This window comes from Terrabacter sp. 2TAF16, assembly GCF_052115065.1.
GTDB lineage: Bacteria > Actinomycetota > Actinomycetes > Actinomycetales > Dermatophilaceae > Terrabacter.
Genome location: NZ_JBFRFZ010000014.1, coordinates 56,721 through 97,762, shown reverse-complemented (window position 1 = coordinate 97,762; position 41,042 = coordinate 56,721). Strand labels below are relative to the sequence as shown.

Genomic DNA, 41,042 nt, shown 5'->3' with positions numbered 1-41,042 from the left:
TGGTGGATCTCGAGGTGGTGGGTGGAGGCGCAGCCGGGGAAGCGGCAGCCGCGGTCGCGGTCCAGGACCAGGACGCGGGTGCGGTGGGGGACGACGCGGTGGGCGCGGCCGACGTTGACGGGGTGTCCGTCGGTCTCCCAGACCGGGGTCAGGGTGCCGTCGCAGGTCAGCTGGTTGGTGATGTGTTGGGGCAGGCGGGGGCGGCCGGTGAGCCAGCCACCGTCGGTGTCGAGGTGGACCTGCACCCGGTAGCGAGCCCGCCGGGCAGCTCCACCCGAGCCGCTCGAAGCACTGGAACGTCCGGCACCGTCGGCGCCGGACGTGGTGGCGGCGTCGAGGGAGCGGGTGGCGAGCACGATGAGGGCGTCGGCCCAGGTGACGCGGGGCCGGCCGCCGTCGACCTCGGTCCAGGTCGGGTGCAGCACGTCGCCGTTGAGCAGCTGCCGGTCGGGCTCCAGCCCGTCGGGGGTGAGGGTGTGGAAGAGGTGGTCCTTGGCCTCGGCGAGGGCGGCTTCGACGAGCGCGCCGACCTCGGCCGGGGCGTCGTAGCGCAGCCGGAACAGCCCGTCGGCGTCGAGGCCCATGCTCAGGTGGGCCGGCTCGACCGGCGCCCGCTTCCCCGACCCACCGTCGCCGCCGTCGCCGCCCTCCTGGTCGCTCTCGTCACCGCTCTCGTCACCAGGCGGTATCTCGCCGGGCAGGATCTCTCCGGGCAGGCCGCGGCCGCGGTCGTCGACGCTGTCGGGTTGGAGGGTGAAGTCGTAGCGGGTGACGGTGCGCTGCAGCTGGGTCACCGTCGCGTGCCGCGCGAACTGCGCGACCGTGGTGTCGAACGCGGCCGGGGTGTGCCGGGCCACGACCGCCGCCTGGTCCAGGCTGATCCGTCCCTCCCGCAACGCGGCGACGGTGGCGGGCAGCTCCCCGGCGCGGCGGGCCAGCAGCACCATCGCACCGGCCTGGCCCCGCGAGAGGCCCGCCCGGAGCATCAGCCAGTGCTCCGGCGACCGCAGCCCCGCGGCCTGCCAGGACCCGTCGGCGAGGACCGCGACGACGAAGTCGACGAGCCGGGCGTGCGCGTCGTGCAGGTCGGCGGCCAGGGACGCGACGTGGTCCCAGTCCTGCTCGATCTGCTGCGTGCTCCGGCTCTGCTCCATACCCTCTATCGTACAGGTGTTCGAACGCCCGGACAAGACTTGTCCACACGAAAACGTCTGTCCCGCAATGGGTTACGTCTCAACGGGACGCGCCGGACGGCATACCTCTGCGGCTGGACGGCCGCTCGTGGGTAAGGATGGGGCATGCCAGAGCCCACGCGCCCGCAGACCCCGGACGACACCATCGGGGCGCGCGACCTCACCGCCTGGCACACCCGCTTCGGCCGGTGGCTCGTCGACCTCTTCGCCGTCCTGGCCCGCGTCTCGCGCCCCGCCGCACGACGCGTCGCATCGTGGTCCTCCGCGCACGTGGCTTTCGTGGTCTTCGCCGTCATCGCGCTCGTCGTCATGGTCGCCCTCGTCGAGGGCATCGAGACGGTCTACGAGGGTGTCGTCGGGCGCAACGGGCTGACCGCCGTCGACCAGCCGGTGCTCGATGCGGCGATCACGCTCCGCTCTCCCGGGCTCGACTCCGCGGTCACGGCCTTCACCGACGTCGGCGGTCCGGTCGGCATGCCGATCCTCGCCCTCGTCGCCGTCGCGATCATCACGTGGCGCCGGCGCCGGTGGACGCCGATCGTCCTCACCGTCATCGCCGCGGCCGGGTCGCTCGCGATGACGATCGTCGGCAAGAACGTCGTCGACCGTGCGCGCCCACCGGCCTCGCTCGCCGTGCCACCGCTCGAGGTCTCGCCGTCGTTCCCGAGCGGTCACACCCTCAACGCGACGGTGCTGACGACGATCGTGGTCTACCTCGTCCTCATCGAGACGACGGCCGCCTGGCAGCGGACCCTCGCGATCACGATCGGCACGATCTTCGTCCTCGCGATGGGGCTCTCCCGCGTCTTCCTCGGGCACCACTGGCTCACCGACGTGCTCGCCGGCTGGCTCATCGGCCTGGCCTGGGCCCTCGCCGTCATCACCGCCCACCGCCTCTGGCTCACCCTTCAGAGGGATCACCCACCTGTTTGACGACGTCCGTTGGGCCGCACCAGTCAACTCCCCACCTAGGCTGCACTCAGATGTTGCAGTCCACGCGACGGAAGGTGAACGCATGAGCTCCTTGGATGCCGATGACTCGGGATGGCGCCGTCTAGCGTTGTACATCCTCGTCATGGCTGTCAGCGTGTTAGCTCCAGGGGCTATCATCTTGTCGCTATCACTGCTCTGGCTCTCTGCATCGCAGACTCTGCAAGTCTCTGGACTGACAAAGGCCATGGAGGAAAGTGGCTCCTTTAGCTCACTCTTCTTGACTGCTGCCTTGAGCCTGAGCTTCATCTTCGGATACACGGCCCGTGCTCTCGGGTTTAGGCTGGTCCGCGGAATTGAGGCAACACAAGACATTGGCACGCAACGCAGATTTGGAAGCCGAGTTCGATCGGCCTGGTCAAAGGCGGCAAAGAGGCTTTTCCACGGGGCGTTAGAGGGCGACACCTGCGGAGGCACTTACGATTCCCTTGAACAGGGTTACGGTTCTTCCGTTTGTCGCGAGGCCCTGCGCCTCCACCCGGCAATGGCACCGATCCTCAAGCCTTCCGACCCGTCACACTTGCTCAGAGACAGACGGTTCGACGAGGTCTTTGTCTATGCGAAACTCTGGCTGCGTCGTATGGCGCCGCCACTCAACATCGACTCGGTAGAGGTGGAGGTGAATATCCTCTGCGCCAGCGTGATTCCTATTGCATTATCGGCGCCTATATTTGCCACGATGGTAGACGTGCCGGCCTATTTCAGTTGGCCACTAGCCGTGATATTCGCGTTTCTCATTGTCTTCTTTGTCATTGAGAACGCATTGAAACTTCGGAAGTCCGAGCGATATGAGGCCTTCCGGAACGTTGTGGCTGACTGCGCCATGCGTCTGGCGGCTGAATCATTTGCAAAGGCGAGCAACACCGCGCCAGCAGCGTCACCTGCCACCCGTCTGGGCGACTAGAACGAATGAATCCTTTGAGTCCGCGACCACCCAGCTCCATGGCTACCACGCCTAGCAAGAACGTCCGACGGATGGTGGCGTCCGACGCGCCGCTCCTCCCTCGCCAGCCCTGGCTGCACGAGCTGTCCATCGTCGTCGACGGGAACGCGACGGTGCTCTCGGACCGCTCGGGTGACGTGCTCCCCGGCACGAGCCAGGGGCTCTACGTCGACGACCGGCGCATCCTCGGCACGCTGCGCCTCGAGGTCGCGGGAGAGACACCGGACTTCGTGGCCGAGCGCGCGTCGGGCGCGGCCGCCGACTACGCCGCGGCCGCGCGCGGGCTGGGCAACCCCGGCCCCGACCCGACCGTCGAGGTGCTCCGCAGCAGGCGCCTGCTCGGCTCGGGCACCCGAACCCTCACCGAGCACGTCGCCATCACCTCGCGGGCCGCGCAGACCGTGCAGGCTCCCCTTCGACTCGTCGTCGCCGGCGACGGCCTCGACATCGGCGCCGTGAAGTCCGGCCACCTCAGCGGGCCCCCCACCACAGCCACCGCGACGGCCGACGGTCTCGTCCTCACCGACGACTGGCACCGCACGACCGTCGCCCTCGAGGAGCTCCCCCCGGGCGCCACGGTGGCCGTGCGGCCGGGTGACGACGGTTCCGTCGCGCTCGAGACGACCCTCGTCGTCGAGCCCGGACGCACCACCTCGGCCTGCCTGCGCATCACCACGGAGCGGCTGCAGGCCTCCGCCTTCGACGCCGACCCCGGCTCCGACGCGCTGGCCTGGGACGACGTGCGCGTCACCGCCCAGGACCACCGGCTCGCACGCACCGTCGAACGTGGCCTCGACGACCTGCGCCACCTCGTCCTGCGCGACCCGGAATCGCCCGATCACGTCTTCGCGGCAGCCGGAACCCCTTGGTACCTCACGCTCTTCGGCCGCGACTCCCTCTGGACGGCACGCCTGCTGCTCCCCTTCGGCACCGACCTGGCCGAGGGGACGCTGCACACCCTCGCCCGACGCCAGGGCACGACGCACGACCCCGTGACGGGCGAGGCGCCCGGCAAGATCCCGCACGAGCTGCGGCGCCACGTGCACCGCGACACGACCACGGGGATGACGCTGCCGCAGGTCTACTACGGCACCGTCGACGCGACCGCCCTCTGGGTCTGCCTCCTCGCCGAGGCGTGCGACTGGGGCCTGCCGCCCGAGCGCGCCCGCCCCCTGCTGCCGCCCCTGCGGGCGGCCGTCGCCTGGCTCATCGGCGACGGTCAGCCCGACGACGACGGTCTGCTCAAGTACCTCGACACGTCCGGTACCGGCCTCGCCAACCAGGGCTGGAAGGACTCCGGCGACTCGATCCGCTGGCGCGACGGCACCGTCGCCGACGCCCCCATCGCGCTCGTCGAGGCGCAGGCGTATGCCGTCGAGGCCCTCCGCGCCGCCGCACGCCTCCACCGGTCGCTCGGTGACGACGACACCGAGGCCGCCACCGAGGCCGACGCCGCGGACGCCGCGGCGACCGCTCTCGAGGGCCGGGTGCGCGACCGCTTCTGGGTCGACACCGACGCGGGCCACCACCTCGCCATCGCCCTCGACGGCGCGGGCCGAGCGGTCGACGGGCTCGGCTCCAACATGGGCCACGTGCTCGGCACGAGCGCACTGACCCCCGCCGAGGCGGCCTCGGTGGCGGCCACCGTGACCGGTCGCGAGCTGCTCGACGACTTCGGCGTGCGCACCTTCGGCACCGGCAACGGCGGCTTCAACCCCATCGGCTACCACACCGGCTCGATCTGGACCCACGACACCGCGATCACGGCGATCGGTTTGTCCCGTGAGGGATTCGGCGCCGAGGCGAGCGAGGTCGCGCGGACCCTGCTCGCGTCGGCCGAGGCCTTCTCCTACCGCTGGCCCGAGCTCTACTCCGGTCTCGCGCTGGCCGGTGCGCCGACGCCCTACCCGGCGTCGTGCCGGCCGCAGGCGTGGTCGGCGGCCTCCGCCGTCGCGCTGCTCACGGTGGCGCTCCGTCCACGACCCGACGCGGCCACCCGCACGCTGCACCTCTCGCCGGTGCGACCCGCCCCCTACGGGGCGCTGCGCGTCGCGGGACTGCGCTTCTGCGGCGGCCGCGTCGACCTCGCCGTCTCGGCCGACGGTGACGTCGAGGTGCTCAGCGCACCCGACGACGTCACGGTCGTCACCGACTGAGGCGACGGCATACTCCACGGCATGTTGCCGGAGGGCCGGGGCTCCTAGGATCGGCAGGGTGAAGCCGGCGATCATCCTCGTGTCCGAGACCCGCTGCGACGAGCTGCTCGACGAGTTCGGGCGCTACGCCCGCGACTACGAGCTGCCCACCGCCACCTCCGCGCACGAGGCGAAGCTGGCCGCGAAGCGCGTCGTCGCCGAGGGCGGCCAGGTGGCGATGTTCGTCACCGAGTCCCGCCTGCCCGACGCCGACGTGCACGAGGCCTTCCACTGGTGGCGCCAGACGGTGCCGACCGCCCGCCGGGTCATCGCCGCGCACGTGTCGACCTTCAGGGAGGACGCCGAGCGCCTCCGCGGTGGCATGGCCAAGGGCAAGTACGACGCCTACCTGCTCGCGCCGCGGGGTGCCCGCGACGAGGAGTTCCACACCGCCATCTGCGAGCTGCTGTCCGACTGGGGCTCGACGGTGGCCGAGCCCGAGGTCGTGGCGGTTGCCCTCGTCTCGCCCGTCGAGGACGCCCTGACCCTGAGCATCCGCGACTACCTCGACCGGATGGGCCTGCCCAACCGCCTCTACGCGCCCGAGAGCGAGAAGGGCCGGCACGTCCTCGCGCTCGTCGCTGCCGAGAGCGGCGAGGCGGAGTTCCCGCTCTTCATGGACCTCAACCAGCGCGTCGGCAGTGCCAGGAGCGTGCGCGACGTCGCGTCCGCGATCTACGGCCGCCCGGCCGACGTCGACGTCGACCGCGTCGTCGACGTCGCCATCGTCGGAGCCGGCCCGGCGGGTCTCGCGGCCGCCGTCTACGCCTCGTCCGAGGGACTGAGCACCGTCGTGCTCGAGGCCGAGGCCGTCGGCGGGCAGGCGGGCACCTCGTCGATGATCCGCAACTACCTCGGCTTCCCGAGGGGCATCAGCGGTATGCGGCTCGCCCAGCGGGCGCGCAACCAGGCCATCCGCTTCGGCACGCAGTTCTTCTCCGGCTGGCCGGTGACGTCACTCGTGCCCGGCGAGGTGGACGCCGAAGGCGTCCTCGCGCCGCACCGCCTCCGCACCGAGGGCGGCGACCTGCTCGCCCGCGCAGTCGTCGTGTCGGCCGGGGTGAAGTACCGCCGCCTCGACGCGCCGGGCATCGAGCGCCTCGTCGGGCTCGGCGTGCACTACGGCAGCGCCATGACGGCGGCCCGCGAGATGGAGGGGGCCGACGTCGTCGTCGTCGGTGGCGGCAACTCGGCGGGGCAGGCGGCGATCCACCTGGCCCGCTTCGCCCGCACGGTGACGATCCTCGTGCGGCGCGCATCGCTCGCAGAGACGATGTCGAGCTACCTCGTCGGCGAGATCGCCTACAACCCTCGGATCTCCGTGCTCGCCTGCTCCGAGGTCGTCGAGGGTGGGCCCGGCGAGGACGGCCGGCTCGGGTGGGTCACCGTGCGCAACACCGCCGACGGCACGCAGGAACGGCGCGAGTGCCGCGGCCTCTTCCTGCTCATCGGCGCGGCGCCGCACTGCGACTGGCTGCCCGACGAGGTGGTCCGGGACGAACGGGGCTTCGTCCTGACCGGCCGCGACGTGCCGCAGGACCGCTGGCGCGACGGTCTGCCGCCCGAGAGCCTCGAGACGACGGTTCACGGCGTCTTCGCGGCCGGGGACATCCGCGCGGGCTCGATGAAGCGCGTGGCGTCGGCGAGCGGCGAGGGCGCCTCGGTCGTGCCGCTCGTGCACGCCTGGCTCGACCCGTCGCACTGACGACCGGGACGAGGACGAGCGGTCAGAGGCGGATGAGCTGGCCGTCGCGGAACGAGTAGCGGTAGGCCGTCGTCGTCGCCGCCGGCAGGTTGGCCGGGTGAGCCGCGTGGTTGCGGTGCGGGTGCGGCGTCGGTGCGGACGCGGTGCGGACGGGCGTCAGACCGCCGGCGACGCCTGCGGCGTGCGCCTCCCCGGCCCCCAGGGCCGTGGTGCCGACGAAGGCGACGGCGACGGCAGCGCCGGCTGCGCCGAGGCCACGACGGAGCGTGGCACGGAAGGTCGAGGGAGCAGTTCCGGGGCGGGGTGTCGTGTCCATGTCCCCACGTTCGCGCCGGTGCCTGTGGGGCATCTGTGCCCGGGTGATGCATTCGGCATGGGCTGGGCGGCCTTGTGCCGCAGCGGCGTTCAGCCCCGGAGGGTACGTTCCATCTCGTCGGCCACCACGAGCGCGGCACCGGTGCCCTCGGCACGCATCCCCGCGATCGCTCCCTCGCGGTCGGCGTCCGACCGGTTCTGGCTCAGCTTGGCCTTGCCCTCGACCGACTGGACGACGACCTCGATGCCGACGATGGCCCGCAACCGCCCGCGGACGTACTTCGGCGGGGCATCGGTGACGGACCACGGCAGCTCGCGCCCGGACTCGTGCCGCTCGGTGAGCCGGGTGACGACGTCGAGCACCCAGTCGGGGTCGTCGTGGACGGTGACGGCGCCACGCAGCTGGACCTCGGTGTAGTTCCACGTCGGCACGACGCGTCCGTGCTCGGCCTTGGTGGCGTACCACCCCGGGGAGACGTACGCGTCGGCACCGCCCACGACGACGAGTCCTGGCGACCCCGGCGCGATGCGCGCCCAGTGGTCGTTCGCCCGGGCGAGGTGGCCGACGACGCGGTCGCCGTCGACGATGACGGGCAGCAGGGTGGAGTCCGGACGACCGTCGGGCCCGACGGTCACGAGGCGTGCGGCCGGATGGGCCGCGAGGAAGGCCGTGACGTCGGGGTCGGCCATGGCGTTCGCCGTGGGCACGTACATCCTCCGATGGTGCCACGCGCCCGGTGGGCGAAGCTGCACGGAGCCCGCCGACGGGGGTCGACGGGCTCCGGGGTGTGGGATGGGCTTCAGCTGTGCCGGTGCGGGGCCCTACGGGGTGCCGCGGTCCAGGGACGCGGGCTGCCGGCGTGCGGCGCGGGCACGACGTGCAGGTCGGCGCCCCCGGGACGCTCGGCGGAGGGGTCGAGCCGCTCGGCGAGGCTGCGCAGCAGGAGTGCGGCCCGGACGTGCCGGCGGGTGCGACCCGACTTGGGGGCGTGGTGGCGGGCGGCGACGCGCTCGACGATGCGGTCGCGGGCGATCGCCTCCTGGGGCGACAGGCTCAGCGTCCCGGTGCTCATGCGAGGCTCACCTGCGCCCGCTTGACCCGGATGTCGCCGCTGCCCGAGTGTACGACGAGGCGCGCCTGGGCCTCGGAGTCCCCCGGTCCCGAGGTCTCCTCGAGGTCGATGTCGACGTCGCCGGTGACGGTGTTGAGGTCGAGGTAGGCCGCGACCCCGTGGGCGACGGCGATGGTGACGTCGCCCGTGCCGGTCCTGGCCCGGACCTCGCCGCCGTGCACACCGTCGAGGCTGACGTCCCCCGTGCCGGTCGTCAGCTCGAGGTCGCCGGTCGAGGCGCCGATGTGGAGGTCGCCCGAGCCCGTCTTGGCCTTGACCGCCGCGTCGGAACGGCGGAGGGAGATGTCGCCGCTGCCCGACGTCAGGTCGAGGCGGCCCCCGCCCGTGCCGACGGTGATGTCGCCCGAGCCGGTCTTGGCGTCGAGGTCGCCGCTCGCCGACTGGAGCGTGATGTCGCCGGAGCCGGACTTGAGCCGGGCCGAGCCGACCTCGTGGAAGGTGAGGTCACCGGCCCCGGTGGCCGCGCGGACCTCGCCGAGCAGCCCGGCCGCCGTGATGTCGCCGGCCCCCGTCTTGGCATCGACCGTGCTCGACGCCGGCAGCTCGACCTCGACGTCGACCGAGCCCTTGGTGCCGAGCGAGAAGAAGCTGTCGCGCAGCTTCGGCGCCAGGACGGACACGTCGTTGCCGTGGGCCTCGACCGTGAACTTCTCGGCGATCTCGGCGCCGTGCTTGCCGTGCGGGTGCAGGCGGACGGTCGTCGTCGGACCGGTGCCGACGGTCAGCGTCAGGTCGCCGACGAGGAGCTCGGCCTTGAGGGTGATGGGACCCGTCGTGTCGAAGCGGGTCTCGAGGGTGGTGCCCATGGGAAATCCCCTTTGCTCTGTGGTCGTGAGGGTGGCGGTCGTGCTGTCGGTGCGCTGGCCGTGAGGCGTCTCGGTGCCGGTCATCGGACCCAGCCCTGCACGCGCTTGTTGGAGGAGCGGTTGCGGCCGGGGGCGCCGGGCCCGAACTGCGGGCCGGGCGGCATCGGCGGGAAGCCGGGCATCGGCGGCACGCCGCTCCCGGTGGCGGCGCGGACCGCGTTGACGATCCACGTGTTGAGCGACTGGCCGCGGCTCGTCGCGAGCTCCTCGGCCCGGACCTTGAGGGCCTCGGGCAGTCGGAGCGTGATCCGCGACGTCTCGGCACCCTCGTCCTCGGGTGACACCACCGTGGTGTCAGCGGTGTCGATCGCCTGGGTGTCGTCGGCGAGAGCCGACGGGCCGCCCCCGACGACGACGAAGACGGGCTCGCGGCCCTGCAGGCGGACCTCGACGGACGTGCCGTCGAGCTCGTTGGTGATCTCGGCCGCAGCGTGCGAGAGGGCGTCCATGAGAGCCAGGCGTGCTGACGAGTCGAGCGCGAAGCCGATCCGCTCGGCGGCCTGCTCGGTCTCCGGACCCATCGCCCTGGCCGCCTGGGCGAGATCCCGACGCAGTGCGTCGACGTACTCGGTGATGTCCATGTGCATCACTATGACACCACCGTGGTGTCACGTCAACACCATGATGACGCCGACGTGTCACGGGGTACGTTCACCCCACTCCTCACGCCTCGCTGAAAGGTGCCCGATGCGCAGCCTCGGAACCTCCGACCGCCCGTCCGTCCGCGCCGTCTCGTCCGCCATCGAGAAGGTCTCCTCGCGCACCCGGGCGCGCCAGTTCGTGCGGGTCATGAACCGGATGGGCGCGTCGCCCGCGGCGATCCTGCCGTTCGTCCAGGACTCCCCGAACTTCACGAACCGCCGCTTCGAGGGCGAGGAGCCGTCCCTGCGTCCGCGGGTCAAGGCCCAGACGAGCGCCCTGCTCGCGGCGATCCGGGTCAGCGGCCGGGGCCGGCCGGCGGGCACCGTGCCGGTCGTCACGGCGAAGCCGCCCCGGCAGCCGGGCGAGCTCGCCGTCACGTGGTACGGCCACGCCACGAGCGTCCTCGAGATCGACGGTGCCCGCTTCCTCATCGACCCCGTCTTCAGCGAGCGTGTGTCGCCGATCCGGCACTCCGGGCCGAAGCGGATGCACCCGGTCCCCGGGTCGATCGCCGACCTGCCGAGCATCGACGCCGTCCTCATCAGCCACGACCACTACGACCACCTCGACCAGCCGTCGATCGTCCGGCTCGAGGAGACGCACCGGCCGCACTACGTCGTGCCCCTCGGCGTCAACGCCCACCTGCTCGCCTGGGGCGTGCCCGAGTCGCGCATCACCGCGCTCGACTGGCGCGGCGAGACCGAGGTCGCCGGCATCCGGCTCACGTGCACCGAGGCGCGGCACAACTCCGGGCGCGGGCTCGTCGACAGCCAGACGCTGTGGGCGGGCTGGGCCCTGCACGGCCCGCGCCACACGGCCTACTTCGCCGGGGACTCGGGCACGTCGAAGCGCTTCGCGGCGATCGGCGCGGACCTCGGCCCGTTCGACGTCACCCTGATGCCGGTCGGGGCCTACGACTCGTTCTGGCCCGACATCCACATGGACCCGGAGCAGGCCCTCGCCGCGCACCGCGACGTCAACCGCATCGGCGACGAGGCCCACGCCCTCACCGAGGACGCCGCAGGCGTGGCCGACGACTTCATCGAGGGCGACCAGCGCATCGACACGCCGGGCGGCACCCACGAGGAGGGCGATCCCACCGAGACGACCCGCACCGTGCAGACCGCCGCACGCGAGTCGCTCCTCATCCCGATCCACTGGGCCACCTTCAACCTCTCGATGCACTGGTGGGCCGAGCCCGTACGCCGCATCCGCCGGGCCGCGGTCGAGGCGCGGGTCCCCGTCGCCTTCCCCCGCGTCGGCGAGCGCGTCGACCTCACGACCGGTGACGCCGTCAGCGTCGCGGCCGCCCACGCCGAGCCGTGGTGGGAGGACTGCGCGGCGCCCGAGGACCGCGACTGAGGGTCGGGAACTCGGGCGGCCCGCCCGACGCTGGACGAGAATGACGGCAGCCCGCACTCGCGTGGCCGCCCGAGCCGTGAGGCACGACAGGCAGGAGAAGCCCGTGCAGCTCCCGATCCTCCGACGGATGGGCGCGTCGACCGCGACCCAGCGTCAGCGCGCGAGCGCGTCGCCGAACTACCGTGAGGGCGAGTTCCGCTCCCACGAGCCCACGCACGTCGTCGCGACGTCCGAGGCCGAGGGCCCGGGCAGCATCCTGACGACGATGGTCCGCGAGTTCGGCCGCGGCCGACCCCGGGGCACCGTCCCGCTCGTGACGCCCCGGCACCCGCACGAGCCCGCCGACCTGGCGGTCACGTGGTACGGCCACGCGACGAGCGTCGTCGAGCTCGACGGGCGACGCTTCCTGCTCGACCCCGTCTTCGGCAAGCGGGCCTCGCCGTCGCTCGTCGCCGGGCCCAAGCGCCTCCACCCGGTCCCGGGCCGCATCGCGGAGATCCCGCACCTCGACGCCGTCGTCATCAGTCATGACCACTACGACCACCTCGACGAGCCGTCGATCCGGCAGCTCGAACGCACCCACCGCCCGCACTACGTCGTGCCGCTCGGGGTCGACGCGCACCTGCTGGCGTGGGGCGTGCCCATCGGGCGCATCACGAGCCTCGACTGGCGCGAGGAGACCGAGATCGCGGGCATCCGCATCACGTGCTCCGAGGCCCGACACTTCTCGGGCCGCGGCTTCGTGCGCAACCAGACACTCTGGGCGGCCTGGTCGCTGCGCGGGCCGCGCCACGCGGTCTTCTTCGGGGGCGACTCGGGGCCGACCCACCGCTACGCCGACATCGGTGCCGACCTCGGACCGTTCGACCTCACGATCATCCCGATCGGCGCCTACAGCGTGCACTGGCCCGACATCCACCTCAACCCCGCAGAGGCGATCGACGCGCACCTCGACGTCAACAAGGGTGAGACCGACGCGGTCCTGCTGCCCATCCACTGGGCCACCTTCAACCTCGCGACCCACTGGTGGAGCGAGCCGATCCGCTGGGCGCGACGAGCTGCCGCCGAGCGTGGGGTGCGTATGGTCGCCCCCCGCGTCGGGACGCGGATCCAGTTGAGCGACAACGACATCGACGAGGTCGTCGCCGCGCATCAGGACCCGTGGTGGGAGTCGTGCGCCGACCCCGAGGACCACGACTAGGAGCCCATCCGCTCCGACGGAGCGGCGTCAGCGCTCGCCCTGTGGGCTCTCGAGCACGCCACCGCTCGCGTATGCCGGGTCGTGGCGGTCCGTCGGCTCGCCCGGCGTGCGGAAGATCCACCCGCGCATCGCCAGGAACCTCGCCGCTGTCGACAGCAGGTTGGCCACGGCGACGACGAGGGTCTGGACGAGCGTCCCCGCGGAGGGGGCCACCGTGCCGAGCACGGCGAGCGCGACGGTCGTGGCGGCATACGTGATGGCGAAGATGACGAGCGCCTGGCCGTGGTGCGTCACGAGGTTGCGGCGCCCTGACACCCCGAAGGTCCACGCCCGGTTGAGCCCGGTGTTGACGACCGTCGCGATGACGAGGGCGACGCCGTTGGCCGGCTGGGACGGGGCACCGCCCCGCACCAGGGCCGCGAAGAGGCCGAGGTGCAGGGCGGTGGAGATGACTCCGACGCCGGCGAAGCGGATGACCTGCTGCGAGAGGCGGGCTCGGGACACCGACGCGGAGTCCGACGTGCTCGTCACGGTGGTCCCCGCCGTCACTGGAGGGGCTGGGTCAGGTCGTAGAACGTCGAGCCGTCGATCGTCACCGAGGTGAAGTTCGCCTCCACCCACGAGCTGATCTCCGACGAGGCACTGCTGCCACCGTTCTGGTTGCCGAAGCCCCTGCCGCCACCGGCGAAGTAGTGGATCTGGCCGTTCGCGACGTACTGCTGGAACTGGGCGAGCGTCGGGCTGGGGTCGGAGCCGTTGAAGCCGCCGATCGCCATGACGGGCAGCTGCGTGCCGAGCTGGAGACCGGCCGCCGTCTGGGATCCGACTGCTGCGGCGACCCACGTGTAGTGTCCGGCATCGGCCGAGAGGGCCGCGACGACTGCGGTGCTCGGCGTCGAGGCGTCGAGCAGACCGCCCATGCCGCCGCCACCGGGGCCACGGCTCGACCCGGCGGGACCGGCCGTCACGATGGAGCCGCTGTGGCCCTGGGCGGTGGTCGACACGGCATACGCCCCCGAGCCGGCGAGGCCGGCGACGAGCGCGGCCGCGAGGACGAACGGGACGGCACGGGCGTGCATCCAGCGGGTCGCGAGGATGAGCAGGGCGGCAGCCATGCCGACCGCAAGCACCGAGATGCGCAGCCAGTCGCCGTAGGCCGTCGTCCGCGACAGGAGGATGAAGCTCCACGTCGCGGCGGCCGCGGTCGCGGCGGCGAGGGCGATGGTGCCGACCGCGCTCGAGCGGCGCTGCCAGGCCTCGACCGCACCCATGCCGACGACGGCACCGATCGCGGGGGCCAGGGCCACGGTGTAGTACTCGTGGAAGATGCCGGCCATGAAGGAGAAGACGAGCATCGTGACGACGAGCCAGCCTCCCCAGACGAGGTAGGCGGCGCGGCGCAGGTCCGTGCGCGGGCGACGGCCCCGCAGCCAGACGCCGGCCGCGAGGAGGATCAGCGCGCTCGGGATGAGCCACGAGATCTGGTCGCCGACACTCGAGGAGAACATCCGGAAGAGACCGGTCGAGCCCCACATGCCGCCACCTGCGGTCGGGCCGCCACCGCCGACCGAGCCGGTCTCGTCACCGCTGAGGCGGCCGAGGCCGTTGTAGCCGAAGGTCAGCTCGAGGAACGAGTTGGTCTGGCTGCCACCGATGTAGGGACGGGCCGAGGCCGGGACGAGCTCGACGATCGCGACCCACCAGCCGGCCGAGAGCACCATCGTGCCGACGGCGAGCAGCGAGTGGACGATCCGCTTGCGCAGCGTCGTCGGGGCGGCGATGAGGTAGGCGAGCCCGAAGAAGGGCACGACGAGCAGGACCTGGAGGGTCTTGGTGAGGAAGCCGAGGCCGATGAAGACGCCGACGATCATCATCCACTTCGGCGAGGCCTGCTCGATCGCCCTGATCGTGGCCCAGGCGCCGAGCGCCATGAGGAGCGTCAGGAGCGCGTCGGGGTTGTTGAAGGTGAACATCAGGACCGCGACGGGCGTCAGCGCGAGGACGACACCGCCGATGAGTCCGGCCGCCGCACCGAAGTGGCGCTTGACCGTCGTGTAGACGACGCCGACGGTCGCGACGCCCATGAGCGCCTGCGGCAGCAGGATCGCGAAGGAGCTGAGGCCGAGGAGCCGCACCGAGAGTGCCATCACCCAGAGGGAGGCCGGCGGCTTGTCGACGGTGATCGAGCTCGCGGCGTCGGAGCTGCCGAAGAAGAAGGCCTTCCAGCTGTCGCTGCCGGCCTGGACGGCCGCGGAGTAGAAGGAGTTCGCGTAGCCGCTCGCGGTGAGGTTCCACGTGTAGAGCACGAGAGTGACGAGCAGGAGGCCGAGGAGTGCGGGGCGTGCCCACGACGGGTCGGCGTCGGCTCCGCGCCACAGACGCTGGAGTCGGCCGGGACGACCCGCACGGCTGGCCGGCTGGGTGGTCTGGGGGCGGGCGTCCACCGGCCCGACGGGCGCCGGCGTGGCGCTGCCCGCTGTGCCGGTCGCGCCCGTGGTGGTGAGGGTCATCGTGTCCATGGCTCAACGTTCGGGCGGGCGGCTGTGCCGTTCCTATGACCCGACTTTGGTGCCGGCATGAGGTCCGGGTCGCACTCCGGGCTCACGCCGGAAGCGCGCCATGGCGCACTCCCCGTGGCGTCGAGGTCGGGATGACGGCGGGAAGTGCGCCACGGCGCGGGTCGTCCGGGTGGGGCCCCCGGGCGCGGTCAGGGGGCGGCGGGGAGGAGCAGGCTGAAGGTCGTGTCGCCGGGGCGGCTGTCGAGCTGGACGCGACCACCGTGCGCCTTGCTGACGGCAGCCACGATCGAGAGACCCAGACCGGTGCTGCCACCGTCCCGCACGCGCGCATCATCGCCACGGGCGAAGCGTTCGAACACGTTGGGCTGCAAGGTAGCCGGCACACCTGGTCCGTCGTCGTGGACGGCGACCCGCACCCACTCACCCTCGGGGCGCACCGACGTCGTGACGCGGGTGCCGTCCGGTGTGTGCGTACGCGCGTTGGCGAGCAGGTTGGCCACGACCTGGTGCAGGCGGGCACCGTCACCCGTCACTTCGACGGGCTCGGGCGGCAGGTCGAGGTCCCAGTGGTGGCCGGGCGACGCGGCGTGCGCGTCGCTCACGGCGTTGATGACGAGCATCGACATGTCGACCGTGGTCTCCTCGAGGGGGCGGCCAGCGTCGAGGCGCGCGAGCAGGAGCAGGTCCTCGACGAGCGAGCTCATCCGGTCGGCCTCCGACTCGATGCGGCCCATCGCGTGGGTCACCGTCGGCGGGACGGGGTCGGGCTCGCGGCGCGACAGCTCGGCGTAGCCCTTGATCGAGGCCAGCGGCGTGCGCAGCTCGTGCGAGGCGTCGGCGACGAACTGCCGCACCCGCTGCTCGCTCTGGTGGCGCGCGTTGAGCGCCTCGTCGACGTGGTCGAGCATCTCGTTGAAGGCCGCGCCCACCTGACCGACCTCGGTGCGCGTGTCGGTGTCGATGGGGTCGACCCGAGCCCCGAGCGCGACCTTGCCGGAGTCGAGCGGGGTCTGCGAGACCTTCGTCGCCGTCGCGGCGAGCCGACGGAGCGGCTCGAGGTTGCGCCGGACGAGCCACGTCCCGAGGACGGCCACGAGGATGATGCCCGCGGCGACCGTGCTGATCGCGAGCACGACCATGCGCCCCACGATGGCGTCGGTCGGGGCGGTCGAGATCCCGGCCACGTAGGTGCCCAGGACCTCGTTGCCGGTCTGGAGATTGCGGATCGGACGGGTGGTCGCGACCACGCGGTAGCGCCCGGCGTCCCCGAGATCGAGGGTCTTCGGGACCGATCCGAGGCCAGCCGCCTTGACCATGGTGATCTGGGCGCTCGTGAGACTCGTGCGCTCACCGGACCGGTACACGTAGCCCGCGTCGCCGTCCGTCGTGAGGAAGACCTCCGTCCGGTCGGCTCCAGGACCGCCGACGGCGACCCCGTCGTTGTCGCCACCGCGGACCGGATGGAGGAGGGAGTCGGAGAGCTGCTTGTCGACCTGTCCGATGAGGGACTGGCTCAGCGCCGTCACGGTGAAGACCGCGGTCATCATGCTGAGCACGGTGAAGAGAGCGAGCATCGACGCGACGAGCTTGGCGCGCAGCGTCCAGGCCGACCACGGCCGGACCTGGTCGCGCGCGTGGGCGAGGCGCCGGCGCAGCGGCACGCGGGTCTCGGCCTCGCCGTCCTGTCCGGACTCGGGACGCACCGCGGCCTCGGCAGGAGCCGGCGCGGCATACGTCATCCGGTCGTCGGTGTCGTCGTCGAGGTCGTCGCGGAAGCCGACGCCCTCGGGGAAGAGGTCGGGCGCGGTCGCGTCGTCGTCGGGCAGGTCGGCGCGGTCCGGCAGCTCGGTGCCCGCCTCAGGCGGCCGGCTTGAGGACATACCCGGCTCCTCGCATGGTGTGGATCATCGGCTCGCGACCCGCGTCGATCTTCTTGCGCAGGTAGGAGATGTAGAGCTCGACGACGTTGGCCTGGCCGCCGAAGTCGTAGTTCCACACGCGGTCGAGGATCTGCGCCTTCGAGAGGACCCGCTTGGGGTTGCGCATGAGGTAGCGCAGCAGCTCGAACTCCGTTGCGGTCAGGTGGATCTCCTCGCTGCCGCGCATCACCTCGTGGCTGTCCTCGTCGAGGGTGAGGTCACCGACGACGAGCACCGAGTCGGACGCCGACACGGCGATGGTCGTGCGGCGCATGAGGGCACGGACGCGTGCGACGACCTCCTCGAGCGAGAAGGGCTTCGTGACGTAGTCGTCGCCGCCGGCGGTGAGGCCCGAGACGCGGTCCTCGACGGCGTCCTTGGCGGTGAGGAAGAGGACGGGCACGTTGCTGTTGTCGGCACGCATGCGTCGCAGCACCTCGAGTCCGTCGAAGTCGGGGAGCATCATGTCGAGCACGACGGCGTCGGGGTCGAACTCGCGGGCCGCGCGCACGGCCTCCATGCCGGTGCCGGCGGCGCGCACCTCCCAGCCCTCGTAGCGCAGGGCCATGCCGAGCAGCTCGGTGAGGTTGGCCTCGTCGTCGACGACGAGCACCCGCACCGGGGATCCGTCGAGTCGCTGGAGTCGGGCCGCTGCGGGCTTGGTCTTCTCGCTCATGTCATCCAGTGAAACCCCTGGGCCTGTGCCGTGACCAGTACCTTCCTGTGCGAATCCTGTGGAGTGACTGTCCCGAAGTCCCAGCGGCTCGATGGCTGCGCCACAGCACCCGCACAGGCAGCCGCCCGACCGTTGGCCCCATGAGCAACGAGTCCACGCCACAGGTCCCGGCGTCGCAGCCGACGCCCGCGCTGCCGCAGTTCGACCCGAACGCGCCTGTCGCCCACCACACCGACGACACCCAGCAGCTCCCGTCGGCGACGACGACCGAGATGCCGGTGACCCCGCCGGCCACGCCGTACGCGTATGCCGTGTCGCCGGGGGCCGCGACCCCCCTCGTCGGTCCCGACGTGCCGCTCTCACCCACCGGCCTGCCCGTCCGCGAGAGGGCGGTCCGCGAGAGGGCGGTCCGCGAGAAGGCGGTCCGCGAGAAGGCGGTCCCCGAGAACCCCGCCGGCGTCGCGGGGACCGGTGACGGGCCTCGCTGGAACGCGAAGAAGACCGCGGTGACCGCCGGGCTCGCGCTCGTGCTGACGTCTGCGGGCGCCATCGGTGCCGCGGCCGCCATGCCGGCCGGGTCGACGGGCGGGGACACGGGCTTCCGCGGTCCGGGCGGCGGCCGCGGGCTCCACTTCCCCGGGGGCCAGCAGGGCCTGCAAGGCCTACAGGGTCAGCAGGGTCAGCAGGGCCTGACGAACCAGAACCCCAACCAGCAGGGCACGACCCCGCAGCAGCTGCCCAACCTGCAGAACGGCGTGCCGGGCGGCGGACTGAGCGGCATCGACCCGAACCAGCTGGGCCAGCTCGACCCACAGGACCTGCTCCAGCAGCTCGGTCAGGGCATCGACCCGTTCTCCGACCAGGACCCCAGCCAGGACCCGAGCCAGGACCCGGGCCAGGACCCGGGCCAGGACGACTCGAGCTCGTCGGGAAGCACCACGACGACCTGATCAGCGGCGCAGCGCTGCCGCGTACTCCTCGAGCGCCCTCGCCGCCCGGTCGACCTCGTCCTCGACCCGGGCGACGAGGGCTTCGTCGGCCAGGCGTCCCGCGGCCCCGAGGTCCTCGACCTGGTGGCACAGGTCGGCGAGGGCCGTGGCCCCGAGGTTGGAGGCGGTCCCCTTGAGCCCGTGCGCGATCCGGCCCTGCATCTCGGCGTCGCCCTCGGCGCGCGCGTCGACGAGATCGGACAACCGCTGACGCGCACCCGAGCCGAAGCGGTCGATGAAGCGCAGCAGCAGCGAGGGGTCTCCGGGGTCGAGGTCGCGCAGCTCGTCGAGGCGCCTCAGGTCGAGCACCTCCGAGCCGGCCGCCGCCGCAGCAGCCGCCACGGAATGCGGGCGCGGCGCGGGTCCCGAACCGGTCCAGCGCTGCAGGGTCGAGGCGAGCAGCGCGACGTCGATGGGCTTGGTCAGGAAGTCGTCCATGCCCGCCTGCAGGCACCGCTCCCGCTCGCCGGCGATGGCCGAGGCGGTCATCGCGATGACCGGGAGGCGATGGCCCGGCTCCTCCTGGGCCCGGATCGCCCGGGTCGCCTCGTAGCCGTCCATCTGGGGCATCTGGCAGTCCATGAGGACCGCGACGACGTCGTCACCCCGGGCGGCATGGGCCGCGACGCCTTCGACACCGTTGCCGGCGAGCACGACGGCGTAGCCGAGGCTCTCGAGAACGCCCTGCGCCACGAGCTGGTTGACCTCGTTGTCCTCGACGACGAGGACCGTGCCGAGGTGCCCGTCGGGACCCGGCGGCGCGACGACGGACCTGGCCGTCAGGGGCTCGGGCACGAGGTGGCGACCAGCGACGTCGGCCATCGCGTCGAAGAGCGCGGACGGCATGACGGGCGCCGTGAGCGTCGCGTCGACGCCAGCCTCATGGAGCGTCGCCACGTCGGGAGGCGGGACGTGCGCGCACACGAGGAGGACGCGTACGCCCGCGAAGCGTTCGTCGGAACGGATCATCCGCGCCACCTGCAGCCCGCCTGAGCCCGAGCCCGGGTCGTCGAGCACGACGACGTCGAGCGGGCTGCCACCGCGGTCGGCCCGGTCGAGCTGGACGAGACCGTCGACGCCGGAGCCGGCCGACGTGACCGACATCGACCATGCGGAGAGCTGCTCCTCGACGCGGACGCGGTGCGGCACGTTCGAGCCGACGACGAGCGCCCGGAGCCCCGACACGGCCGCGGCCTGCGACTCGGAGCGGCCGAGGCAGCGGGCCGAGGCCAGCCCGAACGCCGCGGTGAACCAGAAGGTGCTGCCCTCCCCCGGCTCGCTCTCGACGCCGATCTCGCCGCCGAACGCCGTGACGATCTGCCGGCTGATGGCCAGGCCGAGCCCGGTGCCGCCGTATTCGCGGGTCGTCGACGAGTCGCCCTGGGAGAAGGACTCGAAGAGTCGGGACCGCACCTCGGGTGCGATGCCCGCCCCGGTGTCGGTGACCTCGACCCGCAGCACGGGTCCGGTGTCGGTCACGTGGTCGAGCGCGAGGTGGATGACGACGCTCCCCGAGTCGGTGAACTTCACGGCGTTGGTCGTGAGGTTGGCGACGACCTGCCCGAAGCGCACGGGGTCGCCCGAGACCATGAACGGCACGTCCGGACCGTGGGTCACCGAGAGGTCGAGCGACTTGGCCCGGGCCCGTTCGGCGAGCAGGGCGACGCCGCGCTCGAGAACGGCGGCCGGGTCGAAGTCGACCGACTCGAGCTCGAGCCGTCCGGCCTCGATCTTGGACAGGTCGAGGATGTCGTTGACGAGCTCGAGCAGCACGTGGCCCGCCTGGTCGATGCCGTCGGAGAGCCGTCGCTGGTGCGGGGTCAGCTCGGTGCGTCCGAGCAGCTCGCTCAGGCCGATGACGCCGTTGAGCGGGGTGCGGATCTCGTGGCTCATCGTCGCGAGGAACTCCGACTTGGCCCGGGAGGCCTCCATGGCGGCGTCACGCGCCTGGGCGAGCCGCTCGGCCGTCCACTCCCGGTCGGCCACCCGGGCGAAGAGGGCGGTGATCTGGGAGATCGTCACGGCGTCCGACTCGACGGGCGGCGCTGCGCTGCGCATGTCGAGCACGACGACGCAGGCCACGCGGTCCTCGTTGACGACGGGCACAGCGACGATCGTCGACCCCTCCGGTGACGGCTGCGCCACCACCGACAGGCTGGCCGCAGCACGCGACGCGAAGGCGAGGCCGAGCTCGACCGGCAGGGTGCTCGACTCGATGCCCTCACCCGCCAGGACGGGGACCCCGAGGGTGCCATCGGCGTCGGCGACCGCGGCGAGCACGGGACGCCAGGTCGTGTGCCGGGCCACCTCGGCCAGGACGGCCGGGAGCGCCTCATCGAGCGTCGCTGCCTCGTTGGCCGCGGTCGCCATCGCGGTGACGAGGCCGAGGGCCTGCTCGGCGTCCTTCTTCTCCGTGATGTCCTGGGTCGTGCCGCCCATCCGGATCGCACGACCCTCGGGATCGCGCGTGACGAGCCCTCGACCGCGGATCCAGGCGATGTCGCCGGACGTGCGGACGACGCGGGCGTCGAACTCGAACGAGTCCGTGGCGACGAGCGCTGCGCCGACGACCTCGGACACGTGGGCCCGGTCGTCGGCGTGGATGCGGGCGAGGAAGCCCTCGTAGGTGGGGGTCAGGTCGGTGCGGTCCAGCCCGTAGATCCGGTAGAGCTCGTCGGACCACGACACGCGGTCGGCCGTGACGTCCCACTCCCAGCTGCCGATCTTGGCGATCGACTGCGCCTCGGCGAGCTGGTCGAGCAGCTTGCGCTGCGCGCTGTGCTCGCTGACCCGGTGCATCCAGCCCCGCCGCGCGCCCGAGTCGTCGACGAGCGGCGTGTGCGACACGAGCGCCCAGAAGCGGTTGCCATGGGCGTCGAGGAGGCTGCACTCGATGTTGTCGCCGGGCTCGCCCCGGGCCGCGAGCTCGGCGAGGTGGTGGCGGAACTGCTCCTTGCCGATGTCGTCGACGGCGTCGAAGACGGAGAAGCCGACCATGTCGTCGGGGTCGCGACCGAGCAGCTCGGCCATCCGGGCGTTCGCGAAGAGGGTGCGCCCCTCCCCGTCGAAGACCCACAACCCGTCGGGCGAGGCGGCCACCATCCAGCGGAAGAGGTCGTCCCCCGCCGACTCGCGACCGCCCGCAATGCCCGACATGTCCCGATCCTCGCGCATGTGGGGCCGCGGCGCCCGGATGGCGCGCTCTTTTCGGCCCGGGAGGCCGGGCGAGCCGCAGGTGAGCCTCACCTTCGGTGACAGCGTCCCCGGCGGGTGCCACGATCGACGGGCACCGCCCCACCGTCGATCGGAGCACCACCCATGTCCGACGTGCGAGCGTCCGACGAGCCCACGCCCCTCGACAACGGCCACGACCGCGAGGAGCCGCACGACGCCAACGTCGGCGCGCGCCTCAACTGGCTCCGGGCCGGCGTCCTCGGCGCCAACGACGGCATCGTGTCGACCGCCGGCGTCGTCGTCGGCGTCGCGGGTGCGACCGCCGACAAGGCCGCGATCATCCTCGCGGGCATCGCCGCCCTGTCCGCCGGTGCCATGTCGATGGCTGCCGGCGAGTACGTCTCGGTCAGCACCCAGCGTGACTCGGAGCGGGCGCTCCTGACGCTCGAACGCAAGGAGCTGCACGAGGACCCCGAGGGCGAGCTCGAGGAGCTGACCCAGCTCTACGAGGCCAAGGGGATGCGACGCGAGCTGGCAGCCGAGGTCGCGCGCGAGCTCACGGCCCACGACGCGCTGACCGCGCATGCCGAGGCCGAGCTCGGCATCGACCCGACCGACCTGACCAACCCGTGGCACGCCGCCGGCGCCTCGATGCTCGCCTTCGTCGTCGGCGCCATCCTGCCGATGCTCACCATCACCTTCAGCCCGGCCTCGATCCGGATCCACGTCACGGTCGTCAGCGTCGCTGCGGCCCTCGCCCTCACCGGCGCGGTCAGCGCCCGCCTCGGACGCAGCCCGGCCACCCGGGCGGTCCTGCGCAACGTCGCCGGCGGCCTGCTCGCCATGGGCGTGACGTATGCCATCGGCGCGGTCGTCGGGGTCAACATCGGCTGAGCGCGCGGCCACTTCACGGCCCGCACGCGGCATACGACCCGATCAGCGCCCAGGGGGCTGTAGAGTCGAGGTGTCCCAAGCGCCCGTCCGTGGCGCAACCGCCGGTCCGGCGCTCGGGGCACAGGGCGCGCGAGCCGCGTCCACCGGGACTCGAGCCGAGTCCGCCGCCGACACCGACCCAGTCAGGCACGGTGTCGTCCGGGGGCCCAGCCCGCTCGACGTCCTCCGCGTCATCAGGAGGAACATGGCAACGCGCGTCCGCCGCCGACCGACCGACGGCCAGGGCCCCAAGCAGGGGCAGAACGGCCAGAACCAGGGTCAGCGGAAGGCCACCCAGCGCAAGGACGACCCTGCGCCGCTCATCCCCGTGCTCGCGCGGCGGGTCCGCGAGGTCGAGTCCCGCGTCTCGAGCAAGGGCAAGGCCAGCCCGACGAACCGGACCAAGTTCCTCGTCGTGGCCACGCTCATGCGGTCCGAGCGCGCCCGGGTCCGCGAGGACGTGTCGATCCCGTCGGCCACGCGAGCCGACCTGCTCAAGCGCCTCGACGGCATCGCGACGATCCTCGCGCAGATCGCGGCCCGTGACACGAGCCTGCTGACGCTGCTCGACGCGAACGCCAAGCCCGGCCCCGCGGCCCAGCAGATGCGGCGCGACTGGCTCCTCGAGTCGGGCGCCGAGCTCGCCGAGGAGGACCTCGTCATCCAGGCGCCTGAGCCCCCGCGGCCGGTCGTCCCGCCGCAGATCGCGGCCCGCCAGGTGATGCCGCAGTCGGTGCCGTCGCGGGCGCTCGCCAACCCGTTCCTGACGCCCGACGTCGGTCGCGCCCAGAGCGACTACCTTCCCAACCGGCTCGCCGGGTGGGACCTGCTCAGCCCCCTGTACCGCGCCTTCGAGCAGGGCGCCGGCGGAGAGGCAGCGTCGATGGACCTGCCGCCGACGCCGCAGATCGACCGCTTCTCCCCACCCGGGTCGCAGCTCATGGTCCACCAGTCCCGCTTCCTCCAGAGCGTCCAGGAGGGCCACCGCACCTTCCTGCTCGCCGACGAGCCCGGTCTCGGCAAGACGGCCCAGTCGGTCATGGCCGCCTCGATCGCCGGCGCCTACCCGATGCTCGCCGTCGTGCCGAACGTCGTGAAGATCAACTGGGCCCGTGAGGTCGAGCGGTGGACGCCGCAGCGCCGGGTCACCGTCATCCACGGCGACGGCAACGACGTCGACGCCTTCGCCGACGTCTTCGTCGTCAACTACGAGATCCTCGACCGGCACTTCGGGTGGCTCTCGAGCTTCGGCTTCCGCTCGATGGTCGTCGACGAGGCCCACTTCATCAAGAACCTCCAGTCGCAGCGGTCCCAGCAGGTCCTGGCGCTCGGCGACCGGCTGCGGTCGACGACGCCCGGCGGCGACCCGCTCCTCATGGCCCTCACCGGCACGCCGCTCATCAACGACGTCAAGGACTTCGACGCGATCTGGCGCTTCCTCGGCTGGATCAAGGACGGCAAGCCGACCGCCGAGATCACGCGGCGCCTCGACGACACCGGGCACACGCCCGCCGACCGCGCCTTCTACCCGGAGGCCCGTCGCGCGGTCATCGACATGGGCATCGTGCGCCGCCGCAAGGTCGACGTCGCCAAGGACCTGCCCGACAAGCGGATCGCCGACATCACCGTCGAGCTCGACGACGACCTCGGTCGGTCGATCCGCGAGGCCGAGCGCGCCCTGGGGCGCCGTCTGGCCCAGCGCTACCAGTCCCTCCTGGCCGCCGGGGACGGTCGCGAGGAGGACGGCGAGCCCGACACCGCCCTCATGCGTCGGGTCGCCGCCGCGGAGCTGCGTGCCGCGTCGGCCGAGAAGGGCACCGACAACGTCTTCTCGCTCGTGCGCCGCATCGGCCAGGCCAAGTCGACGCTCGCCGCCGACTACGCCGTGCAGCTGTCGCACTCGGTGGGCAAGGTCGTCTTCTTCGCCAAGCACATCGACGTCATGGACGCTGCCGAGCGCGTCCTCGCCTCGGCCGGCCTGCGCACCGTGTCGGTGCGCGGCGAGCAGACCTCGAAGCAGCGCCAGGAGGCGATCGACGCCTTCCAGAAGGACCCCGAGGTCGCCGTCGCGGTCTGCTCACTCACCGCCGCCGGCGTCGGGCTCAACCTGCACGCCGCCTCCAACGTCGTGCTCGCCGAGCTGTCGTGGACCGCGGCCGAGCAGCAGCAGGCGATCGACCGGGTGCACCGCATCGGCCAGGACGAGCCCGTCACGGCCTGGCGCATCCTCGCCTCCGGCACCATCGACTCCAAGATCGCCGAGCTCATCGACGCCAAGCAGGGGCTCGCCGCGCGCGCCCTCGACGGCAGCGACGAGGACATCACGTCGGGCGACACGCTCCAGCTCGACGCCCTCGTCGAGCTGCTGCGCCAGGCCCTCGTCGAGCCCTGACGCCCAGGCTGACTCGGGACCCTGGTCCCGTCCCTGCAGGCCCGGGGCGGGACGTATGGCCCTACCTCCTCGCCGGTCCCCGCGATGGACTGGACCCGCGCCGCTGACCTGCGGCTCGAGGAGGAGACATGAGCACCATGCACGCGATCGTCTACCACGGCCCCGGCCGGAAGACCTGGGACGAGGTCCCGAAGCCGACGGTCCAGGCCGACACCGACGCCGTCGTCAGGGTCGACAGCGTGACGATCTGCGGCACCGACCTGCACATCCTCAAGGGTGACGTCGCGGCCGTCACCGACGGTCGGATCCTCGGCCACGAGGCGGTCGGCACCGTCGAGAAGGTAGGCCCGGGCGTCAAGAACGTCAAGCCCGGCGACCGCGTGCTCGTCTCCTGCATCACCGCCTGCGGCGCGTGCCGCTACTGCCGTGAGAGCAGCTACGGCCAGTGCATCGGCGGCGGGGGCTGGATCCTCGGCCACATGATCGACGGCACACAGGCGGAGTACGTCCGCGTCCCCTTCGCGGACACGTCGACGTACGCCGTCCCCGAAGGAGTGACTGACGAGGAAGTACTCATGCTCGCCGACATCGGGCCCACGGGCTACGAGGTCGGTGTGCTGAACGGCCGGGTCCGTCCCGGTGACGTCGTAGCGGTGGTGGGCGCCGGCCCGGTCGGGCTCTCCGCCATCATGGGTGCCAAGCTCTTCAGTCCGGCGCACGTCGTGGCCATCGACCTGGCCGATGCCCGACTCGAGGCGGCCAAGCAGTTCGGGGCCGACATCACGGTGAACCCCTCCCGCGAGGACGCCGTCGCGATCGTCCGGGACCTGACGCAGGGTCTCGGCGCCGACGTCGCCATCGAGGCGGTGGGGGTGGCATCGACGTTCGAGCAGTGCGCGGCTCTGGTGCGCCCCGGTGGCACCGTCGCCAACGTGGGCGTCCACGGCGGCCCGGCCACCCTGCACCTGGAGGACCTCTGGATCAAGAACGTCACCATCACGACGGGTCTCGTCGACACCTACTCGACGCCGACCCTGCTCCGGCTCCTGGCCACCCACCACATCGACCTGGCGCAGTTCGTGACGCACCGTTTCCCGATGGCCGACTTCCTCGACGCCTACGACACGTTCGCCCGCGCGGCGGACACCGGAGCCCTCAAGGTGGTGCTGACGCGCTGAGGGGCGCGGGACCTCAGAGGTCGACGTGCATGATCCGCAGGCCCACGCGCTCCCCGGTCGGGAGCTCGTGGGCCCGCGGCACGGTGCCGACGACCGTGAAGCCGAGACTCTCGTAGAGCCGCACCGCACCCGTGTTGGTGGCGACGACGGCGTTGAACTGCATGGCGGCATAGCCGGACTCGCGGGCCCAGTCGAGGGAGTCGACGACGAGCGCCCGCCCGGCGCCGAGACCTCGGGCCTCGGCCGACACCATGTAGCTCGCTGTCGCGACGTGCGACCCGGGGCCGGGACGGTTGCGCCCCATCTTCGCCGTGCCGAGGACGCGATCGCCGTCGACCGCGACGGTGACACGTCCCCCGGGACCGTTCTCGAGCCAGATGCCGCGCGCCTCCGTCTCGGTGAGGTCGGTCGGGAAGGGGAAGGTGTCGCCCGCGCGGACGACCTGCTCGATGACGGGCCACACGAGCGGCCAGTCGGCCTCGTCGAAATCCCGGACAGTGATGGTGGAAGCCACTCGGATCGCCTTACTTCTCAGGGACATTCGCGTCCAGCTCACTCAACCACGCCACCGACGTCGCGTCGGACGGCATACGCCAGTCTCCACGCGGCGACAGCGATCCGCCCGCCACGACCTTGGGCCCGTTGGGCAGCGCGGAGCGCTTGAACTGGTTGGCGAAGTAGCGCTTGACGAAGACCTCGAGCCAGTGCCGGATCGTCGCGAGGTCGTATGCCGTCCGGTCGGCCTCGGGGTAGCCCGCGGGCCACTCCCCCGCCTCGCTGTCCCGCCACGCGTTCCACGCGAGGTAGGCGATCTTGGAGGGGCGGTAGCCGCGGCGCAGCACGTGGAAGAGCGTGAAGTCCTGCAGGGCGTAGGGCCCGATCATCGCCTCCGTGCGCTGCGGCTTCTCGCCCTCCTTGGCCGGCACGAGCTCGGGCGTGATCTCGGTGTCGAGGATCGAGGTCAGCGTGCCGGCGACCTCCTCGTCGAACTGGCTCGACGACACGACCCAGCGGATGAGGTGCTGCATCAGGGTCTTGGGCACGCCGGTGTTGACGCCGTAGTGGCTCATCTGGTCGCCGACGCCGTAGGTGCACCAGCCGAGGGCGAGCTCGGACAGGTCACCGGTGCCGAGGACGATGCCGCCGCGCTGGTTGGCGATGCGGAAGAGGTAGTCGGTGCGCAGGCCGGCCTGGACGTTCTCGAAGGTGACGTCGTAGAGCTCCTCGCCCCGGCCGAACGGGTGGCCCATCGCCTCGAGCATCTGGGTCGCCGCCGGTCGGATGTCGAGCTCCTCCCACGTGACCTCGAGCGACTCCATGAGCGCGATGGCGTTGCTCTTCGTGTGGTCGCTCGTCGCGAAGCCGGGCATCGTGAAGGCGAGGATGTCACTGCGGGGCCGGTCGAGCCGGTCCATGGCCTTGGCCGCGACGATGAGCGCGTGGGTCGAGTCGAGGCCGCCGCTCACGCCGATGACGACCTTGGGCTGCCCGATGGCGCGCAGGCGCTGCTCGAGACCGGAGACCTGGATGTTGTAGGCCTCGTAGCAGTCGAGCGCGAGGCGGTCCTCGTCGTCGGGCACGAAGGGGAAGCGGTCGACCTTGCGGAGCAGGCCGAGGTCGCCGGCCGGCGGGTCGAGCTCGAGCTCGACGGTGCGGAAGCCGTCGGTGCGCGCGGCGTGGGTGCGGCGGTTGTCGTCGAAGGTGCCCTGCCGCTGGCGCTCCTGGCGCAGCAGGTCGAGGTCGATGTCGGCGACGGAGGCGCGGGCACCCTCGGGGAAACGCTCGCTCTCGGCGAGGAGGGCGCCGTTCTCGTAGACCATCGTCATGCCGTCCCACGACAGGTCGGTCGAGCTCTCGCCCTCGCCGGCCGCGGCGTAGAGGTAGGCGGCGAGGCAGCGGGCAGACGCGCTGCGGGCGAGCAGGTGACGGTCCTCGGCGCGCGAGACGGTGATCGGCGAGCCGGAGAGGTTGGTGAGGATCGTCGCGCCGGCGAGCGCCGCCTCGTGGCTCGGCGGGACGGGGACCCACATGTCCTCGCAGACCTCGACGTGCAGGACGAAGCCCGGCACGTCGGCGGCCCGGAAGAGCAGGTCGGGGCCGAACGGCACCCGGTCGCCCGCGACGTCGATCGTCTGGCCGCGCTGGTCGTCGCCGGGCGCGAAGTGCCGCCGCTCGTAGAACTCGCGGTAGTTCGGCAGGTAGGACTTCGGTGCGACACCGAGGATGCGACCGCCGTGGATGACGACGCCGCAGTTGTAGACGCGCGAGCCCTTCTCCAGCGGCGCGCCGACGATGACGACGGGGCGGAGGTCAGCGGTGGCCTCGGCGATGCGGGCCAGGGCGTCGTCGACGGCATCGAGGAGCGGGTCCTGCAGGAGCAGGTCGTCGATGGCGTAGCCCGACAGGCACAGCTCCGGGAAGAGCACGAGGCCGACGCCCTCGTCGTCGAGCTCGCGCAGCTGCGTGATGACGGCGTCGGCGTTGCGCTCGGGGTCGACCGCCACGATCGGCAGGGTGCACGCGGCGACGCGGGCGAAGCCCTGGGCCCAGGAGCTGTAGAAGTCCATGGGCACAGTCAATCGCACGCCCGTGCGGGCAGTGCGTGTGACGCGGGACTCGCCGCGAGCGCGGGCGTGTCCGGGACCATCTTTACTACCATCAGTAGTAGTCGGACACTCGCCCGACGAGCAACCGAGGAGGTCACCATGTCGGACCAGAACCCGGTCCACGTCCTTCACCCGGAGGAGTCCTGGGGCTTCCTCCGCGCCCACGAGTTCGGCCGCCTGGCCTTCCACCTCGTCGGTGAGGTGCACCTGACGCCGATCAACTACGCCCTCGACGGCGAGCGCATCGTCTTCATGACGGCCGAGGGCAGCAAGCTCTTCGGCGTGACGGCCAACCCAGACGTCGCCTTCGAGGTCGACGAGATCGTCGGAGAGCGCGCCACGAGCGTCATCTGCCGGGGCCGGGCGCGCACGCTCGAGGGACAGGCCGCCTACGTCGTCGAGCGCCTCCCCGTGCGACCGTGGATCGACACCCCGAAGTCCGTCGTCGTCGCGATCGAGGTCGACGAGATCTCCGGACGCCGCTTCGACCTCACGAGGCCGTGGCTGCGGGACCTGCCCACGGGCTGACCGCCTGACCGCCGGGCCGGCACGCGCCCTCGTCTACCCTAGGCGCGTGCCCACGTCCGCCCGGAGCCCGCGCGCGCAGGCCCTGCGGGCGCTCGTGCTGGCGCTCGTCGCCTCCGGCGGAGCCACGGTCGCGCACGCGGTCGGTGGCGGCCACCTCGTCTCGGGCTCCGGCGTGCTCGTGGCGACGGCTCTCCTGACCGGCGCCACCCTGCCGTTCGTGCGCTCGGGCCTGACGGACGTCCGGTCCGCGGTCCTGCTCGCCGCCCTCCAGGTGGCTGCGCACGTCGTGCACGGGCTCGCGGCGATGGCCGCGGGCTCCCCCGTCCACGGGACCGGCACCGGCCCCTCCCACGCGGCACACGGCATACGCCCCCTCGGTCGCATCGACACGGGCGTCGGCACGGGCGCCGGCACGGCTGACCCCGGTGGCGTGGTCGCGACGAGCGCGCTCACCGACCTGCTCCCGACCCCGACGATGCTGCTCGCGCACGTCGCCGCTGCGGTCACGATCGGCGTCCTGCTGACCCGCAGCGAGGAGTCGTGGCGGGTCGCCTGCGCACTCCTGGCCACGGTCGGCGTCGCGCTGACCCGTGCAGTGCTGTCACTCGCCCACGGCGCCGTTGCCCTGATCCACGCTGTCGCGGCCACGTGCGCGGGACTCCGCGACCCGCGACCCCGGCCGTCGGACGGGCGCGTCCCGGCCGACGTGTGGCGCGCCCGCACCCCGGTGCGTCGCGGCCCGCCCGCCTGCCTCCTCACCTGACACCACCTCGCAGCGCCGGCCACCGCCCGGCCGCTGCCCTACCGTCATGCCCGAGGAGCACCATGTCCGTCATCGATCCCGCACGTCCGAAACCCCTCGCCCGCAAGGGTGCCCGCCCGACCACCGGCCTGTTCCGCGCTTTTTGGCGGTGGCACTTTTACGCCTCCGTCGTCGTCGTCCCGGTCCTGCTCGTCCTCGCCGTCACCGGCCTCGTCTACCTCTTCCGCTTCCAGATCGAGCCGCTCGTCCACCCAGACCTCATGCGCGTCGACCACGCGGCGGGTCAGCTGACGCAGCCGTGGCAGACCCAGCTCGAGGCCGTCCGGGAGGCGTCTCCGGGGGCCACCGTCGTCTCGTTCACGGAGCCGACCGGCGCCGACGCCAGCGCCCGCTTCACCGTCGAGACGGCCGAGGGCCTGACTCGCGACGTCTTCGTCGACCCCTACACGGTGCGGGTGCTCGGCTCGCTCGACCCCGACTCGACGATCAGCGGCACCGCCGTGCGCCTGCACGCCGACCTCATGGCCGGCGGGGTCGGTGACACCGTCATCGAGCTCGGCGCGTGCTGGGCGATCGTCATGGCCGTCACCGGCTACTACCTCTTCGTCCGCGGTCGGCGGTCGCGGCGTCGGCAGCGTGAGGGCGATGCACCCGGCGCCCGGCTGCGGACGACCCACGCCCGCACCGGAGCGTTCGTCGGCGCCGGGCTGCTGCTCCTCGTCGTCTCGGGCCTGCCGTGGACCGGCATCTGGGGCGAGCAGGTGCAGCAGCTGGCCACCGACCGCGGCACGTCGATGTGGGCCGAGGACCCGGGCGCCCTGTCCAACCCGACCTCGACCTTGGACGAGTCGCTACCGCACAGTCACCACGCCGTCCCATGGGCACAGGGCAAGAGCCTTGTGCCGCAGTCGGATCCGGTCCCGGCCGGAGACGAGGTCAGCGTCGCGAACCTCGACACCGCAGTGGAGGTGGGTGACCGTTCGGGGCTGGCGCACCCGGTGACGGTCGCGCTGCCGTCGGACGACCGCGGCGTCTACTCGGTCATCGGCTACGCCTTCGAGGACCCCGGGGCCGAGCGGACCGTGCACGTCGACCGCTTCGGCGGCCAGGTCGTGAGCACGTACGGCTACGACGACTACCCGGCGCTCGCGAAGGTCGTCAGCCAGGGCATCGCCGTCCACGAGGGGCGCCGCTTCGGCGCGCTGAACTTCTGGCTCACCGCGCTCTTCTGCGTGGCCGTCGTCGTGTCGTGCGTGACCGGGCCGGTCATGTGGTGGCGCCGCCGTCCGCGCGGCTCGCGCGCCGTCGGCGCACCCCGAGGGCGTATGCCGCTCGCCTCCTCGCCGCTGCTCGCCGGGCTCGTCGTGGGGCTGGCGGTCCTGCTGCCGGTCTTCGGCGCGTCACTCGTCGTCGTGCTGCTGGTCGACCGTGTCGTCATCCGGCGAGTGCCGCGCCTACGCCAGGCGTTCAACACCGCCGACCGGTAGCGGTCACGACAGGTGCACGCTCACCCCAGAGGTGCCCGGTCCCCGCAGGAGTGCGCGGTGCAGCGCGCACTCCTCGCGGGAACCCGCACCTCTGGCACGAGCGCACACCCGCCCGAGCGCTCAGCCGACGGCGTCGCGGGCCGCGACGAAGGCGTCGACGCACGCGCGCACGTCGGCCTCCGAGTGCGCGGCCGAGAGCTGCACACGGATGCGGGCCTTGCCCCGCGGGACGACCGGGAAGCTGAAGGCGATGACGTAGACGCCGTTGCCGAGCATGTGGTCGGCGATCTGCGCGGCCTGACGGGCGCCGTCCTCGCCGGGGAACATGACGGGACGGATCGGGTGCGTGCCCGGGAGCAGCTCGAAGCCGGCCTCTGTCATGAGCGAGTGGAAGAGCGCCGTGTTGGCCTTGAGCGTCTCGCGCTTCTCGGCCGAGCTCTCGACGAGCTCGAGGGCGGCCATGGAGCCCGCGACGACGGACGGCGCCACGGAGTTGCTGAAGAGGTAGGGGCGCGAACGCTGGCGGAGCAGGTCGACGATCTCCTGGCGCGAGCTCACGTAGCCGCCGGACGCACCGCCGAGCGCCTTGCCGAGGGTGCCCGTGATGATGTCGACACGGTCCATGACACCGAAGAGCTCGGGCGTGCCCCGACCGCCGTCACCGACGAAGCCGACGGCGTGGGAGTCGTCGACGAAGACGAGCGCACCGAACTCGTCGGCCAGGTCGCAGATCTCGTCGAGCGGGGCATACGACCCGTCCATCGAGAAGACGCCGTCCGTGACGACGACGGTCCGCCTCGCGTCGGCGTCCCGGGCTGCCTCGAGCTGGGCCCGCAGGTCGGTCATGTCGGCGTTCTTGTAGCGGTAGCGCATCGCCTTGGACAGCCGCACGCCGTCGATGATCGAGGCGTGGTTGAGCTCGTCGCTGATGATCGCGTCCTCGGCGCCGAAGAGCACCTCGAAGACGCCGCCGTTCGCGTCGAAGCACGAGGAGTAGAGGATCGTCGCCTCCGTGCCGAGGAACTCGCTGATCTGGTGCTCGAGCGAGGTGTGCAGCGTCTGGGTGCCGCAGATGAAGCGCACCGAGGCCATGCCGAAGCCCCACTCGTCGAGGGCCTTCTTCGACGCCTCGACGACGCCCGGGTCGTTCGCGAGACCGAGGTAGTTGTTGGCGCAGAAGTTGAGCGCCTCCGCCTTGAGGGTCGTCACGTGCGCCGACTGCGGCGACGTCAGCTCCCGCTCGCTCTTGTAGAGGCCGGCGTCCTTGATCTCCTGCAGCGTCGCGGCGATCTCGTCCTTGACTGAGCCGTACATCGGTGTCCTTCGCGGGTCGGTGGGGCGTGTGGCGCCACCCAGCGTATGCCCGGCCGTGTTCGCGGAACCGCTGACGTCCTGCGCGGCAGCGGAGGACGTCAGAAGGACGCCCGCGTCCGCGGGCCGGAGGAAGGAGTGAGGTCATGACGACACGACAGGGAAGCCTGGGCTCTCAGGGACGGTGACCGCGCGGCCGTGTCCATCGACACGGACGAGATGCCCTACAAGGTGCTGCAGATCTGCGGGCGGGTGCGCACCGACACGGTCGAGGGGAGGCCGCGAGCGACTGACGGACTCACGCCGAAGTCCCTGCCGACGGGCGCGACCCGGCGTAGCGTGGAGCCACCGTTCATCGGGGGATCGACGACCCAGCGAGGCGATCACATGCCAGAGTTCATGGACGTTCACACCAACATGCCGGGTGTGACATCGGAAGCACTGATGGAGGCCCACCAGGCCGACCTCGACATCCAGGACGACGAGGGCGTCGTGTTCAAGCACGCCTGGGCCGACCCCACGAGCGGCCATGTGTTCTGCCTGTCCGAGGGACCGAGCGCCGACGCCGTGAGGCGCATCCACGAGCGCACCGGTCACCCGGCGGACGAGATCCACGAGATCACGGTCACCGCCTGAGCCTGCAGACCCCGTCGACCGACCCAACCGTTCCTCCTGAACCGGCTGTATCAGCAGCCCCTCAGGAGAACACTGGTTCGCAGGGGCCGTCGCGCCCACTGCGCGGCCCGGGTCGAAGGAGTCCACCATGTCCAAGCGCGCGCTGCTCATCGGGGTCAACGAGTACGCGATCCCGGGGGCGAACCTCCGGGGCTGCGTCAACGACGTCCACGCCGTCGCCGGCGCGCTGACCGACCTCTACGGCTTCGCCGAGTCCGACATCACGATGCTCCTCGACGGCGCCGCGACCAAGGGCGCGATGACGCAGAGCATCGCCGACCTCGTCGACACGGCCCGGTCCGGTGACGTCCTCTACCTCCACTACTCGGGCCACGGCTCGAACGTCCCCGACACCAGCGGGGACGAGACGACCGACCACCGCGACGAGATCCTCTGCCCGCACGACCTCGACTGGAACGACCCACTCACCGACGACTGGCTCCGCACGACGTTCGACCGGCTCGACCCCGGCGCGTCGCTCACCGTCGTCATGGACTGCTGCCACTCCGGCAGCAACACCCGCGAGCCGGTGCTCCTCGGCGGCCCAGCGCCGGAGGTCGTGTCACGCTTCCTGCCCAACCCCGACGACGAGGCCCGCGGTGGCGGCTTCACGGGGACGCCACGACGCGTCCGCCGCCGTCGCCGCGCCGAGGACGTGCACGTCGTCGACATCGCCGAGACCCTCGTCAGCGGCTGCCGCGACGACCAGACCTCCGCCGACGCGCACATCGACGGCGACTACAACGGCGCCCTGACCTACTACCTTGTCCGGGCCATGCGCGAGGACCCGCAGTCGACCTACCGGGCCCTCCACACCCGCACGCTCGCCGGCCTGCGCGGCAACTACGACCAGGTGCCGCAGCTCGAGGGGCGCGCCCCGCGCCTCGACCAGACCTTCCTGTCGGGGGTGGGCTGAGCCGTGTCGACCCTCGTGGGCGCCACGCCCCCCGCAGACCACGAGCCGTATGCCGTCCCGACCGACGCGCACGCGCCTGTCCTCCCCGAGCAGCCGCTGCCCGACCCGCCGAGCGCCGAGGCCACGGCGCCGGCACCCCAGCACGTGGTCACCCCGCCACCCGAGCCGAAGCCGGCCGCCGACGCCGGCCCCGCCCCGGCCCCCGCTCCAGCCCCCGACGCCGACCCCGACGCCGACCCGTCGCGGCCGCTGACCCGGGTCCGCATCTCGCACGGCGACCTGCGCTTCGCCCGCCACCACGTCCTCGTCGGGCACTACCCGGGCAGCACCCTCGTCGGCGGCGAGGGCGCCCTCGACGAGCTGCTCGACGGCCGGCTCTCGCGGGCCGCCCTGCTCGGCATCTACCCCGGGCCGATCGAGACGTGCCAGGTGTTCACCGACCCCGACGAGTGGACCCGCCCGCCGGGTGCGGTCGTGGCCGGGCTCGGCCCCATCGGCGGCCTGAGCGCCGCGTCGCTGGCGCGCGCGACCGCCCACGCGGTGCTGACGTCGGCCCTCGGCCACCTCACGGCCGGGGCCTCGGCGACGAGCACCGAGGTGCGACAGCTGAGGCTCTCCAGCCTGCTCATCGGCACCGGTCAGGGCGGCCTCCCGGTCCGCGACAGCGTGCAGGCCCTGCTGACCGGGGTGCAGCGAGCCAACGACCGGCTCGCCGACACCGACCTGGGGGTGCACATCGCCGAGCTCGAGATCATCGAGCTGTGGCAGGACCGCGCCCTCCAGGCGGTCGAGGCCCTCGGGTCGTCGCTGACGAGCGGCGAGCTCGCCGACTCCTTCACGGCCGGCCTGCGCCTCGAGGAGCGCCCGGGCCGCCAGCGTCGGCTGCTCTTCCAGGAGCCGACCGGCTGGTGGCAGCAGGTGCGGGTGCGCAGCGAGCCCGACGGCGGTCTGTCGTTCGAGGCGTCGATGCGACGGGCGGGCACGCCGACGCGCACCGTCCCGACGCAGCGGGCCCTCGTCGACCGGCTCGTCGAGTCGCTCGTCGACTCCCCGTCACCCGACCCGTCGGCGGCCCGGACGCTCTTCGAGCTGCTCTTCCCCAACGACCTCAAGGCGCAGGCGCCCGACACCGACAACCTCGTGCTGCTCGTCGACCGCGGCTCGGCGCACTACCCGTGGGAGCTGCTCGACGACCACGGCACCGAGGAGGACCGCGAGCCGCTCGGCGTCCGGCGCGGGCTCGTCCGCCAGCTCGAGGGCTCCTCGATGCGAAGCCACGTGCTCTCGGCCACGAGCAGCCGAGCCCTGGTCGTCGGCGACACCGCGAGCGGTCTGAGCGCCCTCCCCGCCGCCCAGAGAGAGGCCCGTGGGGTCGCAGATGCCTTGCGACAGAGCGGTTTCGAGGCCGAGCCGCTCATCGCCGAGAGCGGCACGAAGGTCATCCAGGCCCTCTTCGCGACGTCCTACCGCGTCGTCCACCTCGCCGGTCACGGTGTCTTCGAGTGGCCGCTCGGCGACGGGACGGACGCCACGGTCACCGGCATGGTGCTCGGCAACGGGATGTACCTCACGGCAGGTGAGGTCGGCCAGATGCGGCAGGTGCCCGAGCTCGTCGTCGTCAACTGCTGCCACCTCGGGTCGATGGGACCGAGCACTCCCGTCGGCCCGGCAGTCCCGGGTGCTCCGGGCATGCCGACCGAGCGCGCCGGCAACTACCACCGGCTCGCCGCGAGCTTCGCGACCGAGCTCATCGACATCGGCGTGCGGGCCGTCGTCGCCTGCGGCTGGGCCGTCGACGACGCCGCGGCCTCGACCTTCGCGGCGACGCTCTACGACCGGCTGCTCTCCGGGCTGACGTTCGGCGAGGCGATCGCCGCGGCCCGCTGGCAGACGTGGAACGACCACCCGGCCGTCAACACGTGGGGCGCCTACCAGTGCTACGGCGACCCGGACTACCGCTTGGCCCCCGACGCGGTCGTGCATCGCGCGACGACGGTGCGGCGGGCGCCCGCGAGCGCCGAGCAGGCCAGGGTCGAGATCGAGAACCTCGGACAGTCCGTCGACGTCAGCCGCAACACCCGCTTCGGGCTCGACCGGCTGAGCGAGCTCTACGAGGCCCTCTCGCCCGAGGACCGCGAGGACGACGCGCTCCAGGTGCTCATCGCCCGGACGTACAACAAGTTCGGCGACTTCGGGCACGCGAGGCAGTACTTCGAGCAGACCCTCGAGCGGGGCGGGACGGCCCTGACGGTGCGCGACTTCGAGGTCTGGATCGACCAGGTCGTCCGGGCGGCGGCGGCGAGCGACGACCCCGTCGACGACGCGGTCGCCACGATCGAGTCGGCCATCGACCGGCTGCGCACGCTCCTCGACAACCCCGCGTCCCTCGTGCTCGGGTCGCACGCACCCGAACGGGTCGCCTTCCTCCCGGGCCAGGCCCCCGGGGCGTCGGGTGGCGTCGGCATCGACCGGCTGTGGCGGGTCGCGAGCGCCTACAAGCGGCTCGCCCTCGTCACGTGTCCCGAGCGCCCCGGCTCGACCCGCAGCGGCGACTGGACACGCACGCACGACGCGCTGGCCCAGATGTCCGACTGGTACGCCGCGGCCCGGACCGCCTCGGGAGCCACCGACCGGCGTCGCCACGGCGCGCTCGCCAACTGGCTCGCCGCCGAGCTGGCCCTGCGCTGGCGACCGGTCGAGGGGCGCACCGGGCTCGACCGGTCCGAGGCGCGCCGGCTCATCGACGAGTCGATCGGCGCCGCCCGCGAGGAGGCCTACCTCGCCCCCACCTTCTGGACGGTCGCGGTCTACGGCGACCTGCTCGTCCTCGACGCGCTGTGGAGCCCCCGGGCCACCGACGCCGAGGCCGAACACGCCCTCGACCTCTACCGGCGTGCGAGCGATCTCGGCAGCGAGGAGCAGCTGCGCCAGGTGCGCGACCAGGTCGACTTCCTCATCGTCATGGCCGGCACGGAGGCGCAGCGCCGCGCCGAGTTCCTCCAGACCCTGCGCGATGGTCTCGTGGCCCTCGACGCACCCCCGCCGGAAACGGACGACACGGACGGCACGGTCACCGCGTGACGGCATACCTCGCGTACGTCGTGCCGCCGGCGAAGCGGCGGTGCTCGAGCAGCTCGAGGTCGAGGCGTATGCCGTCCGGGATGGTTCGCGTGCCGCCACCCACGACGACGGGCACCGTCAGCAGGCGCAGCTCGTCGACGATGCCGGCGCGCAGGGCCTCGGCCGCGAGGGTGGGACCGCCGATGCTGACGTCGCGGTCGGCCGAGGCCACGAGCGTCGCGACGGCGGCGGGGTCGAAGTCGCGCTCGAGCCGCGTCCGCGGGCCCGACACGGCCTCGAGGGTGCGCGAGTAGACGACCTTCTCGGCCGCCTGCCAGATGCGGGCGTAGTCGTGCTCGACGGCGTCGTCCGGATCGTCGGAGTCCTCGGTGGGCGCCGTCTGCCAGTAGACCATCACGTCGTGGAGGCGGCGTCCGGTGAGATAGGTGCCGACGTCGCGCTCGAGGTCGTTGACGAACGAGTGCACCTCCCGGTCGGGGGCGGCCCACTGGAAGCCGCCGGCGGCGTCGTTGACGTAGCCGTCGAGCGAGGCGATGGTCGTGTAGATGAGGCGGGCCATGTGTCGACTCTGTCACTCACGCACGCTCAGGGCACCTCGTTCGGGTGGGTCCTGCGCCGGCCCGAGGTCTAGCATGACCGGGGTTTGCGCCCGGCCACCCCGGGCCGATCCCCCTCCATCCCCCACCCTCAGGGAACGCTCTCGTGCTCCGACGCCTCACCCTCGCCTGCGCCACGGCCGCCCTCGCCCTCCCCCTCGCGGCCTGCGGTGGCAGCTCGCCCGCCTCGTCCCCCGAGGCCGCCGCGCACCCCGACTGGGCCGCCGTCGCCGAGCTCGTCTGTCCGTCGAGCGGCGACATGCAGGGGTCGCTGGCCGAGCACAAGATCACGTGCACGGGAGCGCAGGGCAAGCCGGTCGAGGCGGCCTTCTACGACCAGGCCGTCGAGCTCGACCGGCGGGTCAGCACGTTCGAGTGCACGAACGGCGTGAAGTCCGTGGCCGGCAAGAACTGGATGGTCCCCGCGGTCACCGACGAGAAGGTCGTGGCCAAGCTGCTCGACGCCGGCGGCATCAACCTCTGCTGAGCCCGTCCACCCCGCAGCTCAGGACGACGAAGGAGCCGCGTCCCGGCGCGCGAAGGGACCGAACCACGTCAGCACCGTGTTGACGACGACCACCACGGCGACGACGACGGCCCACGCGAGCGGCAGGACCGCGAAGGCTGCGACCGCAGCGCCTCCGAGCACGACCACCTTGGTCAGGACGCCGAGCACGGGCACCTGCACGACCGCCCGGGGCGCCGCGAAGAGTCCCCAGAGGGTGACGGCTGCCGCGGGGACGAGGACCCCGCCGAGCACGTGGGCGGCGGTGGTGTTCCCGAGCGTGGCTCCCCAGACCGCGAGCAGGACGACGGCCAGCACCTCGACGCCGAAGGCGATGACGTCATTCGCGTTGACGCCCGCGACGGAGCGCGCGGTCACGGGTCCGGCTCGTCGAGGAAGGCGTGCGTGAGGTCCGCGAGCTCGCGCGCCGACTCGGTGTTGACGAGCGCCCCGGCCCCGTCGACGACCTGCAGACATGCGGTCGGCAGGTGCTGCGAGAGCTCCTGCGCCGCGACGATCCCGGCCTTGTCCCTCGACCCGGCGACGAGGAGCACCGGCGCCGCAACGGCACGCAGCGACTCCGTGCCGTCGAAGCCCTTGAGCGCGTCGAGGACCGCGAGCATCCGCGGGCGCGAGACCCCTGCGTCGACGAGCCTGCTCTCCGGCACGAGACGCATCGCGAGGCGCTGCATCCGCAGGGCTCCCCGGCCCGGGCGCACGAGCGCGCCGCCGAGGACGAGACGCCCGACGAGTTCCGGCCGCTCGACGGCGAGGCGCAGCGCGACGCTCGCACCCACCGAGACCCCGACGAAGTCGGCCTGCTTGACGCCCTGGAGCTCGAGCTCGTCCGCGACGCCCGACGCCGCGTCGCCGAGGTCGAAGCCGACGGGGTCCTTGGGCTTGAGCCCCTTCATCCAGGGGGCCGTCATCGGGCGGCCGGCGCCGTAGGCCGACACGAAGTCCTGCCACGCGATCGGCGACTGGCCGAGACCGTGCAGCAGGACGAGCGGGCGAGGAGCCACGTCAGCTCCAGTCGAGGACGACCTTGCCGCACTGGCCGGACCGGGCGGTCTCGAAGGCCTCCTCCCACTGCTCGGCAGGGAAGCGGTGGGTGATGACCTGGGCGACCGCGGACCGGAAGCGCTCGGACGTCGCGATCATCTGCGACATGGCGTACCACGTGTCGTACATCTCGCGGCCGTAGATGCCCTTGAGCGTGATCATGTGGGTGATGACCTTGCCCCAGTCGAGCTCGTAGGACTGGTGCGGCAGGCCGAGGAGCGCGATGCGCCCGCCGTGGTTCATGTTGGCGATCATGTCGGTGACGGCCGGCGCGGCACCGGACATCTCGAGCCCGATGTCGAAGCCCTCCTTCATGCCGAGGTGGGCCTGCGCGTCGGCGAGGCTCTCGCGCGTCACGTTGATCGTCAGGTCGGCACCGGCGTGCTCGGCGAGCGCGAGGCGGTAGTCGCTCGCGTCGGTGACGACGACGTAGCGGGCACCCGCGTGCCGCGCGATCGCGGCGGCCATGACGCCGATCGGGCCGGCGCCGGTGATGACGACGTCCTCGCCGACCATCGGCCACTGCAGGGCCGTGTGGGTCGCGTTGCCGAGCGGGTCGAAGACGGCGCCGAGGTCGGGGTCGAGGTCCGCCGGCTGGATCCACGCGTTGCTCGCCGGGATGACGACGTAGTCGGCGAAGGCGCCGTCGCGGTTGACGCCGATGCCCTCGGTGCGGATGCAGAGGTGGCGGCGGCCGGCGCGGCAGTTGCGGCAGCGGCCGCACACGATGTGGCCCTCGCCGGAGGCACGGTCACCGACGGAGATGCCCGTGACGTCCTCGCCGACCTCGACGACCTCGCCGTAGAACTCGTGGCCGATGACGAGCGGCGGCGTGACGGTCGACGCCGCCCAGTCGTCCCAGCCGGCGAGGTGCAGGTCGGTGCCGCAGAGGCCCGCCCGCAGGACGCGGATCTTGACGTCGGCGGGCCCGCACTCGGGCTCGGGACGGTCGACGAGCGAGAGGCCGGGGCCTGCGGTCAGCTTGGTGAGTGCGCGCACGGGGAGAGTCTGCCACTGCCGATAATGGGAGCGTGCCCCCCTCTGCCGAGAGCCCCGCGCCGAGCCCCCGGGTGGCCGCCGCCGTCGCGCGGCTCCGGTCTGCAGGTGAGCGCGTCACCCCGGCGAGGTATGCCGTGCTGCACGTCGTCGACGCCGCCGACCTCGCCGAGGAGCACCTCACCGCCGAG

36 protein-coding genes (1 of these 36 only partly in view) are annotated in these 41,042 nt (G+C 72.2%); 18 read left to right on the top strand and 18 right to left on the bottom strand.

Annotation, left to right across the window (positions count from 1 at the left end):
• Positions 1 to 1,154: DUF222 domain-containing protein (locus AB4Z14_RS18845; RefSeq protein ID WP_442276538.1), on the bottom strand; the 1,154-nt coding region annotated here is incomplete at its 3' end.
• Between the two features lie 144 nt (positions 1,155 to 1,298).
• On the opposite strand from AB4Z14_RS18845, the gene AB4Z14_RS18840 reads away from it, so the two are divergent.
• The 4 genes from AB4Z14_RS18840 to AB4Z14_RS18825 all read left to right on the top strand — a co-directional run bounded on the left by AB4Z14_RS18840 (position 1,299) and on the right by AB4Z14_RS18825 (position 7,026).
• The gene (locus AB4Z14_RS18840) at positions 1,299 to 2,126 is read left to right on the top strand and encodes a phosphatase PAP2 family protein (protein ID WP_442276537.1); all 828 of its coding nucleotides are present in this window, start codon (positions 1,299 to 1,301) and stop codon (positions 2,124 to 2,126) included.
• Positions 2,127 to 2,268: 142 nt separating this feature from the next.
• Positions 2,269 to 3,087: a hypothetical protein gene (locus tag AB4Z14_RS18835; protein WP_442276536.1), complete on the top strand. Its 819-nt coding sequence runs from the start codon at positions 2,269 to 2,271 to the stop codon at positions 3,085 to 3,087.
• Positions 3,088 to 3,125: 38 nt separating this feature from the next.
• Positions 3,126 to 5,282 (top strand): glycogen debranching N-terminal domain-containing protein, encoded by a 2,157-nt coding sequence (locus AB4Z14_RS18830; protein WP_442276535.1) that lies wholly within the window; start codon positions 3,126 to 3,128, stop codon positions 5,280 to 5,282.
• A 58-nt stretch (positions 5,283 to 5,340) separates the two neighbouring features.
• Positions 5,341 to 7,026, top strand: a complete 1,686-nt coding sequence (locus tag AB4Z14_RS18825; RefSeq protein ID WP_442276534.1) for an FAD-dependent oxidoreductase — start codon at positions 5,341 to 5,343, stop codon at positions 7,024 to 7,026.
• Positions 7,027 to 7,048: 22 nt separating this feature from the next.
• On the opposite strand, the gene AB4Z14_RS18820 is transcribed toward AB4Z14_RS18825, so the two are convergent.
• The 5 genes from AB4Z14_RS18820 to AB4Z14_RS18800 form a co-directional block, all read right to left on the bottom strand.
• On the bottom strand, positions 7,049 to 7,342 hold the full coding sequence (locus AB4Z14_RS18820) for a hypothetical protein (protein WP_442276533.1): 294 nt from the start codon (positions 7,340 to 7,342) through the stop codon (positions 7,049 to 7,051).
• An 89-nt stretch (positions 7,343 to 7,431) separates the two neighbouring features.
• The gene (locus AB4Z14_RS18815) at positions 7,432 to 8,055 is read right to left on the bottom strand and encodes an FMN-binding negative transcriptional regulator (RefSeq protein ID WP_442276532.1); all 624 of its coding nucleotides are present in this window, start codon (positions 8,053 to 8,055) and stop codon (positions 7,432 to 7,434) included.
• An 86-nt stretch (positions 8,056 to 8,141) separates the two neighbouring features.
• Positions 8,142 to 8,414 carry a hypothetical protein gene (locus AB4Z14_RS18810; RefSeq protein WP_442276531.1) on the bottom strand — a complete coding sequence of 91 codons (273 nt, stop codon included), beginning with the start codon at positions 8,412 to 8,414 and terminating at the stop codon, positions 8,142 to 8,144.
• On the bottom strand, positions 8,411 to 9,280 hold the full coding sequence (locus AB4Z14_RS18805; protein WP_056772331.1) for a DUF4097 family beta strand repeat-containing protein: 870 nt from the start codon (positions 9,278 to 9,280) through the stop codon (positions 8,411 to 8,413). The genes AB4Z14_RS18810 and AB4Z14_RS18805 overlap by 4 nt, the downstream gene beginning before the upstream one ends.
• 80 nt (positions 9,281 to 9,360) lie before the next feature.
• Entirely contained in the window at positions 9,361 to 9,921 is a 561-nt protein-coding gene (locus AB4Z14_RS18800) for a toxin-antitoxin system HicB family antitoxin (protein ID WP_056772334.1), read from the bottom strand.
• Positions 9,922 to 10,027: 106 nt separating this feature from the next.
• On the opposite strand from AB4Z14_RS18800, the gene AB4Z14_RS18795 reads away from it, so the two are divergent.
• Complete coding sequence (locus tag AB4Z14_RS18795) at positions 10,028 to 11,344, top strand: MBL fold metallo-hydrolase (protein WP_442276530.1); 1,317 nt, start codon at positions 10,028 to 10,030, stop codon at positions 11,342 to 11,344.
• Between the two features lie 103 nt (positions 11,345 to 11,447).
• Positions 11,448 to 12,545, top strand: coding sequence for an MBL fold metallo-hydrolase (locus tag AB4Z14_RS18790; protein WP_442276529.1), 1,098 nt, complete (start codon positions 11,448 to 11,450; stop codon positions 12,543 to 12,545).
• A gap of 27 nt (positions 12,546 to 12,572) precedes the next feature.
• Here AB4Z14_RS18790 and AB4Z14_RS18785 read toward each other — a convergent pair whose 3' ends face one another.
• The 4 genes from AB4Z14_RS18785 to AB4Z14_RS18770 form a co-directional block, all read right to left on the bottom strand.
• On the bottom strand, positions 12,573 to 13,076 hold the full coding sequence (locus AB4Z14_RS18785; protein ID WP_442276528.1) for a GtrA family protein: 504 nt from the start codon (positions 13,074 to 13,076) through the stop codon (positions 12,573 to 12,575).
• A gap of 14 nt (positions 13,077 to 13,090) precedes the next feature.
• The gene (locus tag AB4Z14_RS18780) at positions 13,091 to 15,064 is read right to left on the bottom strand and encodes a glycosyltransferase family 39 protein (RefSeq protein ID WP_442276527.1); all 1,974 of its coding nucleotides are present in this window, start codon (positions 15,062 to 15,064) and stop codon (positions 13,091 to 13,093) included.
• A 188-nt stretch (positions 15,065 to 15,252) separates the two neighbouring features.
• On the bottom strand, positions 15,253 to 16,944 hold the full coding sequence (locus AB4Z14_RS18775; RefSeq protein WP_442276526.1) for a sensor histidine kinase: 1,692 nt from the start codon (positions 16,942 to 16,944) through the stop codon (positions 15,253 to 15,255).
• Complete coding sequence (locus AB4Z14_RS18770; protein WP_020142123.1) at positions 16,922 to 17,659, bottom strand: response regulator transcription factor; 738 nt, start codon at positions 17,657 to 17,659, stop codon at positions 16,922 to 16,924. Before AB4Z14_RS18770 ends, AB4Z14_RS18775 begins: the two co-directional genes overlap by 23 nt.
• Positions 17,660 to 17,799: 140 nt before the next feature.
• On the opposite strand from AB4Z14_RS18770, the gene AB4Z14_RS18765 reads away from it, so the two are divergent.
• A complete protein-coding gene (locus tag AB4Z14_RS18765) occupies positions 17,800 to 18,609 on the top strand; it encodes a hypothetical protein (protein WP_442276525.1) in 810 nt (269 codons plus the stop codon).
• On the opposite strand, the gene AB4Z14_RS18760 is transcribed toward AB4Z14_RS18765, so the two are convergent.
• Positions 18,610 to 21,804, bottom strand: a complete 3,195-nt coding sequence (locus AB4Z14_RS18760) for a response regulator (RefSeq protein ID WP_442276524.1) — start codon at positions 21,802 to 21,804, stop codon at positions 18,610 to 18,612.
• A gap of 162 nt (positions 21,805 to 21,966) precedes the next feature.
• Here AB4Z14_RS18760 and AB4Z14_RS18755 point away from each other — a divergent pair, with 162 nt between their 5' ends.
• The 3 genes from AB4Z14_RS18755 (at position 21,967) to AB4Z14_RS18745 (ending at position 26,325) form a co-directional block, all read left to right on the top strand.
• A complete protein-coding gene (locus tag AB4Z14_RS18755; RefSeq protein ID WP_056772354.1) occupies positions 21,967 to 22,716 on the top strand; it encodes a VIT1/CCC1 transporter family protein in 750 nt (249 codons plus the stop codon).
• A gap of 244 nt (positions 22,717 to 22,960) precedes the next feature.
• Positions 22,961 to 25,147 (top strand): DEAD/DEAH box helicase, encoded by a 2,187-nt coding sequence (locus tag AB4Z14_RS18750; RefSeq protein WP_442276523.1) that lies wholly within the window; start codon positions 22,961 to 22,963, stop codon positions 25,145 to 25,147.
• A 128-nt stretch (positions 25,148 to 25,275) separates the two neighbouring features.
• Positions 25,276 to 26,325 (top strand): zinc-dependent alcohol dehydrogenase family protein, encoded by a 1,050-nt coding sequence (locus tag AB4Z14_RS18745; protein ID WP_442276522.1) that lies wholly within the window; start codon positions 25,276 to 25,278, stop codon positions 26,323 to 26,325.
• 13 nt (positions 26,326 to 26,338) lie between these two features.
• Here AB4Z14_RS18745 and AB4Z14_RS18740 read toward each other — a convergent pair whose 3' ends face one another.
• Together AB4Z14_RS18740 and AB4Z14_RS18735 are read right to left on the bottom strand one after the other, a co-directional pair.
• Positions 26,339 to 26,839, bottom strand: coding sequence for a GNAT family N-acetyltransferase (locus AB4Z14_RS18740; protein ID WP_200958954.1), 501 nt, complete (start codon positions 26,837 to 26,839; stop codon positions 26,339 to 26,341).
• A 10-nt stretch (positions 26,840 to 26,849) separates the two neighbouring features.
• Positions 26,850 to 28,892 (bottom strand): NAD(+) synthase, encoded by a 2,043-nt coding sequence (locus AB4Z14_RS18735; protein ID WP_442276521.1) that lies wholly within the window; start codon positions 28,890 to 28,892, stop codon positions 26,850 to 26,852.
• Positions 28,893 to 29,030: 138 nt separating this feature from the next.
• On the opposite strand from AB4Z14_RS18735, the gene AB4Z14_RS18730 reads away from it, so the two are divergent.
• From AB4Z14_RS18730 to AB4Z14_RS18720, 3 genes are all read left to right on the top strand, one after another.
• Complete coding sequence (locus tag AB4Z14_RS18730) at positions 29,031 to 29,459, top strand: pyridoxamine 5'-phosphate oxidase family protein (protein ID WP_442276520.1); 429 nt, start codon at positions 29,031 to 29,033, stop codon at positions 29,457 to 29,459.
• A 46-nt stretch (positions 29,460 to 29,505) separates the two neighbouring features.
• Positions 29,506 to 30,222 carry a hypothetical protein gene (locus tag AB4Z14_RS18725; RefSeq protein WP_442276519.1) on the top strand — a complete coding sequence of 239 codons (717 nt, stop codon included), beginning with the start codon at positions 29,506 to 29,508 and terminating at the stop codon, positions 30,220 to 30,222.
• 62 nt (positions 30,223 to 30,284) lie between these two features.
• Positions 30,285 to 31,709: a PepSY-associated TM helix domain-containing protein gene (locus tag AB4Z14_RS18720; protein WP_442276518.1), complete on the top strand. Its 1,425-nt coding sequence runs from the start codon at positions 30,285 to 30,287 to the stop codon at positions 31,707 to 31,709.
• Between the two features lie 120 nt (positions 31,710 to 31,829).
• On the opposite strand, the gene AB4Z14_RS18715 is transcribed toward AB4Z14_RS18720, so the two are convergent.
• Positions 31,830 to 33,023 carry a glycine C-acetyltransferase gene (locus tag AB4Z14_RS18715; protein WP_442276517.1) on the bottom strand — a complete coding sequence of 398 codons (1,194 nt, stop codon included), beginning with the start codon at positions 33,021 to 33,023 and terminating at the stop codon, positions 31,830 to 31,832.
• Between the two features lie 195 nt (positions 33,024 to 33,218).
• On the opposite strand from AB4Z14_RS18715, the gene AB4Z14_RS18710 reads away from it, so the two are divergent.
• The 3 genes from AB4Z14_RS18710 (at position 33,219) to AB4Z14_RS18700 (ending at position 37,692) form a co-directional block, all read left to right on the top strand.
• Positions 33,219 to 33,656, top strand: coding sequence for an SCO4226 family nickel-binding protein (locus tag AB4Z14_RS18710; protein ID WP_442276516.1), 438 nt, complete (start codon positions 33,219 to 33,221; stop codon positions 33,654 to 33,656).
• A 127-nt stretch (positions 33,657 to 33,783) separates the two neighbouring features.
• Positions 33,784 to 34,611: a caspase family protein gene (locus AB4Z14_RS18705; RefSeq protein ID WP_442276515.1), complete on the top strand. Its 828-nt coding sequence runs from the start codon at positions 33,784 to 33,786 to the stop codon at positions 34,609 to 34,611.
• A 3-nt stretch (positions 34,612 to 34,614) separates the two neighbouring features.
• The gene (locus AB4Z14_RS18700) at positions 34,615 to 37,692 is read left to right on the top strand and encodes a CHAT domain-containing protein (RefSeq protein ID WP_442276514.1); all 3,078 of its coding nucleotides are present in this window, start codon (positions 34,615 to 34,617) and stop codon (positions 37,690 to 37,692) included.
• Here the strand turns inward: AB4Z14_RS18700 and AB4Z14_RS18695 are convergent.
• Positions 37,682 to 38,251: a dihydrofolate reductase family protein gene (locus tag AB4Z14_RS18695; RefSeq protein WP_442276513.1), complete on the bottom strand. Its 570-nt coding sequence runs from the start codon at positions 38,249 to 38,251 to the stop codon at positions 37,682 to 37,684. The genes AB4Z14_RS18700 and AB4Z14_RS18695 overlap by 11 nt on opposite strands.
• 143 nt (positions 38,252 to 38,394) lie before the next feature.
• On the opposite strand from AB4Z14_RS18695, the gene AB4Z14_RS18690 reads away from it, so the two are divergent.
• On the top strand, positions 38,395 to 38,775 hold the full coding sequence (locus tag AB4Z14_RS18690; RefSeq protein WP_442276512.1) for a hypothetical protein: 381 nt from the start codon (positions 38,395 to 38,397) through the stop codon (positions 38,773 to 38,775).
• Positions 38,776 to 38,793: 18 nt separating this feature from the next.
• On the opposite strand, the gene AB4Z14_RS18685 is transcribed toward AB4Z14_RS18690, so the two are convergent.
• The 3 genes from AB4Z14_RS18685 to tdh are packed head-to-tail and all read right to left on the bottom strand — an operon-like array spanning position 38,794 to position 40,854.
• Positions 38,794 to 39,171, bottom strand: coding sequence for a DUF2568 domain-containing protein (locus tag AB4Z14_RS18685; protein WP_442276511.1), 378 nt, complete (start codon positions 39,169 to 39,171; stop codon positions 38,794 to 38,796).
• Positions 39,168 to 39,815 carry an alpha/beta fold hydrolase gene (locus AB4Z14_RS18680; RefSeq protein ID WP_442276510.1) on the bottom strand — a complete coding sequence of 216 codons (648 nt, stop codon included), beginning with the start codon at positions 39,813 to 39,815 and terminating at the stop codon, positions 39,168 to 39,170. The genes AB4Z14_RS18685 and AB4Z14_RS18680 overlap by 4 nt, the downstream gene beginning before the upstream one ends.
• Position 39,816: 1 nt before the next feature.
• Positions 39,817 to 40,854, bottom strand: a complete 1,038-nt coding sequence (gene tdh / locus AB4Z14_RS18675) for an L-threonine 3-dehydrogenase (protein ID WP_256795024.1) — start codon at positions 40,852 to 40,854, stop codon at positions 39,817 to 39,819.
• Positions 40,855 to 40,886: 32 nt separating this feature from the next.
• Between tdh and AB4Z14_RS18670 the strand changes: the two genes are divergently transcribed.
• Positions 40,887 to 41,042, top strand: the beginning of a protein-coding gene (locus AB4Z14_RS18670; RefSeq protein WP_442276509.1) for a Fur family transcriptional regulator. Its footprint extends 345 nt past the window's final position; 156 of the gene's 501 nt are visible here — the first part of the coding sequence; its start codon is at positions 40,887 to 40,889; the stop codon falls past the right edge of the window.

Excerpts from the sequence above, each read along its gene's own strand:
- AB4Z14_RS18805 (WP_056772331.1), bottom strand. The coding sequence starts at position 9,280 with ATGGGCACCACCCTCGAGACCCGCTTCGACACGACGGGTCCCATCACC.
- AB4Z14_RS18705 (WP_442276515.1), top strand. The coding sequence starts at position 33,784 with ATGTCCAAGCGCGCGCTGCTCATCGGGGTCAACGAGTACGCGATCCCG.
- AB4Z14_RS18750 (WP_442276523.1), top strand. The coding sequence starts at position 22,961 with ATGGCAACGCGCGTCCGCCGCCGACCGACCGACGGCCAGGGCCCCAAG.
- AB4Z14_RS18730 (WP_442276520.1), top strand. The coding sequence starts at position 29,031 with ATGTCGGACCAGAACCCGGTCCACGTCCTTCACCCGGAGGAGTCCTGG.
- AB4Z14_RS18815 (WP_442276532.1), bottom strand. The coding sequence starts at position 8,055 with ATGTACGTGCCCACGGCGAACGCCATGGCCGACCCCGACGTCACGGCC.
- AB4Z14_RS18835 (WP_442276536.1), top strand. The coding sequence starts at position 2,269 with ATGGCTGTCAGCGTGTTAGCTCCAGGGGCTATCATCTTGTCGCTATCA.
- AB4Z14_RS18800 (WP_056772334.1), bottom strand. The coding sequence starts at position 9,921 with ATGGACATCACCGAGTACGTCGACGCACTGCGTCGGGATCTCGCCCAG.
- AB4Z14_RS18755 (WP_056772354.1), top strand. The coding sequence starts at position 21,967 with ATGTCCGACGTGCGAGCGTCCGACGAGCCCACGCCCCTCGACAACGGC.
- AB4Z14_RS18830 (WP_442276535.1), top strand. The coding sequence starts at position 3,126 with ATGGCTACCACGCCTAGCAAGAACGTCCGACGGATGGTGGCGTCCGAC.
- AB4Z14_RS18840 (WP_442276537.1), top strand. The coding sequence starts at position 1,299 with ATGCCAGAGCCCACGCGCCCGCAGACCCCGGACGACACCATCGGGGCG.
- AB4Z14_RS18820 (WP_442276533.1), bottom strand. The coding sequence starts at position 7,342 with ATGGACACGACACCCCGCCCCGGAACTGCTCCCTCGACCTTCCGTGCC.
- AB4Z14_RS18715 (WP_442276517.1), bottom strand. The coding sequence starts at position 33,023 with ATGTACGGCTCAGTCAAGGACGAGATCGCCGCGACGCTGCAGGAGATC.
- AB4Z14_RS18780 (WP_442276527.1), bottom strand. The coding sequence starts at position 15,064 with ATGGACACGATGACCCTCACCACCACGGGCGCGACCGGCACAGCGGGC.
- AB4Z14_RS18775 (WP_442276526.1), bottom strand. The coding sequence starts at position 16,944 with ATGTCCTCAAGCCGGCCGCCTGAGGCGGGCACCGAGCTGCCGGACCGC.
- AB4Z14_RS18810 (WP_442276531.1), bottom strand. The coding sequence starts at position 8,414 with ATGAGCACCGGGACGCTGAGCCTGTCGCCCCAGGAGGCGATCGCCCGC.
- AB4Z14_RS18735 (WP_442276521.1), bottom strand. The coding sequence starts at position 28,892 with ATGGACTTCTACAGCTCCTGGGCCCAGGGCTTCGCCCGCGTCGCCGCG.
- AB4Z14_RS18745 (WP_442276522.1), top strand. The coding sequence starts at position 25,276 with ATGAGCACCATGCACGCGATCGTCTACCACGGCCCCGGCCGGAAGACC.
- AB4Z14_RS18720 (WP_442276518.1), top strand. The coding sequence starts at position 30,285 with ATGTCCGTCATCGATCCCGCACGTCCGAAACCCCTCGCCCGCAAGGGT.
- AB4Z14_RS18760 (WP_442276524.1), bottom strand. The coding sequence starts at position 21,804 with ATGTCGGGCATTGCGGGCGGTCGCGAGTCGGCGGGGGACGACCTCTTC.
- AB4Z14_RS18795 (WP_442276530.1), top strand. The coding sequence starts at position 10,028 with ATGCGCAGCCTCGGAACCTCCGACCGCCCGTCCGTCCGCGCCGTCTCG.
- AB4Z14_RS18765 (WP_442276525.1), top strand. The coding sequence starts at position 17,800 with ATGAGCAACGAGTCCACGCCACAGGTCCCGGCGTCGCAGCCGACGCCC.
- AB4Z14_RS18695 (WP_442276513.1), bottom strand. The coding sequence starts at position 38,251 with ATGGCCCGCCTCATCTACACGACCATCGCCTCGCTCGACGGCTACGTC.
- AB4Z14_RS18770 (WP_020142123.1), bottom strand. The coding sequence starts at position 17,659 with ATGAGCGAGAAGACCAAGCCCGCAGCGGCCCGACTCCAGCGACTCGAC.